This window comes from Caballeronia udeis (assembly GCF_044909315.1).
In the GTDB taxonomy this organism is placed as follows: Bacteria; Pseudomonadota; Gammaproteobacteria; order Burkholderiales; family Burkholderiaceae; genus Caballeronia; species Caballeronia udeis_A.
This window is the reverse complement of the sequence record NZ_JBIYEB010000045.1, coordinates 1-45,013: the sequence shown is the minus strand read 5'-3', so window position 1 is coordinate 45,013 and position 45,013 is coordinate 1. Positions and strand designations below refer to the sequence as shown.

34 protein-coding genes and 3 pseudogenes are annotated in these 45,013 nt (G+C 60.2%); 22 read left to right on the top strand and 15 right to left on the bottom strand.

The features are described 5' to 3' along the window. Window positions 1–26: 26 nt before the first annotated feature. Window positions 27–1,438 (bottom strand): annotated as a pseudogene (locus ABH944_RS41050) (ISNCY family transposase). A 991-nt stretch (window positions 1,439–2,429) separates the two neighbouring features. On the opposite strand from ABH944_RS41050, the gene ABH944_RS41045 reads away from it, so the two are divergent. Continuing rightward, a complete protein-coding gene (locus ABH944_RS41045; protein WP_404614543.1) occupies window positions 2,430–4,172 on the top strand; it encodes a C1 family peptidase in 1,743 nt (580 codons plus the stop codon). Window positions 4,173–4,271: 99 nt separating this feature from the next. On the opposite strand, the gene ABH944_RS41040 is transcribed toward ABH944_RS41045, so the two are convergent. Continuing rightward, complete coding sequence (locus tag ABH944_RS41040; RefSeq protein WP_404614541.1) at window positions 4,272–5,438, bottom strand: IS630 family transposase; 1,167 nt, start codon at window positions 5,436–5,438, stop codon at window positions 4,272–4,274. 761 nt (window positions 5,439–6,199) lie between these two features. Here ABH944_RS41040 and ABH944_RS41035 point away from each other — a divergent pair. Beyond that, the gene (locus ABH944_RS41035; RefSeq protein ID WP_404614539.1) at window positions 6,200–6,526 is read left to right on the top strand and encodes a hypothetical protein; all 327 of its coding nucleotides are present in this window, start codon (window positions 6,200–6,202) and stop codon (window positions 6,524–6,526) included. A 23-nt stretch (window positions 6,527–6,549) separates the two neighbouring features. On the opposite strand, the pseudogene tcuA reads toward ABH944_RS41035, so the two are convergent. Then, window positions 6,550–7,785, bottom strand: a pseudogene (gene tcuA, locus ABH944_RS41030) (FAD-dependent tricarballylate dehydrogenase TcuA); the annotation flags it as partial. 103 nt (window positions 7,786–7,888) lie between these two features. Continuing rightward, entirely contained in the window at window positions 7,889–8,758 is an 870-nt protein-coding gene (locus tag ABH944_RS41025; RefSeq protein ID WP_404614551.1) for a LysR substrate-binding domain-containing protein, read from the bottom strand. 899 nt (window positions 8,759–9,657) lie between these two features. Here ABH944_RS41025 and ABH944_RS41020 point away from each other — a divergent pair. The 5 genes from ABH944_RS41020 to ABH944_RS41000 all read left to right on the top strand — a co-directional run bounded on the left by ABH944_RS41020 (window position 9,658) and on the right by ABH944_RS41000 (window position 13,244). Further along, a complete protein-coding gene (locus tag ABH944_RS41020; protein WP_404614538.1) occupies window positions 9,658–10,056 on the top strand; it encodes a hypothetical protein in 399 nt (132 codons plus the stop codon). A gap of 193 nt (window positions 10,057–10,249) precedes the next feature. After that, window positions 10,250–11,227 carry a homoserine kinase gene (locus ABH944_RS41015; protein ID WP_404614536.1) on the top strand — a complete coding sequence of 326 codons (978 nt, stop codon included), beginning with the start codon at window positions 10,250–10,252 and terminating at the stop codon, window positions 11,225–11,227. Between the two features lie 3 nt (window positions 11,228–11,230). Beyond that, complete coding sequence (locus ABH944_RS41010; protein WP_404614534.1) at window positions 11,231–12,049, top strand: BPSS1780 family membrane protein; 819 nt, start codon at window positions 11,231–11,233, stop codon at window positions 12,047–12,049. Between the two features lie 163 nt (window positions 12,050–12,212). After that, complete coding sequence (locus tag ABH944_RS41005) at window positions 12,213–12,665, top strand: MarR family winged helix-turn-helix transcriptional regulator (protein WP_404614533.1); 453 nt, start codon at window positions 12,213–12,215, stop codon at window positions 12,663–12,665. Between the two features lie 159 nt (window positions 12,666–12,824). Continuing rightward, window positions 12,825–13,244: an organic hydroperoxide resistance protein gene (locus tag ABH944_RS41000; RefSeq protein ID WP_404614531.1), complete on the top strand. Its 420-nt coding sequence runs from the start codon at window positions 12,825–12,827 to the stop codon at window positions 13,242–13,244. 170 nt (window positions 13,245–13,414) lie between these two features. Here ABH944_RS41000 and ABH944_RS40995 read toward each other — a convergent pair whose 3' ends face one another. Then, window positions 13,415–13,588, bottom strand: a complete 174-nt coding sequence (locus ABH944_RS40995) for a DUF3563 family protein (RefSeq protein ID WP_404614529.1) — start codon at window positions 13,586–13,588, stop codon at window positions 13,415–13,417. A gap of 130 nt (window positions 13,589–13,718) precedes the next feature. Beyond that, window positions 13,719–14,855, bottom strand: coding sequence for an extracellular catalytic domain type 1 short-chain-length polyhydroxyalkanoate depolymerase (locus ABH944_RS40990; RefSeq protein ID WP_404614527.1), 1,137 nt, complete (start codon window positions 14,853–14,855; stop codon window positions 13,719–13,721). 270 nt (window positions 14,856–15,125) lie between these two features. Here ABH944_RS40990 and ABH944_RS40985 point away from each other — a divergent pair, with 270 nt between their 5' ends. From ABH944_RS40985 to ABH944_RS40970, 4 genes and pseudogenes are all read left to right on the top strand, one after another. Continuing rightward, window positions 15,126–15,821: a phosphatase PAP2 family protein gene (locus ABH944_RS40985; protein ID WP_404614525.1), complete on the top strand. Its 696-nt coding sequence runs from the start codon at window positions 15,126–15,128 to the stop codon at window positions 15,819–15,821. Between the two features lie 155 nt (window positions 15,822–15,976). Beyond that, window positions 15,977–16,678, top strand: a pseudogene (gene modA / locus ABH944_RS40980) (molybdate ABC transporter substrate-binding protein); the annotation flags it as partial. Between the two features lie 30 nt (window positions 16,679–16,708). Next, the gene (modB, locus tag ABH944_RS40975) at window positions 16,709–17,383 is read left to right on the top strand and encodes a molybdate ABC transporter permease subunit (RefSeq protein ID WP_404614523.1); all 675 of its coding nucleotides are present in this window, start codon (window positions 16,709–16,711) and stop codon (window positions 17,381–17,383) included. A gap of 68 nt (window positions 17,384–17,451) precedes the next feature. Further along, window positions 17,452–18,117, top strand: coding sequence for an ABC transporter ATP-binding protein (locus ABH944_RS40970; RefSeq protein ID WP_404614549.1), 666 nt, complete (start codon window positions 17,452–17,454; stop codon window positions 18,115–18,117). Here ABH944_RS40970 and ABH944_RS40965 read toward each other — a convergent pair. Together ABH944_RS40965 and ABH944_RS40960 are read right to left on the bottom strand one after the other, a co-directional pair. Next, a complete protein-coding gene (locus ABH944_RS40965; RefSeq protein ID WP_404614521.1) occupies window positions 18,080–18,922 on the bottom strand; it encodes a TOBE domain-containing protein in 843 nt (280 codons plus the stop codon). The genes ABH944_RS40970 and ABH944_RS40965 overlap by 38 nt on opposite strands. Window positions 18,923–18,979: 57 nt before the next feature. Beyond that, a complete protein-coding gene (locus ABH944_RS40960) occupies window positions 18,980–20,413 on the bottom strand; it encodes a CHAD domain-containing protein (protein WP_404614520.1) in 1,434 nt (477 codons plus the stop codon). 238 nt (window positions 20,414–20,651) lie between these two features. Between ABH944_RS40960 and ABH944_RS40955 the strand changes: the two genes are divergently transcribed. The 3 genes from ABH944_RS40955 (at window position 20,652) to ABH944_RS40945 (ending at window position 23,646) form a co-directional block, all read left to right on the top strand. Further along, entirely contained in the window at window positions 20,652–22,247 is a 1,596-nt protein-coding gene (locus ABH944_RS40955) for an inorganic phosphate transporter (RefSeq protein WP_404614518.1), read from the top strand. A 335-nt stretch (window positions 22,248–22,582) separates the two neighbouring features. Beyond that, a complete protein-coding gene (locus tag ABH944_RS40950) occupies window positions 22,583–22,738 on the top strand; it encodes a DUF3309 family protein (RefSeq protein WP_404614516.1) in 156 nt (51 codons plus the stop codon). A 119-nt stretch (window positions 22,739–22,857) separates the two neighbouring features. After that, window positions 22,858–23,646, top strand: coding sequence for an SDR family NAD(P)-dependent oxidoreductase (locus ABH944_RS40945; protein WP_404614514.1), 789 nt, complete (start codon window positions 22,858–22,860; stop codon window positions 23,644–23,646). Between the two features lie 57 nt (window positions 23,647–23,703). On the opposite strand, the gene ABH944_RS40940 is transcribed toward ABH944_RS40945, so the two are convergent. Further along, on the bottom strand, window positions 23,704–24,066 hold the full coding sequence (locus ABH944_RS40940; RefSeq protein ID WP_404614512.1) for a hypothetical protein: 363 nt from the start codon (window positions 24,064–24,066) through the stop codon (window positions 23,704–23,706). A 19-nt stretch (window positions 24,067–24,085) separates the two neighbouring features. Further along, window positions 24,086–24,307: a hypothetical protein gene (locus ABH944_RS40935; protein WP_404614510.1), complete on the bottom strand. Its 222-nt coding sequence runs from the start codon at window positions 24,305–24,307 to the stop codon at window positions 24,086–24,088. 210 nt (window positions 24,308–24,517) lie between these two features. Between ABH944_RS40935 and ABH944_RS40930 the strand changes: the two genes are divergently transcribed. From ABH944_RS40930 to ABH944_RS40920, 3 genes are all read left to right on the top strand, one after another. Then, window positions 24,518–24,790 (top strand): DUF2866 domain-containing protein, encoded by a 273-nt coding sequence (locus ABH944_RS40930; RefSeq protein ID WP_062086264.1) that lies wholly within the window; start codon window positions 24,518–24,520, stop codon window positions 24,788–24,790. 155 nt (window positions 24,791–24,945) lie between these two features. After that, on the top strand, window positions 24,946–25,368 hold the full coding sequence (locus ABH944_RS40925) for an MbcA/ParS/Xre antitoxin family protein (protein WP_404614509.1): 423 nt from the start codon (window positions 24,946–24,948) through the stop codon (window positions 25,366–25,368). Next, entirely contained in the window at window positions 25,365–26,102 is a 738-nt protein-coding gene (locus ABH944_RS40920) for an RES family NAD+ phosphorylase (RefSeq protein WP_404614507.1), read from the top strand. Before ABH944_RS40925 ends, ABH944_RS40920 begins: the two co-directional genes overlap by 4 nt. 5 nt (window positions 26,103–26,107) lie before the next feature. Here the strand turns inward: ABH944_RS40920 and ABH944_RS40915 are convergent, their stop codons facing one another. From ABH944_RS40915 to ABH944_RS40895, 5 genes are all read right to left on the bottom strand, one after another. Continuing rightward, the gene (locus tag ABH944_RS40915; RefSeq protein WP_404614505.1) at window positions 26,108–27,424 is read right to left on the bottom strand and encodes a DNA topoisomerase IB; all 1,317 of its coding nucleotides are present in this window, start codon (window positions 27,422–27,424) and stop codon (window positions 26,108–26,110) included. A gap of 56 nt (window positions 27,425–27,480) precedes the next feature. After that, window positions 27,481–28,218 carry a metallophosphoesterase gene (locus tag ABH944_RS40910; RefSeq protein WP_062086268.1) on the bottom strand — a complete coding sequence of 246 codons (738 nt, stop codon included), beginning with the start codon at window positions 28,216–28,218 and terminating at the stop codon, window positions 27,481–27,483. Between the two features lie 155 nt (window positions 28,219–28,373). After that, window positions 28,374–29,594 carry a c-type cytochrome gene (locus ABH944_RS40905; protein WP_404614547.1) on the bottom strand — a complete coding sequence of 407 codons (1,221 nt, stop codon included), beginning with the start codon at window positions 29,592–29,594 and terminating at the stop codon, window positions 28,374–28,376. A gap of 176 nt (window positions 29,595–29,770) precedes the next feature. Next, window positions 29,771–31,372, bottom strand: a complete 1,602-nt coding sequence (locus ABH944_RS40900) for a GMC family oxidoreductase (RefSeq protein ID WP_404614503.1) — start codon at window positions 31,370–31,372, stop codon at window positions 29,771–29,773. A gap of 112 nt (window positions 31,373–31,484) precedes the next feature. Then, on the bottom strand, window positions 31,485–32,039 hold the full coding sequence (locus ABH944_RS40895; RefSeq protein ID WP_404614501.1) for a sugar dehydrogenase complex small subunit: 555 nt from the start codon (window positions 32,037–32,039) through the stop codon (window positions 31,485–31,487). Between the two features lie 292 nt (window positions 32,040–32,331). On the opposite strand from ABH944_RS40895, the gene ABH944_RS40890 reads away from it, so the two are divergent. From ABH944_RS40890 to glgB, 5 genes are all read left to right on the top strand, one after another. Continuing rightward, a complete protein-coding gene (locus ABH944_RS40890; RefSeq protein WP_404614499.1) occupies window positions 32,332–32,988 on the top strand; it encodes a DUF1345 domain-containing protein in 657 nt (218 codons plus the stop codon). 422 nt (window positions 32,989–33,410) lie between these two features. Next, window positions 33,411–35,060: a glycogen synthase GlgA gene (gene glgA / locus ABH944_RS40885; protein WP_404614497.1), complete on the top strand. Its 1,650-nt coding sequence runs from the start codon at window positions 33,411–33,413 to the stop codon at window positions 35,058–35,060. 418 nt (window positions 35,061–35,478) lie between these two features. After that, complete coding sequence (locus ABH944_RS40880; RefSeq protein ID WP_404614495.1) at window positions 35,479–38,874, top strand: maltotransferase domain-containing protein; 3,396 nt, start codon at window positions 35,479–35,481, stop codon at window positions 38,872–38,874. A gap of 87 nt (window positions 38,875–38,961) precedes the next feature. After that, window positions 38,962–42,372, top strand: coding sequence for a maltose alpha-D-glucosyltransferase (gene treS / locus ABH944_RS40875; RefSeq protein WP_404614545.1), 3,411 nt, complete (start codon window positions 38,962–38,964; stop codon window positions 42,370–42,372). Further along, window positions 42,365–44,581, top strand: a complete 2,217-nt coding sequence (gene glgB, locus ABH944_RS40870; RefSeq protein WP_404614493.1) for a 1,4-alpha-glucan branching protein GlgB — start codon at window positions 42,365–42,367, stop codon at window positions 44,579–44,581. The genes treS and glgB overlap by 8 nt, the downstream gene beginning before the upstream one ends. Window positions 44,582–45,013 lie beyond the last annotated feature (432 nt).

The window sequence follows — 45,013 nt, the reverse complement described above, 5'->3', positions numbered from 1 at the left end:
TCTTTAGACAAAGTAGTCCCCATCACTTATTTGGTGGGGACTACTTTGGACACTATCCAGCTGCCTGTACATGCGGCCTTCAGATGACGCTTACGGTCTTCTCGGGTGAATGCGCGTTGCTTCTTCGTGCCGGGCGAGGGGTTGGGTTGCGTACCGCCGCACCACGATTCGTACGTGATGGCGAGCCCGAGATCGGACGGTTGTCGCGCTGCGCCTGCAGGACTTGCGCGACCTGCAGCGCATGGCCGAGCCGCTTGTGCTCGATCACGGCACCCTGATCAATCTCCGCGAGCTTGTCGTACGGCACATAGCGCAGCGCTACGCCAGCGGCCCGGATCTCGATGCGACCGTCGGGATACTCCCACACGTCGATGTAACGACCGATCAGCTTACGGTTGGCTACGGTATCTTCCAGCAGGTAGATCACGCGGTCGTTGAGCACGGTCAGCGAGCGCGACACCTTGCGCATCACCCGCCAGGTCAGGATCGCGTCGAGATCCTCGTCATCGCGCAGCGGCCGATGCGCATCGAAGGTACTGCGCGGCGGCTTCGCGAAATGCGCGTTGTAGGTCGCCATGAATGCAGGCGCGTACGCATTCGCTGCGGCGAGCGTGCTGATGCCGCGCAGCCGCAGTTCCTTGACGAGCCGGTCCTGCAGCGTCAGGTGTGCACGCTCGACGCGGCCCTTCGCCGGACTGCTGTTCGCGCACCACGTATCAACGTTGAGCTCGTACATCGCGCGGCCAAACTGCGTGACGCCGTTGCCGGTGGTTGCCGCACGCGTGCCGCGGAACACACTCGCACGGTCGCTGTAGAGAGCGACTGGCTTGCCGAAGTGCTCCAGGTACATGCGCGTCGCCTCGAAGTAGCTGAAGGTCGATTCGCTCGCGGTGAAGTGCAGAGTCATCAGCCGGCTCGTCGCGTCATCCACATACACCAACAGCGTACAGGCCGGCGCTCGGTCCTCAAACCAGCGATGGTCGCTGCCGTCGATCTGCACGAGTTCGCCGAAACAGGCCCGTCGTGCTCGCGGCTGATAGACCTTCGGCGGGCGCTGTTTGCGCGGCACCCACAGACCCGCGTCCATCATCAGGTGACGCGCGGTTTCCTTTGACAGCACCAGCCCATGGCATTCATGCAGCTTCTCGCACGCGAGCGTTGGACCGAAGTCCGCGTAGCGCTCGTGGATCAGTCCGAGTGCCCGATCAAGTACCGTCTGCGGCAACTGATGATTGCTGCGCGTACCACGCCGCCGCGAAACGAGGCCAGCGGCGCCTTCGTCGCGGTAGCGCATCACGAGCCGCTCGACCTGGCGTCGGCTTAAACCCAGCCGTTCAGCCGCGCGCCAAGTCATCAGCCGAGCCTCGGCTACCGCTTCAATGACCTTCAGCCGGTCAAGCTCCTGCATGCTCATCGTGATCGTCCCGGTGCGCGTCATGGCGGTCTCCACAGCGGGGAAACCGCACCGGCATGCGCTACAGATCGCTTGGGTGCGACATCTGTACTTTGCCCAAGTACGACACTACTACTTTGCCCCTACAGCAAACCAAAAAAATTTTAAAGATTATGTCAAATAAAACAATGAGTTCGATCCGGCTCACTCTGCTGTTCGAGGTCTTGTGCTTGATCCAACGTCCTCTATTCCCAACTGGCTGAAGCAACCGATCGCTTCGTAATAGATCGACTTCAATCCACTTCCGCCCAGCGTCATCGTTGTCGCGGGGTCAGATGGACTGCTTGCTGCAGCGGCGCGAATGGCACTCATCGGGCCTTTATCGACGACGTTCGACCAGCCTCGTGTCTAGGTCAGCAATCTGGCGGGTTCAGGCGTAACCTGGTTGAGTCGCGGGACGGTCGAATCCTATATCAGCCAACTCTCGCTTCTATTTCTAAGCGACCGCTTCCCTTCCCTTAACCGTCAGTATTCGTGCGGCGTGAGGTGCCCCCTTTAAAAGAGCGATCCGACATGGAGCGGTTCACTCGAAGTTAGCTCCGAACGATTTCATCTTTTCGTATCGCCACATATGTAGCAGACCTTTTTAGGTTGGGACACGCGCTGGGGTCCGAATTTTCTCAATAAAGCGACGATAAGCGGCTTTTCTCCGACCGATTACCGCCGGCGGCCATGGACGGAAGTCTTTCCCGATTACTAGCGCGATCCAACTGAAAAAGGGCACGTTGTTTTTATCCGAGCGACTGCCTACGTCTGTAGCTTGCGATCGTTACCAATTTAAATAAAAATCGAGTCAAAGAGTTGGCTCAAGAGCTTCGATCTATACCCCGCGTCGTAGATACTCTTTCATACGGCGCCATGGACCATGCGCCAGCCTTAACTAGAACTCCGAAGCCTCTTCGAGCAATTTGCATGCACGAATGCTTTCGATTCATCTCAGCATGGGACGCAAAATTTCCAAGCAAGGTGGGAAATCATGATAGACATCGAACTTCTCAATAAGCGCCTGGAACAAGAAGGTGCTAAATGGCGCGCCGGCGAAACGCCTTATTCGAAGCTCAGCATCGACGAATTGCGCAGGCTTGCCACCGGTCGCCCTCGGAGAATAAAAACTCCGCCTGACCGATCACCGCTGCCCGAACCCGGATCCCCGCAGAAATTTGATCAAGTTGTCGACTGGCGCAATCGCGACGGGAAAAGCTACGTCACACCCGTCAAAGCCCAAGGCGGGTGCGGTACTTGTACCTCTTTCGCTGTTATAGGCCTGGTTGAGTCCATGGCGCTGATAGAACACGGCGTCACTCTTGATTTATCCGAAGCCGACCTTGCTTTCTGCGGCACGCATACTGACGACTGCTCAGGCTGGGACTGTGATTTGGCGCTCAAAGACATCGAATCCCGGGGCGTAGTGACCGAAATACGGTTACCTTATTTCCAAGACTTCCTTCCGCACCACACCTCGTGGAATGGTGATGTCCCGCAGCGGATCACGATTCCCGATCACGACGCTCACGCTGTCAAGGTAAAAAGTAACAGCGACATTTTCGACGTCGCGCAGCGCAAGTCTTATCTCAGCGAAATCGGTCCCCTGACAGCTGGCATCACGTGTTACGACGAATTTTCTTTCTACAAGGGTGACGGCATCTTCTCACCGACGAGCGCAGCGATAAACGTCGGCGGCCACGACATCCTCATCATCGGTTACTCCGAGATAGAGCAATATTGGCTGATTAAAAACTCCTGGGACGTATCTTGGGGAAATAACGGCTTTGGCAAAATTGCCTATGGGACCTGTGACATCGACATCGAAACCGCTACCGAGAAGACCTACTTTAACAGTTGCAGCGGCGTATTGATTCCGCAGCGCGTCCTCGACGAAATCGTCCAAAGCGTGTCCGCCGTTAATCTTGTCACCATTTCCAACGCCACTCGCTGCGACGCCTTCTACTCACCCGACGACAAAGACCGTCACATCATCGTCGCAGCATCAGACGGCGATATTTCGGAGGTATACTTTCAACATGCTCCGGTATCCGAAACACATCTGATCCAAGTCGATGGCCTAATCGATCTCGCTGCTTTCTACACCGATGACGATAACAATCGACACGTACTGACCATCGATACCAGCGGAGGCGTCAAAGAAGTTTACTACGGCACACACGGCATCTCCCAGGTGCAAATCGCCACTATAAAAAATGCAGCAAGGGTCTCAGGCTTTTACGACGTAGACGACAATTCCCGTCATGCCCTGATTGCCACCACGGACGGCAAAGTTATCGAGATCACCTACGGACAAGGCAGTCGGAAACAGACGCAGGTTGCCGCATTAGACGACATCATCGATATGTGCGCGTTCTACACCACGGACGACCGTTACTCGCACGTAATTGTCGCGACCGCCAACGGCAACATTACCGAGGTCTACTACAGTCCTACAAAAACCGGTGGCACTACAGTCATCAGCAACGTCACGGACCCGAGGGCCATCGCCGGTTTCTACTCAGGCAACGAATACTTCAGCCGGCGCGTCCAAATCCAAACTGGTAACAACCATATACTCGAAATCCGCTTCGACGCATCCGACACTCCCGTGATTCACCCGCTATACAATGGCGCCCCCGTCGCCGACATCGGTGGATTTGTTTCCACCGACGACGAAATTAGCCACTGTATGGTTCTGCAAACTACCGGTCAAATAGTAGAAATGTACTATTAGCGCTGCGCGGGGTGAAAGGGTGTGACAAGCGGCTAGCCGTATCGAAAGTAGCTTATGCGCGAGGCGCGGCAGAACATTACATGATCTAAACACAGCTTCTTAAATAATGCAGCATAGTATCCGTAGGACTTCGTTTGGTCCGATCCAGTGCCGGAAACAGGCTTCGACGGCCGAGAGAACTTCGGCGAGCGTGGCGAAGTACCGGTTATGCAGCGCCAGACGCCTTGTCAGCTTCCAGACCCGTTCAATAGGCGCCAGTTGCGGGCTGTATGGCGGGAGGAACAGCAACGTCAGGTCCCGCCTGTATTTGTGCAGCATTGGCTTGAGCATGTTGGCATGGTGGTACTTGGCGTTGTCCAGCACGACGACGATGCGCTTGCCACGACGTCGATGACGCAGTAGCCGGCGCAGAAAGGACATGAACGTTTCTGCGTTGAAGATAGGGCACACCTGCCAGACGAAGCGCCCGGTGCTCAGGCTCACGGCGCCAAAGCACGCCACCGACTTGCGCGTGGGCGCGTGCATCAACACCTGATCGCGAACCTCCGGGGCCAACCACATGCGACAGCGAGATCCATGCTGCTGAAAATGGCATTCGTCCAGGCTCCATAACTCAACGTCGTCGCGCTTTGCCAGGCGCCGCAGTTTTTTTACTGTCGCAACCCGTACGGGATCAGACTGAGCGACTTGCGGGCGCGGTTTGCGCAGCCGAAAACCCATCTGGCGAAACAGCCGCTGGCACTGTCGCACGCCCAGCTCGATGCCGTAGCACTGACGCAAGTGCTCCGACAGAACGGGCCCATCCCACAGGCCCGCTTCAAATCCGAAGTCACGTGGTGTCTTGCGCAGGTCAGCCTCAATACGAGCCCATTGCGATTCATCCAACGTACGTGGACGTCCGGGCCGCTCACCTTCCCGCAATCCCTCGAAGCCGCCGCGCTCGAAACGTTGGACCCATCGCTGAACGGTCGTGGCCGCTTGACCGAACAACTGGCCCACTTCAGTGCACGAGTAACCGCTGCTTACCAGCAGCACCCCATGGAGACGATGGTCATACCGCGATTCCTCGCTCCGTTCGATCTCCTGTTGAATCGCAACCTGCATGATCTGCGGGTCTGCAATTTCGAGCTTGCGCATGGTCGCCTCTCCATCGTTGAAGCGCAACTCGAACACGCCTGTTTCGCCGGACGCGCATGGCGCCGTTGCGGGGAACGACAGGCGCATACCGAGCCGTTTCGCGCGGGCGCTCATCTGCGTCCGACTCATGCGCGGCCGGCAATCCGACATGAAGCGCGTCACTGTCCCGGGCAGAGACTCATGCGCGACGCCGGGTGGAAGCGTCAGTCCAGTGAGCAGTTAGATATCAGCTATGTGGCTGGTTTTCCTGGTGGCCAGTACCTTTGCGTCTATACAGCTTTTTGCGACGCGTTGCTCCTTTGGCCGTCGGTACGGTACGGGATGAACGGGTCGGCCGTGGTGTTTTCCGCCCACCCGCCGGGGTAGCCGGCGGCCGGCCACCCCGCGAGTAGGCGGCTGGACCATCGCGGACGGCCCCGGCTCGGGGCAATGTGAGCCGGATGAGCGCGAACTGGCGGGACGGCATATACCGGTGCGCTTCGACAGCGATAAGGCCGCTATCGCGACGATCTGCGTGGGACCGCACGACAGTTCGACCTTGCGCATGACCCCACCTGGACACTCCATTGTGTCGCGAGCGGGGGTATTGCCCTGTAACGGTGGGTGTCGTACTGGCTCCGCCCCGCGGATCATCGCTATCAGTTCGCGGCCAAGCCGCGCGTGTTGTACCCACCTTCCATACGCATGGAGCACGGAAATGATCGTCTTCGTCACCGAAAAACCCATGGCCGCTCGCGCAGCCCGCCGCTCAGAAATATCCCGACCAGCGCATCTTTACGCTTGAGGCGCACCCGTTCAGCACATTCGCTTTCAACTACGGGCGCGGCTATCTCTGGAACCAGTATCCCCGCACTGACTTTACGCGGTACACCGTACGGCGCGACGCCCCTTTGTCGATCCACGAGATCACGGGTGGGAAGGTGGTCGCCCTCCTCGAAAAGGACCGCGAGCGCGCTGCGCGTGAGTTACTGGTCAAATCGGACCAGATCGTGTTTGCTGGCGACCCTGATCCCTCCGGTGCCATTGCTTTTCGCGAGCTTCTGCTTCACCTGACCAACCTGGAACAGGCGGACCGTGCCCACCCCGCACTGATGTTGGCGACCATGACCGAGGACGACGTCGCGCTTGCATTCGAGCAGGGTGAAACGACGAACGACGCGGCGTTTTCGCGCCGTTGTATATACGGCGAAATCAAGCGCTACTTTGACTACAACTAAAACCTGAACTCGCTTGCGATCCTCGGCTTGCCATCGAAATGAACAGCAGCCGTTTCGTCCGTCCTGAGCCCGAGATAGGTAAATGTGATTCCCGGACGCAGCGCGTAGGCGTAGAAAGGAGCACGATCGATTGGCTGTGCCCAGTGCGTCTTGGGAGGACTTATGCCCTCCGTATGACAATCGTCCAGCACAGCATGGTTGAACTTGCCGACGCGGCACGAGGTGTTGTAGTCCAGGATCGTTCGCACAAACCTGGCTTCGTCCTGGCCAATGGCCCGCGACAGTTCCGACAGAGTGTTCGCTTTGATTCCCGGAAACACGGGAGGCATGAAGCGCCCGGTCGCCTTCGAATCGATGATCGAATATGCGATCTGGCCGGGTTGTTGCGCGACGAGCCGCCCCAGATTGCGTAGCGCTTCGGCCAAAAATCCTCGCCTTCATCGTAAAACCGCTCGGCGTTCCGATTGAGCACAACCCCCAGTGAAACGCAGTCGACGCGGGTGCAGATGCCGCCATCGTAGAGCGGCGCCCGCGTCGATCGCGACGCAATGCGATTGCGATGGATCGCCGATAACGTCGGCACCGGCATCGATCATGTACTTGAGCAATACACCCATGTTGAAACGTGTGCCGCGAATGAGAAAATTGTCTGCCACCCATTCGCCATTCACCTGGCCCCACGCCTCCCGCAGCCATTCCCGATTCGACTCGAATCCTCCAGCCGCGAGCACACATGTCCTGGCCTCAATGCGTTCATTCCCGAGGCGTGCTGCTACAAAGCGATCCCCGTCGAGTTCGATCGAATCGACCGTCGCGTCATAGCGAATCTGTACTCCTGATGATTCCGCACTACGGTAGTATGCGTTGACAAGCGCTTTGCCCCCGCCCATGAAGAACGCGTTGGTCCTGGCAACATGCAGCGCGCCGGACAGCGGCGGCTGAAACCGGACACCATGCTTTCTCATCCAGCTTCGACAGGTCGACGATGCACGGATCGCCGTGCGTGCCAGCTTCTCGTCTGTCAATCCACCCGTTACCTTCAACAGGTCCTGCCAATATTCTTCTTCGGGATAGGCATCGATAAGTACATCTTGCGGCGCGTCATGCATGCATCGAAGATTGCGCGTGTGCTGGGAATTTCCGCCGCGCCATTCTCGAGGCGCAGACTCGAGGAGCAATACAGATGCGCCGGCTTCGCGAGCCATCAGCGCCGCGCAAAGGGCCGCGTTGCCTCCGCCAATGACCAGGACGTCAAACATAGACCCAACCTTAAAAAGAACTTGGATTGGAGTGTAGGCGTCCTGCTGTATGTCATCTACGGGGCCAAATGAAACACGTCTTCCTCATCGTGAAGTCCCAAGTTCAGGGGGCGATCGCCGCGCCTGTCCATCCCCCGGATTGAACCAGCTCCGTCGCCGTCTCAACAAGGACGATGCGAGCTGCGTGTCCCGCTGGCGACAACTCGTCATCTGAGAGACTTGCCAGATGGCTCGAACGATGGAAGTCCTCGTCAATGACTTCTCTCGCGAGAAACCTCGGATCGGTATGCCTCGCGAGCGCGGCGCCCGGTTGCACCGTGAAGCCAAAGCCATCTCCAACGGCCTCCATCAACATCGCCAGTCCGTCAATTTCGGCCACTACGTTCGGCTTGCGTCCAATCCGCGCGAAGGCCTCGTCGATCAATGAACGAAGGCGGTGCGAATTGCTGGGGAGGACGAGGGGTAGGGAACCCAAATTCACCAGAGAGAGGGGTTCATCACGTGGAGGTAGCTCCGAATGACTGGCGCCGATTACATAGAGCCGTTCCGTGAGCAGGCGGGTGACACTGAAGTGCTGCGTGCGAGTTACATCGTACAAAACGGCGAGGTCAATCTGGCGAGAGGCCAGCATTGAATTCAACGAACCTGACAGGCTCTCGACAACCCGTAGCCGAATATCGGGGTACCGGCTCCGCATCGCCCGCATGAAGGGCAGGCCTAACACGCCCGCCACGCTAGGGGTTAGTCCCATGCTGCCGTGCCCCGACAGTCGTGCGCGCTGCGCGGCCCTGGCCGCTTCGTCCGCATGCCGGAGAGCCAGCTGCGCCTGTTGAAAAAAAGCGAGTCCCGCGCTTGTCGGCCGTACTCCCGCCTTTGTTCGCTGAAGCAATCGGGTAGAAAGTTCGTTCTCCAGCTTTCGGGTCTTGCCCCTGACCCTATTCGCATGCGGGGCTACGATAGCGTTACCTCGCACATGAAGCAGCTCTATCAAATTCTCTTCGGAGCGAGGTATCTAGATGATCTGATCGCCGTCGGTGCGGAAAGCATCAGCGTGCGTCTTTGCTCGCGTGCAAGATGCACGAAATCGTTTCTTACACGGCGACCCCGAAGCTCTTTCGGTTGCGCTCGTTGAGGCGGTGATACGCAATTTGAAAATCGAGCACGACGCCTGGATTGCTGTTTTCAACCGACGCGTGTCAATGATGATGCCACCGCGCTGAGTCGTAACTCAAGACGGGTTACCCCGCCGATTGCAACCATTTCGCGCCGTGCAACAAGAGCTTGTTGCTCCAAGTGCTCGCGCAAAATCCGCCGTAAATGCTCGGCCCACCTGTGCCCGTGAGCAGCGGTTATATGGTAGTTCGAGGATTCGAGGGGCCATGCTAAAACCCGCGAATGGATGCGGATACATTGAATCTAATTCAAATCAAAGTCTCGCCCAGATCTTCGCAGCATTCTTCTCTATTCTCGCGTCTGGATAGAATTCACTCCCTGTTCGACAAGTGTGTTCGCAACGTTCACGTTCGACAGTGCGCACTGCGATTTCCTTATTCCAGAACCGACGAAGGAGGCCGTCTGAGGGCACGGGGATGGGAAAGTACACGCGTTAGTACACGAACCAAAAACTTCTGCGCCAGCGGCTTGACAGACAACCGTGACAAAGACGCGTTTACCTCTTCGGATGATCGACATTAACACGGAAGAACAACGCGCCCGTGAACACCCCTCCCGGCGATGCGTTTCTTCAACACATGCCACCAAGCAAACGCGCTTTCAATGAAACCAGCGCAAAATAAGCCTTTTGAGAGGGACCCAACGTCCCTTTAGCGAGTGCGTTTTGCTAAAATTCGGGCACTCATCTGGAGAAACATCATGAAGCCGCTTCAATCTGTCGCCATCGCGGCCATTCTCGCCGCAGCCAGCATGGGCGCATACGCGCAACCGGCCCCCGCGACGGATGAGCCTCCGGCGCACGTCATGTCGCCTGAAGAGAATGCCGGGCTGCCGGACCTGAAGGCCATCAACCGGCCCGCCGCGCAAGTCACCTCGAAGGTCGAGATTTCGCCGCCGCGCCTGCCGAGCTACCATGAACAAAGCACGAACGGCACCGAAATCACGGAATACCGCGACAAAGGCAAGCCGGTTGAAATCGACGTGCGCTCGAATTTCGGCACGCGCTACCAGATGAGCGCACCGGCCGACACGTCACCCACTGTGCGCGACAACGGCAAGCCCAGCACGCGCCTGCCTTCCTGGAACCTGACGTACTGAGCCTTTATGAAGGCTCGCTGAGCGCTTATCGGGCGATTATCGAGTACTTGATAAGCGTTCACCGAAGCCTTGACCGCTGCCCGTTTTCATCCGCTGAGCTTAAGCGCTGCGCCGCCGTGTCACGGTGGCACTACGCCTGACTGACATACCCGTCGGTCATCCTGCATGTTCAACCTCACCGACGCTCTCCCGCATGGCCGTATTCACCGCTGTCACCGATTCCCAGCTCACCGACTGGCTGCAACATTACGAACTCGGCGAAGCCGTCGATTTCCGTGGCATTGCATCCGGTATCGAGAACAGCAACTTCTTCCTGACGACCACACGCGGCGAGTATGTGCTGACGATCTTCGAGAATCTCACGGCCACGCAACTGCCGTTTTATCTCGATTTGATGCGCCATCTGGCGTCCCACGCCGTGCCGGTGCCGGACCCCATGCCGCGTCGCGACGGCGCGCTTTTCGGTACGCTGAACGGCAAGCCGGCGGCAATCGTCACCAAGCTGGACGGCGCGCCGGAACTGGCGCCGGGCGCTTTGCACTGCATCGAAGTGGGTCAGATGCTGGCGCGGCTTCATTTGGCCGGCCGCGATTTCCCAATGTATCAGCCGAACTTGCGCAGCCTCGCGTGGTGGCAGGAGAACGTGCCCGCCGTGCTGTCGCATTTGAGCGACGCACAGCGCGAGCTGATCACCAGCGAACTCGCTCATCAGGCGGCGTTTTTTGCATCGGACGAGTACCGGTTATTGCCGGAAGGCCCGTGCCATTGCGACCTGTTCCGCGACAACGTACTGTTCGCGCATCCGACGGCGGATGAAACGCGGCTCGGTGGCTTTTTCGACTTCTATTTCGCCGGCAACGACAAATGGCTCTTCGACGTCGCCGTCTGTGTGAACGACTGGTGCGTCGATCTGGCAACCGGCGCGCTGGATAATGCGCGGGTCGACGCGTTGTTGCGCGCCTATCAGACAGTGCGGCCGTTCACGCCGCCCGAGGCGCATCACTGGAACGACATGCTGCGCGCGGGTGCGTTGCGCTTCTGGGTGTCACGTCTTTACGATTTTTACCGGCCACGCGAAGCCGAGATGTTAAAACCGCACGATCCCGGCCATTTCGAACGCATTTTGCGCGAGCGCATCAAAGTTGCGCTTCCTCCCGTTCACGGTAATTAATCAATGCAATTGATCGAAGTCCCGGCCAAAACCGGCTATGTGTGGTTCCGTCAGGGTATCTGGCTGTTTCGCCGGAATCCGCTCGCGTTTCTCACGGTGTTCTTCGCCTATCTGTTCGCCATGACGCTGATCTCGCGGCTGCCGCTGATCGGCCCGGTGCTGCCGCTGCTGCTGATTCCCGGCGTGGCCGTGGGGTTCATGGCGGCTTGCCGCAACACCATCGCGAAGAAGCCGGTCTGGCCGACGGTGCTCATCGAAGGATTTCGTGCTTATGGGCAGATCGTCGCGCGCCGCCTGCTCGTGCTGGGCGTGATCTATGTGGCCGCGATGGGCCTGATCTTCGCCGCGTCGGCGCTGGCGGACGGCGGGCTGCTGCTGGACATGATGCTCGGCAATGGCCCCGCCGTCGACCCGGAAACCGTGGCGGCAAGCTTCAATCCGCTCGCGGTGCTCGTCGCCATGATCTGTTACCTGCCGGTCGCCATGCTGTTCTGGTTCGCGCCCATCCTGGTCGCGTGGCACGACGTCCCGCCGGTGAAAGCGCTGTTTTTCAGCTTCGTCAGTTGCTGGCGTAATCGCGGCGCGTTCGTTATCTACGGCGTATTGTGGATTGGCATTGCGATCGCGGTGTCGTTCGGGCTCAGCGCGCTGATGCAGGTGCTCGGCGCCGCGCAGGAAATGGCGCTCGCGGTGTTGATGCCGGCGTCCATCCTCGTCACGACCGCGTTGTATTGCTCGTTTTACGCGACGTATCGCGGCTGTTTCGGCGTGCAATCGGAAGATTCACCTGACATTCCGGATCCGTCCGAACCGCCGGTATAAGCCTTTGCCAGTAAGCAGGTCCAATCAACGCCGATGACTGCTTAGTCATCGGCGTTTTGGTTTGTCGCGTGTCGCGGCGTGGATACATCACTTCCTTAGTGCGATAAATATTTGCGTACACTATCGTCATATCTCGTTTTAACGTGCCCAAGGCGCGACAGCCATGACCTCTTCCCCGCAATTCCCGCTCGAACTTGACGCCCAGCTTTGCTTCGCGCTGTACTCGACCTCGCTCGCGATGACCAAGACGTACAAACCGATGCTGGACAAGGTCGGGCTGACCTATCCGCAATATCTGACCATGCTGGTGCTGTGGGAAAGCGACGGCCTGACGGTCAAGCAGATGGCCGAACGGCTGAGCCTTGATTCGGCCACCATGACCCCACTGCTCAAGCGTCTCGAAACGCAGGGGTACGTCAAGCGCGTGCGGGGTGTTGAAGACGAGCGGCAGGTGTATATCCATCTGACCGACGCCGGCCGCGAACTGAAGAAGGCCATCCGCGATATTCCCGGCGTGATCTACTGCGCAGCCGGTTCGGACGCCGACCGGCTCATCAAGTTGCGCGACGATCTGGTGCGACTGCGCGCGTCGCTGATTGAATACAACGAAACCTGAAACCCTTCGATAGTCACAATCAATCATTCGCCCGTCAATTTAGTTTGCACACAAACTATTAGTGCGATATATTTAATTCCGTTGGCACCGCATGACGTAACTTGGAACTGCAGTCCCTCTTTCTGCCGCCAAGCGGCAACTATCGAACAGGAGAACATCATGAGCATTCTTTACACAGCAACGGCAACGAGCACGGGCGGCCGCGACGGCCGGGCAGTATCGTCGGATGAAAACCTGGATGTGAAATTGAGCGCGCCGAAGGCATTGGGCGGTTCGGGCGCAGCCGGCACGAACCCGGAACAGCTGTTTGCCGCTGGCTATTCGGCGTGCTTCCTGAGCGCGATGAAGTTTGTGGCCGGTCAGCAAAAGAAAGCGATTCCCACCGACACGACCGTCACCGCTGACGTAGGCGTGGGTCCTAACGATAAAGGCGGCTTCGCGCTTGACGTTGAATTGCGCGTTTCATTGCCGGGACTGGACGCGGCGGAAGCGCAAAAGCTGGTAGAGACGGCCCATCAGGTGTGCCCCTACTCGAACGCGACGCGCAATAACGTAGACGTGCGCGTCAAGCTGGTCTGAGCCAGGGTGCCTGGCGCTGGGCGGCGCAAAGAGCCCGCCCCTGTCGCTCGAGCAATCCGCAGACGCAAAAATGCCGGCCTTCGTGGCCGGCATTTTTTTGCTTCGACAACACCGATTTCGGCGTGACGAATCCTGCTTGTCCTTCTATCGACCGTCGAACTACCGCAGAATTACTGTGCGAGCCACGCGGGATGACGCGACGAAGCGCGACGATCCAGCTTCTGCATGCGGTATTCGAGGTCGTAAATGTCAGTGGCTTCGGCCAGATAAGCGTCGTTACGCTCCTTGTCACGCTGGTCGGCGGATTTCGTCAGGAACAGGAAGAGGCGGCTGAGCAGATACATGATGAACCTCGCTTGGATGATTAGGGTAAGTACCTAGTGCTTTGAACGAAGTATAGGGTAACCCCTAATCAAATGCTAGCGCTCAAAAAGAATCTCGTTGATACGAAAAACTTTTTTACAACACTCGAGGCTAAACCAGGGTCTCATCGCGCACGGCCGTTTGCACACGGCGCTGGTATTTGAAGAATTCCCACAGCATGGCCGATGCGTCCGGGCCTTTGGCCGAATGGAACTGCACGGTGTCGTCACCGCCGCTCCAGGCATGACCCAGCCCGCGCACGATGCAGGTCTTGACTACGCGCCGGCCGCCCTTGACGTAGTCCGTCACCGTGCTGTCGGCGTACTTTTCCTCACGGCGTTCGCCGCTGCGCCAGGCGCCGTTTGCATCGATAAACCGGTTCAGGCGCAGGAATTCCGTTGTCAATTGCTCGGCATTGGTCTTCGATACAACCGAATCCAACTCGCCGTGTACGATCATGGCCGGCATGCCGGGGTAATCGGCAACGTCGACCGCGCCGTCGATCAAGCCGACCGGGTCGCTGCGGCTACCGCGCCGCATGGCGTCCATTGCATCGATTGCGGAGTGCGCGTCGCCGAAGACCACGCCTGAGTGCAATCCGACAGCCGCGAACAGCGACGGATATTTGACGGCGAGCATGGCTGCGAGCCCCGCACCGGCGGACATGCCGGCCAGATAGATGCGCTCGGAGTCGAAATGGTGGCGCTCGACCACCTCGCGCACGAGAGAAACAACCGCCGCCGCCTCGCCGCCGCCTGAACTGGCGGAATCTTCATACCAGTGCCAGCAGCGGTGAACGTGGGCAGTTTTCGATTGCTCGGGGTAGAGCACGGCAAATCCAAAGCGGTCGGCCAGCAAATTGATGCGTGTGCCTTGCGCAAACTCGTCAGCCGATTGCTGACAGCCGTGCATCATGACGACCAGCGGCATGTCCGCGAGGGATGCGCCGGTAGGCAGATACAACGCGTAAGCCAGGTGATTGACGAAGCGGCCGGCTGTTGGCGGAGCTGAGTGAAACGACCGGGTCCACTTGCCCGCCGCCCACGCCGAAGCGCGCGGCCGTACCCGCGACTCGCGGACAACACGCGGCTTGGCTGAGATTTTCGGTTTCGCCGCAGGCGATTTGGCCGTCTTGGCGCGCACAGGCTGCGCCGAAGCGCGCGTTTTCGGCGCTCGGGGCGGAGCGATCTGCGTCGCTACAAGGCGTTTCAAGCCTCGTAGCCAGAGTTTTGTCAGGCTTTTTGGCATCGAATAATAGTCCGCACAGGGGGAATGGATCCGCCAAACCCCGGTGGGGATGACGAATGTTGTGCAGTGCACAATAGCATTTATTCCGGGAACGTGTGTGCGCTACAGAATTTCACATTGCGTCACTTTGCCGTCATATACGCGTCTGTTACCGTACGTTGCGGTAAATTGTTTCGAATTCGTGGTTTATTTTTAGATTTCCTCTAAAAATTTCGGAACCCGTCTGACAGGTATACTGTGGTTTTTCCCCGCTCTGCAGAATCAACCTTCATGCCCGACTTGCCGCTTTCGCTTTGGCTCTCCATTACCGCGCTCGGCAGCGTTGGCGTCATGATTCCGCTCGCGCTCGCCGTTGCAGCATGGCTGGCGCTTGGTTATCCATGGCGTTACGCCGCCTGCTGGCTTGCCGTGCTCGGCGCTGCCAGTGGGCTGGTGTTGCTGACGAAAATCGCGTTCATGGGTTGGGGAGTGGGCGTGCGCGACCTGGATTTCACCGGCATCAGCGGTCATGCAATGGTGTCGTCGGCGGTATTGCCAGTGGCGTTGTTCGTCGCGTGTTTGCCGGGCCCTCGGTGGGTGCGCGCGTTCGGGGTGTCGGCGGGCGTGCTGATCGGGATCGTGGTCGGCGTGTCGCGGATCTTGCTGAATGCCCATTCGGTGTCGGAAGTGGTGACAGGATGCGGAGTCGGCGCACTCGCCGCGCTGGTGTTCGTGGCGTTCGCCTGGCGCGCGGAACCGGGCAAGTTGGCGGCGGCGCCGGTTGCCGTGAGTCTGGCAATGATCGCCATCACGCTGCATGGCATTTCGGTGCCAACACAACGCTGGATCACGGATATCGCCCTGCATTTGTCAGGCCGGGAGCAGCCCTATATTCGCGCCCGATGGAAAGCGGGACGCTATGACAAGCCCGTTGCACCGCCGGCTCAACATATTGACGTGAGATTTTCGGGGACGTCGGAATCGTAAAGGGGCGTTCGCATTCTTTTCGGGAACGAACAGCCTACCGTTATAGCCACAACTATATTACGATACGCTTTCCATTCCCTGCGACTTGTCCACCGTGCTCACTCTCAAACACTCGCTGATTTGCAGCTGTCTTCACGTTCACGCTGCAATCCTCCGCCCACGCCGATGAAATCGTCGTCTCCGCCGCAGCAAGCCTGACCAATGCGTTCAAAGCTATCGGCGATGCTTATGAGAAACAGCATCCCGGCACGAAAGTCCTGATGAACTTCGGCGCCTCCGACGTGTTGATGCAGCAAATCGTGAAAGGCGCTCCCGCCGATGTATTCGCCTCCGCCGATCAAAAAGCCATGGACAAGGCTATCGGCGAGAAGGTTATCGCGACTGATTCGCGCCGGGACTTTGCTGCAAACTCGCTCGTGCTGATCGTGCCGAAAGACAGCAGCTTCGCACCCGCCAGTGTCAAGGACCTTACCGCCGCTAGCGTGAAACGCGTGGCGTACGGCGACCCGGCATCGGTGCCGGTCGGCCGCTATACAGAAGGCGCGCTCAAGGAAGCCGGCGTATGGGCCGCGGTCAGCGCCAAAGGCGTGCTCGCGGCCAACGTGCGCCAAAGCCTGGACTACGTGGCGCGCGGCGAAGTGGATGCCGGCTTCGTATTCAGCACCGACGCCGCCGTGATGCCCGATCGCGTGAAAGTGGCGCTGAGCGTGCCGACGCAAACATCGATTACCTACCCCATCGCCCAGGTGGCGCAAAGCAAACACGCCGCCGATGCCCAGCAGTTCATCGCGTACGTGTTGTCGCCGGACGGTCAGAAGACGCTCGCGCAATTCGGCTTCAAACCGCCGGCGAAATAACGATAACGCGGCTCTATAAGACGTAGAAACATGGACCAGGCGTGGATCTCACTGCTGTTGTCGCTGAAAGTGGCTGGATGGGCGACAGCAATCGATGTCGTGCTCGGCGTTGCGGTGGCATTCGGTTTGTCGCGCTGGCGTTCGGCGGCGCGTGAGCTCGTCGACTCGTTGCTGACGCTGCCGCTGGTCATGCCGCCCACCGTGCTCGGTTATTACCTGCTCGTGCTGCTGGGCCGGCGCGGCGTGATCGGGGCATGGCTCGACAAGTTCGACATCCAGTTGGTGTTCACGTGGCAAGGCGCGGTGATTGCGTCCGCCGTAGTCGCATTTCCGCTCGTGCTGAAGTCGGCGCGTACCGCATTTGAAACCGTCGATCCGCAATTCGAACGCGCTGCACGCACGCTCGGCATCAGTGAAGCTGCCGTGTTCTTTCGCGTGACGCTGCCGCTCGCCGCGCGCGGCATCCTGGCCGGTGCGCTGCTCGCGTTTGCGCGGGCGCTGGGAGAGTTTGGCGCCACGCTGATGATCGCGGGGAACCTGCCGGGCAGGACGCAGACACTTTCGGTCGCGGTGTACGCGGCAGTCCAGGCCGGTGAGGACAGCACCGCAAACATTCTCGTGATCGTGACCTCGGTCACGTGCGTGGTCATCCTGCTCGCCGCCGGAAGGCTGCTGCCGCAGCGCTCCACGGCATCGGTGCGTTAAACGTGTCCCCCACGACCGCCCTGACCGTCCGCCTGCGCAAGCATTTCGTCACGCCCGAGCGCGATTTCATGCTCGATATTGCGTTTCGTTCGACCAGCCAGCGCATCGTGCTGTTCGGCTCGTCGGGAGCAGGCAAAAGTCTGACGCTGCAAACCATCGCAGGTCTGCTTACGCCGGACGAGGGCGAGATCGTACTGAATGAAACCACGCTGCTGGATACAGCCAACGCTATTGACCTGAGTCCGCAAGCGCGGCGGATTGCGTACCTGTTCCAGGACTACGCACTGTTCCCGCACCTGAACGTGCGCCAGAACATTGCCTTCGGCCTGAAGCGCGGCTGGTGGAATCCGTCGAAGCACGTGGCTCACGCCGATGTGGACTACTGGCTGAGGGCATTCGATCTGACCCAGGTCGCGCGGCAATTCCCGGCGCAATTGTCGGGTGGGCAAAAGCAACGCGTTGCGTTGGCGCGCGCGCTGGTTCCGCATCCGCAATTGCTGTTGCTCGACGAGCCTTTTTCAGCGCTCGACATGGCCCTGCGCCAGCGCATGCGCCAGGAACTGGCCGACCTTCAAAGCCGCCTGGACATTCCGATGGTGCTCATCACGCACGATCCCGACGACGTCGCCATGTTCGGCGATCAGGTCGTGAATTTGCGAGAAGGCCTCGTGCAGCCGGACGATGCGCTCAATGCCCTTAGTCCGTCACGCCAAGAATCACGCTCGACGCCTTGAACGCCGCGATAGCGGCCTGGCCTTCCACGAGACCGAGCGTTGCGACGCTCTCGTTGGTAATGATGGCCGTGACCGTGGTGGCGTCGTCCAGCGCCAGCGATACCTCCGCGTTCACCGCGCCCGGCGTCACGCTGGACACCTTGCCGCGCAACTGGTTTCGCGCCGAGATCCGCACGGGTGCGGCGGACTCCTTGCCTTCGTCGACCATCAGCATCACCCACGACGCCTTCACGAGCGCGAACGCCTCGACGCCCTCCTTGAGACCGAGCGACCCGGTGCTTTCATGCGTGACCACGGCGACTATCGACTGACCGCCGGGCAACGCGAGTTCGACTTCGTCGTTGACGGAACCGCGTGTGATTTTGCTGACCGTGCCGAACAGCTGGTTGCGTGCGCTTGTCTTCATTCCGATTCGTCCAATAAGCCGCCAGTCCTGCGCGAAACCTTCAATAGCCGCGCCCGCCCGTTCGAGAAAGGCCTGGTGCTCCCGTTCGATAACCCGATAGGTATCGATCAGTCTCAGCGCCTTCGCCGTCAACGTGGTCCCGCCGCCGCCCTTGCCGCCCGTGGCACGCACGACGAGAGAGGTGCCGGCGAGGTTGTTCATCGTGTCGATGGCGTCCCACGCCGCCTTGTAACTCATGCCGACGGCCTTCGCCGCGCCGGTGATCGAACCGGTTTGCTGGATGGCCGCGAGCAACGCGATGCGCGCCGCGCCGCCGAGCGTAGCCTCCCCGCTGCGAAGCCAGACTGAACCAGCCACTTCGATAGCATCGTGCGGTGTACTACGGGATTCGTCGGTCATGGGGCGAGCGCGGAGCGGTGCGATAAGAGAGTGCGACGATTATATCGATGCATTCACTCACTTGATCCGTGGCGGTTTTATCTTGCGGAGGATCCGCTCGCCTTCCACCGCGCTCATCCGTTGCGCGTTGACGGCAAACCCCTTCGCCAAACCCTTCTGGAACTCGCCGGCTTCGTCCAGATCGGCCAGGCGCTGAGCGGCCACGGCAGCGTCGTTGCCTTCGCCCAGCACGCTTTGCAAATTCCCCAAGGCCTCTTCCACTTCCTTATAGGTCTTCCTGGTGAGCAACGAGGCGAAGAATTCGAGCGCGTAACGCAAGCGCTTGGCGTGAATCCGCACTTTGTGCCGCGTGGACGGATCAAGCGTGGTGAGATCGGGTGCACGCTCGATCTTCCGATAATGCTTCGTGATGCACTTCTGCACATACGCGGCGAGCGTCTGGTCCGCCTGATCCGGAGGCGCTTCGAGCGTGCTGAACCACTCGACGAACGACAGCGCCAGCCGGGCGTAGCGCGAGGAATTCATCGCGTCCCGCAGGCGCTGCCGGGCGGCGGCGCGGTTGGTATCGGCGGCGCTTTGCGTCGGTGTCCACGCGTCCTTGTGCTGCGGGTCATCGGATGCCGCGTACGCGGTGAGCGTGGTGTCGGTGAAGACGTCCCAGTCGCGGGCATCGCCCAGCAAGTCGCCGAACCATTTCAGGTCCGGCGCGATCTGAGTAGTCCAGGTGTCGCCGACCCATTCAGGGAAAAGCTTGAGCGCCGTCTTCAGGCGGCGCTGCGCCACCCGCAACTGATGCACGTGTTCCACCTCGAGCCCGCCGCGCGATGCGGCGTCGTTGCCGAACCATTGCGCCGCAACCGACTTGCCGATCTCGACGAAGGCATCAGTCGGACTGGCGTTTTTCGGCAACTTCAGCTTGCGGGCCTTGACCGGCTCGCGCAGGGTGTTGTCGATAGCGATCGGCACGATCAGGAACGGCAGCGTCTCCACAATCTCATGCGCGGTCGCGAATAGCGCCTCGCGCGCGTCGGGAACGGCCATCAGCGTCAGCATTGCCGGGCGACCCGCATCGAGCCGCAGCGTGGCGCGCACATGCACACCGGTATCCATCTCGCCGGGCGTATCCCACTCGACGATCGCCGTCTCGGTGGCCTCGCTCAAGGTAAAGCTGGCATCGTCGAGCAGGGTCTTCAGATCGCTCAGCGCTGCTTCCGACTTGATCCACGCATGCAGCGTGTCAAACGGCCCTGCCTCGGTTTCAATCCGCCGGACCAGCGGCCAGCCACGGTGCGATGCAACGAAAACCCGGTGGTCATCGTGCGCCTCGATCGTGACTTCCCACTCCGCCAGATTTGTCCCGGCTTTGCGCGATCGCAGCATGAAATCCGTCCGGCGCGCCATCGCGAACCGGCTTAGTCGCGCGAGCGCTTCGTCCGGCGGGCCATTCGGTGCATCAAGGGAAACCATCCTCAACTCGACGAGTTGCAACATAACCTCTCCATCATGAGCGGCGCCCCTGGCCGGGCGGCAAGCCGCAAACCGCTACTTCAGTTCAGACGAATTTCAATCCTTTCAAATGTCATCAAAACGCCATAAAGCCTGTGCAAACATGGCTCACGCCGTAGCCAGAAGCAACGCCTTGCCTGCGTCTCGTCTGTGTCTCGTCTGTATCTCTTTACGCCTGAATCCCCTTCCGTACACGCGCAGCCTCTAGCTCAAAGGACGTTCCATGCCTGACTTGACTCTACCCGACAGTAACGACAGCAACGGACCCCGATCGCTCGGACGCCGGCTGAGCATGCCTATATTCCTGGTCGTGATTGGCATTGGCATTATCTATTGCGTGACGCATCTGGTGCAGGACCTGGAGTCGGTCCGGCAGTCTTCAATACTGCCGTACGTCCTGCTCGGCGTCGCATTGATGATCGCGCTTGGGTTCGAATTCGTAAATGGCTTCCACGATACGGCAAATGCCGTCGCCACCGTCATCTACACGCATTCGCTCGCGCCGAACCTCGCCGTCGTCTGGTCGGGCATATGGAATTTCGCCGGCGTGCTGGTATCGAGCGGCGCCGTGGCGTTCGGCATCCTGCAGCTGCTGCCGGTCGAACTGATCCTTGGCGTGGGCACGTCGCAGGGTTTCGCGATGGTCTTCGCGCTGCTGATCGCCGCGATCATCTGGAATCTCGGCACCTGGGCGCTCGGTATTCCGTCGTCGAGCTCCCATACGCTGATCGGCTCGGTGATCGGCGTCGGGTTGATGAACCAGATGATGCACGGCCCGTCGGGAACCTCGGGCGTTGACTGGGGCCAGGCGCTTGCGGTGGGCAAATCGCTGCTGTTCTCGCCGGTGGTCGGTTTCATCCTGGCGGGTTTGCTGCTGTACGTGATGAAGCTCGTGGTGCGCGTACCCGCGCTGTATAAAGAGCCGAAGAAAAACACGCCGCCGCCGTTCTGGATCCGCTGCCTGCTGATCCTGACCTGCACCGGCGTGTCGTTCGCGCACGGTTCCAACGACGGCCAGAAAGGCATGGGCCTCATCATGCTGATCCTGATCGGCACCGTACCGACCGCCTATGCGCTGAACAAGGCCGTCACGCCCGCCGAGACGCAGACCTTCGTGTCGGTGGGCCATCACGCGTCCGAAGTGCTCGGCAAGTACACCAACGGCGCCGCGCCTGCTGCCGATCCGCGCGCAACCGTGCAGCGCTACGTGCAGACCAAGACGGTCGAGCCGGACACGGTGGTCGCACTCAAGCAGCTCACCGATATCATCGACACGCAGGTCGGACCTTCCTCGTCGATGGCGAGCGTGCCGCAGAACATCGTGAACAACGTGCGCAACAACATGTATGTGGCCTCTGAAGCGCTGCGTCTGATGGGCAAGCAAAAAGCGCCCGCTTTCGCCGCCGACGACGCCGCCGTGCTCAAGAACTTCGAAGGCCAGCTCGACCATGCGACCAAGTTCATTCCGACGTGGGTGAAAGTGGCCGTGGCGGTGGCGCTTGGTCTTGGCACGATGGTGGGCTGGAAGCGGATCGTGGTGACGGTCGGCGAACGGATCGGCAAGACCCATTTGACGTATGGACAAGGGGCGTCGGCGGAACTGGTTGCGATGTTGACCATTGGCGCCGCGGATGTCTACGGCCTGCCGGTCAGTACGACCCACGTGCTGTCCTCGGGCGTGGCCGGGACCATGGCGGCGAACGGTTCAGGGCTGCAATGGCGTACCGTGCGCAGCCTCGCGCTTGCATGGATCCTGACCTTGCCGGTCTCGATCGCACTCGCTGCGGGCTTGTTCTGGGTGTTCCGCGGACTCTTCTAGGCGAGTCCTGAACGGCGCTGTTGGCGGGCTTTGCCAAACGCGGTCTCAAGCCCGTTGCACGTTAGAGCGCGAGCGGTTTTTTCAAACCGCTCGCGCACCCGCAGAATTTGCCGACTAGTGAACTGACCCAGTCGGCTTTTTGTCTCTCCCTCGGCTATCCTCCCCGCCCCACATGCTTTCCCGCGATAGGCACAGCGCTTGCTGAATGAAAGCGGCAATCGCGAGGGTATTGGCACTGCGCATACGAAAGTAAGCAAGCGCCGATACTCACGCCGCACTGAGCGCGGCATCGCCATTCACTCTTCAGCAGACTTTAATAATTAAGGGGAAGTGAAATGATCGGAACAATCTTGCTTGTCGTGTTGATCCTGCTGCTACTCGGCGCTTTTCCCTCATGGCCGCACAGCCGTAGCTGGGGATATGGTCCAAGCGGGATCCTGGGCGTGGTGGTAATCATTGTGATCGTGCTGCTGCTCATGGGACGACTGTAGAGTCATAAGCCGACCGGAGTATCAGCCCGCCTGCCAGAAGGTGAACATCCCTTGTGGCGGGCGGTTTTCATTGGCTGCTGACAGATCACAAATACCCGCTAATCAAGGAGTACACATTCATGGATCTCCACCTGGAAGGCAAACTCGCGCTCGTCTCGGGATCGACGAAAGGCATTGGTCTTGCCATTGCCACCGGACTGGCGCGTGAAGGTGCGCGCGTGATCGTGAACGGGCGCAAGCAGGCATCCGTCGATGAAGCCCTCGCGAAGGTTCGGGCCGACGTGCCCGGCGCGAACGTGGAAGGCTTCGCCGGCGATCTCTCTGACGCCGGCCAGATCGACGCACTGGTTGCGCGCTATCCGGCCGTCGATGTACTGGTGAATAACCTCGGAATCTTCGATCTAAAGCCGTTCGAAGACATTCCGGACGACGAATGGCTGCGTTTCTTCAATACCAACGTGATGTCCGGCGTGCGGCTGACACGCGCTTATCTGCCGAAGATGAAAGCGAAGAACTGGGGCCGCGTGGTGTTCATCAGCAGCGAGAGCGGCATCCAGATTCCCGTCGAGATGATTCACTACGGCGTGACGAAGACGGCTCAACTCGGGTTGTCGCGCGGACTTGCTGAACACTGCGCGGGCACGGGCGTGACGGTGAACGCGGTATTGCCCGGGCCGACGCATTCCGACGGTCTCGACGAAATGGCCGCGAAGGGCATGGGCGGCAAATCGTTCGCGGAGTTCGAGAAAGGCTTCTTCGAAACCGCGCGCCCGAGTTCGCTGCTCAAGCGTTTTGCCACGACGGAAGAAGTGGCAAATATGGTGGTGTATGTGTGCTCGGAAGCGGCTTCGGCTACGAATGGCGCCGCGCTTCGAGTGGACGGTGGAGTTGTGCGATCCGCTTTTTAAAAACGATGGCCGCCGCGTAGGGGTCAACGCATTAAACACGCGGAATCAAACGCAGACTCACACGCGCAAGACACGTCCGTCCGGTCCAATCAGCGGCGGCAGGCGCGGCGTTGAGTCCGTCCCTCCGGGCGCCGTTTTCGCGTGCCCCGAATTCGCCGGAGCAGGCGTGAGCGTCGGTGGCGCGATGTTGGTTTTATCGGCGACCTGCTTGACGGCTGGGCCGCTCTTGCGCTTTTTCTTTACCTGCGCAGACTGCACGCCGCGCGGTTTCGCCTTCGATTTATGCATCTGCGCTTCGGGCGGATTCCAGACTTCGACGTATCGCTCAGCCGCAGCAGCCGCAAACGAGCCCAAACCCATGAATCCGGCCAGGACCGCAAGCACGATGTTCGAAGAGAGTGTGGATAAAACAGGTCTCACAGCAAGTGCTCCAGATTGTTCAGTGCCCACCAGCGCGCGAAAGTATAGCGTCCAGTGAACGCTGCGAAGTGTCGAGTTCAAGCAGCGCGCTATCCAGCCGTTGCAGCGCCAACGCGACTGTGCGGCCGTTCGCGTCCAGTTCCGGTTCGTGGCGCGTGGCGTCAAATGCGGCCGAAACCGCACGGGTGGCCTGCACGTAACGCGCGAGCGCGGCCGCTTCAGCAGAAGAATGACTGTTCATGTTTCGTGTCCATGCAAAAGCACTCACCTGTATGAATATACAGTAATGCCACGCGACGGAAAAGCATTCGTGCGGCGATGTTCAGTGTGCACGTAAACCCGCCTGGTTTTAAGTTGCACTTAATTGTCAGAGGGCACATTACAAACGCGAGCTTTTATCGCCGCCGCCAACGGCGGCTTTTAGTCAGGGCTTTCACCGCGAGGACACGTCATGGCCGCCAGCGCATCGTTTCAGAACATCAAGTCCACGATGAAAACCGAACACGCCCTGCCACTGCATGAATGCCGGCTATCCGAGGCAGTGGAGAGACCATGGGGCAAACCGTACCGAATGGTTGAATGGGCGCGCAAAAGCGATCCATGCAGCCAATTGAGCGTCGTGCCGGCAGAATTCACTACATCCGAGATTGCGGAAGTATTGCGCGCTCACGTGTCGGGGCGCCGCTACGGCCCAACGGACTCCGACGCAACCGTCCAGGAATGACACTTCCCGGAGCGAATTAAATATCGTCAGTGGCAGCTTTTTGCTCCGCCGCCACGCAGGCGCAAACACGGACGCAGTGTGTAGTTTCGATTAAAACTTGATATAGTCCACAAATGGACTAATATGTGAATCAAGTTCTTAACGAGACTTTTCGTATGTCACGTGTTCAACGCGTACCGCGTTCCATTCCTTCGCCGCAGCCTTCCATCGCGGACATGTCCGCGGCGGGCTTGCGGGCGTTTTTCAATATCGCGCGCGACTGGGCGCTGTCAGCCGATGAGCAGATCGTCCTGCTCGGCTCTCCCGGGCGGTCCACGTTCTTCAAGTGGAAAGCCACGCCGCAAACGGCGCGTCTCGGGCGAGACACGCTCGAGCGGCTTTCGCTGATTCTCGGCATTTACAAGGCGTTGCAGATCCTGTTGCCGCAAGCTGAAGCCGCGGATGGCTGGATCAAGCGCGCGAATGCCGCACCGCCATTTGGCGGACGGCGCGCGCTAGACCGCATGCTCGCGGGCAACGTGAGCGATCTCGTGGCCGTTCGCCAATATCTTGATGCGATGCGAGGCGGTTGGGCGTGAGCGATCCATCCAATCTGCCGCAAGCTGAAAACGACTGGCACGCTGACTGGCCACACGCCGCCCTCAATTGGTCGCCGGCCTACCGGGTGATTCCCACGCGGTTTCCCGCCGTCAATCTGTTCGACCGGGTTGCGTCACCCCAGGATTTCGATGCTCTTTACGCGCTCGAGGCCATGACCAATGACCGCTTGCGCACGGAAGTGGGCGACCTGGATCTGGTGCCGGTCTCCGAGCGTCAGTTCGGCGCCGGTTACGGCCCGATCATGGCGGCCTTCACCCATCTGAACCCGAACGGCAGCCGTTTCTCCGATGGCAGCTACGGCGTGTTTTATTGCGCGCGCGACCGGCGCACCGCGATTGAGGAAACGCGGTATCACTCGGCGCTGTTTCTGGCGGACACCCAACAAGCGCCGCTGCGTCAGCAAATGCGGCTCTACACCGTGGTGGCGCAAGGCGATGTCATCGATCTATGCAAGGGTCGGCTGGAACAAGCCGCGCTCGATCCGGCGATTCTTTCGCCATCGAGTTACGTCGCGGGGCAGGTGTTGGGGAGGGCTGCGCGGGAAGCGGGCGCACCGGGGATCGCGTATCCGTCGGTGCGGGATGACGGGGGCGAATGCCTCGCCGCTTTCCGCACCACCCTGTTGCGCGATTGCCATCACGCCGCGTATCTGGAATACGAGTGGAATGGCGAGGCGGTGACCAACGTCTTCGAGATGAGCAAGGTCGGCTAGCCACACTAGCCGATAGCCACCGCCGTCGCTGACCGCACGCGCGCGATCCTCTTGGTCGCGGGGCGTGCGGCTGTCGATGCTGCTGTCGATGCGTTTTTCGCTGCAGCGCCCTTCGATACCGCCGCCAGCGCCTCCATCCCGACGTCCTTCGACGAGTTCTTGAGCGCCGCCGCTTTCGCCTTTTGACTGGACCTGGCGAGCAACCGGGCGAGCCGAGGATCAGCCCCGTTCGCTTGTCCCTTACGACTGCGCGCTGCTTCCCGAGCGCGGCGCTTCGCGTCTTTCTGCAGAAAAATGGCAAGCATCGCTTCGTCGGACTTCAGGCCGGAGCGGCGCGAGGGAGGCATTGAACCGGCGAGTTCGCCCGCTTCGAACGCTTCGATCACCGCTGGATGGACATAGCATTTGCGGCACACGGCAGGCGTGTTGCGCAATATCTTCGATACTTCCTTGATCGTGCCGACCACATGCTTGCGCGCTTCCGTCACGGTTTCCCACGCCAGCTTGCGCAGCGCAGCCAGCGCGAACACGCTGCCGGCCCAGGTCCGGTAGTCCTTCGCGGTGAAGTCGGCGCCGGTGATGTCGTGGAGGTAGTCGTTGATATCCGAGGAACTGACGCTGTGGCGTTCGCCGTTTGCATCGAGGTACTGGAACAGGTCGTGACCGGGCAGATCCATACAGCGCTTCACGATCCTGGCAATGCGCGGGTCGCTCACCGAGACATCGTGTTCAATCCCGCTTTTGCCGCGGAACTGAAAACGCAGCGTGCCGGACTTGACGCTCAGGTGTTTCTTGCGCAGGGTGGTCAGTCCGTACGATTTATTGTCGCGCGCGTATTCTTCGCTGCCAACGCGAATCAGCGTGGTGTCCAGAAGCCTGACCACGGTGGCCAGGACCTTGTCGCGGGGCATGCCTTCAAGTTCGAGGTCGCGGGCAACGCGTGCGCGTAATTTCGGCAATACAGCGCTGAACGCCAGCATCCGTTCGTATTTGGTCGCATCGCGGGTTTCGCGCCAGTGCGGATGATATCGATATTGCTTGCGGCCACGGGCATCGCGGCCGGTGGCTTGCAGGTGGCCACGTGAGTCAGGGCAGATCCAGACGTTGGTGTAAGCGGGCGGAATGGCGAGCGCGTTGATGCGCTTGATGTCGGCATCGTCGCAGAGGGGGTTGCCCTGGGTGTTGAAATAGACGAAGGCGCCGTTTTTCCACTCGCGCGTGTAGCCGGGGCGGGAGTCATCGACGTAGCGAAGACCTGGTGGCAGGTCTTCGGGGCAGCCCTTGACATCGCTCTGCGGTTGTTGGTCCTGGGATGCTGTCACTGCGCGCCTCGCTTGAGATCTCGCTCGATTCGAGGGGATCCCAGCAAAGCCCATTCCTACGGTAATGCCAACTCCCGCGCCCCCTCGGCACTTGCCCAACCCTGCTTGACCGACCAGCGCCGCTCCGTGCCGGCCTCGACAATGGTGAGCCGCCCGTCGTCGGTATAAGCGCCCGTGTCGATAAAAATCTGCGACCCGATCTGCTTGATCGCCTTCATGGGCGTGTGGCCGCAATAAGTGGGCGACAACCCCCTCTGCCACGCAGCCTTCCCCGTCCCGAGCGCAAGCGACCTGCCCCACAGCATCTGCTGGCGGACGTCGTCGGGGAAATACGCCACTTCCAGATCCGCGTCGCTGCCGAAAAACTCCGCGTGCAGCACGTTGAACCGCGTCGGACCATCACCGACAATTCGCACCAATGGAACACTCGCCAGCTTCGCGGCAATTGCCTTTAGTTGTTCATCGGGCAGGTTTGCCGCCCACGCGCCGCCGATCGAATACCACATGTGACGCTGCATCTTGCCCGCTGCAACCGCGCACAACGCGTCTTCGTGATTGCCAAGCACGGGGTAAAACCAGGGTTTATCGAGCAGGTCGATTGCTGCCAGCGAATCGCTGCCGCGATCGACCAGATCGCCCACGGAAAACAGGCGATCACGCGAACCATCGAAAGCAATTTCGCTGAGCAGATAACGCAGCGCGTCGACACAGCCGTGCAAATCGCCAACCACGAGGTCACGGCCAACTTTGTTCGCCGGATGCCAGCAAACGACGGGGGAAGTAGAAGCAGTCATGGCAGCAATCTTAATCTTACAAAACGCGCAGTTATGCGCGCCAACTCGCTTTCCAACAAATTATCCATCCACATTCTGGAACGGCCGCTGCCGATGCGCAACACGATCAGCCTTGCACGGCAATAATTGCCATGCAAGGCTCGATCACACTGTATTTATTGCGGTGTTGAGCGGAGTTTGGCGACCTGATCGGCGGAAGTCGTCGACTGCGGATTGCCAAACGTCTTCGTCACATAATTGCTGATGGCGGCAATCTGCTCATCACTGAGTTCATTCGCGAACGCGGGCATGAACACATTGGCGTCCTTCGTCTGACGGCTCACACCGTGCAGCATGACCATGGTCAGGTTATTAGCTGCCGATGCCCCGACCACGCTGTTATGAATCAGCGACGGATACGCGCCCGGCGCATTGCCGCCTCGCCCCTCGCCCGTCCAGTTATGACAGGTTGCACAATTGGCGATAAACAATTGCGCTCCGTTCACACCGCTGATCGCCGTGCCACGCATCGCGGTGATGTCGGCGTTGGTCGGCTTGCCAAAGGAATCGCGCGGACGGATGTCGCCGCCGCTCTGCGCCGGCACGGAGCGCAGGTACACCACCATTGAACGCAAATCCTCGGGCGTCATGTACTGCGTACTGTTCTGCACCACATCCGCCATCGGGCCAGCCGCATTCGCCCGCCCATGCGCCGCCCCGGTCGCGAGATATTGCGTCAGCTGGTCGTCAGTCCATCCGCCAATACCCGCGTTCTTGTCCGGCGTGATGTTGAACGCGTGCCAGCCGGATAGTTCGGCGCCGCTGAAGCGCTCGCTGGTCTTCAGGCCCTGTGTCAGGTTGCGCGGCGTATGGCATTCCTCGCAATGCGCCAGCCCCCCAACCAGATAAGCACCGCGATTCCATTCCGCGCTCTGCTGCGGGTCGGGCACAAAACGGCCTTCCTTGAAATTGAACATGTTCCAGAACACCATCAGCCAGCGCTGGTTGAACGGAAACGACAGCTCATTGCGCGGCGGTGTGTAGCGGATCGGCGTAAGCGTATTCAGATAAGCGCGGATCGCGAGCACGTCAGAGTCCGTGACCTTCGTGTATTCGGCGTAAGGGAAAGCCGGATACAAACGCTCACCGCCCTTGCCAATCCCCTCATGCATCGCGCGCAGGAAGTCGGCGTCGGTCCAGCGGCCAATGCCGGTATCCGGATCGCTGGTGATGTTCGGCGTATAGATGGTCCCGAACGGCGTGCTGATCGGCAGACCGCCTGCGAACGGACGGCCTTTGTCGGCGGTATGGCATGCCACGCAGTCGCCCGCGCGCGCAAGGTATTCGCCCCGCTTGATCAGGTCCGCGCCGGCCAGCGTATCGCGCTGCACGACCATGGGCTCAGTCGCGGCAGTCTGCGCGTGCGCCGACTGAACCAGCGTGTCGAAACTCACGCCCGTGATGGCAAGCGCAAGAGCGGCGAGCGCGCCGCCCAGGCGCTTGTCAAGTTTCTTGGAGGTCTTCGCGTCGTGAGGTTTGGGGTTCTTCATCATGGATCTCCGTCGGCGCGCAATCAAAGTTCTTTCTTCAGCTTGTCGGCAAGACGCAGCGACAACGCGGAGAGCGTCAGCGTGCAATTCACCGATGCCGCCGTCGGCATCACCGCACTACCGGCAATGAAGAGGTTCGCGTGGTCGTGCGTGCGGCATTCGGAATCGACGACGGAATCCTTCGGGTCCGCGCCCATGATGGTCGTCCCCATGATGTGGTTGTTCGGCGCGAATTTGTCGTCGAAGCTGATCTCCGTGCCACCGAACAATTCCGCAATCCGCGCGTACTGCGCATGCGTGTCCACTGCGCTTTTCTTCACGTAGTCGTTGATCGAGTAATAGATCTCGGGCTGCGGGATGCCGAGCGAATCCTTGTGATCCGACGATGGAATCACGCGGTTCTGCGGCTCGGCCAGATGCTCGTGGAAGCTGTTGATGTTCATCGTGCGCGCCGCGCGGTCGCGAATCTGCCGGTCAAGTTCCGCCCCGGTCACCCCCTCGGCGATCAGGTCCGCCGTGACCGACATGGTGGACACGCCATTCGACAAATGCAGCTTCTTCGCCGCGTATTCGGAGCGGAACGCACCGTCGCGGAAGTTCACCACCGAGGTCATCTCCATTGGCCCACGTCCGGGCCAGATGGGCTCATTGGCAAGGAAGGTCACGCCGGTGCCGGGGTGATCCATCAGGTTGCGGCCGACCTGGTCCGAACTGTTGCCTATGCCGCTCTTGAACTTGTCGGAGACCGACTGGAGCATCAGCTTGGGTGTTTCGATACCGTTGGCCGCAAGCACGAAAAGCTTGCCCGTGACACGCGTACTGTTGCCGTTCGGGTCCTTGTAATGGACGGCGGTGATCAGGCCTTTGTCATCGCTTTCGATCTTGTAGACGACCGCTTGCGCGATCAGCTTCGCACCTGCACGCTCGGCTTTCTCGGCATGCGTGATGCCGTTGTACATGGCCGCGATGGGACAGATCGGCATGCAGTTGTTGTTGCCGCAGCAAGTCGGGCGGGCATCGTATGGACGGCTGTTGCGCGCGACCGGTTCCGGCACGACGTGGAAGGACTGGGCGTTGAGGACATCGGAGAAACGCTGGTCCATGTAGGACAGCGGCAGCATGTCCATGGGGTACGGCTTGGAGCGCGGCGAACCGAGATCGACATTGCTTCCCGGCCCTGACACGCCAAGCTGAACCTCTGCAGCGAAGTACCAGGGCTCGAGAGTTTCATAGGGGATCGGCCAGTCGCGGCCTACGCCGTAAAGCGTCTTCAGCTTGAAATCGGCAGGCAGCAAGCGCCATGCGGCAGCGGCCCAGTGCCAGGTGGTCCCGCCTACAAGCCGCAGGTATTGCGATGCGTACGGGTACTCGCCCTTCTGGACCAGATAATGATTCTCTGGCGAATACTCGGGATGCGGGGCGTAAGGCGTCGACGGATACGGCGTAGCGAAATCCGATTTCGCCGGCGAGTTGCGAAAATTTTCGACGATCTGCCAGCGCGGAATACGCGGCCCGGCTTCGAGCAGGATCACGGATGCACCCGCGGTCGCGAGCTGATGGGCGACGAGTCCGCCCGCAACCCCCGATCCGACAACCACCACATCGGCCGAATTCGAATTTGCCATTTGTTGTCCTGTGAGGGTAGGTTTTATTTGCTTCGGTCGCGCTGTCGATCCTGTTTCAATCGAGCTGTCAGGCAGCGCGCCGGCTTGATGCTTGCAATCTCGATGCGTTGGTTCAAGCCGCGCCAGGCGGCTTCTGCGTCCAGTAGAAGGGCACGTCGCGGCAATACGACGGAATGGTCAGCACGTCATTGACGGGATCGAACATCAGCGCGCGCTCGTAAGCAACCACGCTCACGCTTGGGGCATCGCCAACGAGACCGAGGTACCACGCCCGCATGATCGCGGTGACCGTGACGGCGAGCTTGGGCGTATCCGCCTTGAGCGCCTGCGTCACCGTATCCGAGGGCACGCCGCCATGCGCCGCGAGCCATGCGTTAAGGGCGCTCACATTGCCCGCAAACTCGCTGTCCGACTTCGACAGCGCGTCATACACACGCTGCGCCAGCGCAGGATCGAAGGTCGTCCGGCCGGTCAGTTTTCGTGAGAGCAACAGGAAACCGTCGAGACCCGCAGGCGGGGTATCGGCGAAAGCCTGGGTGAATAATGTTGGAAAACCGAAACCTGCGGAAGCAAACGCGAGCGCGACTGCTGATGCGCACGCGCCAAGAACAAAGCGCCGGCGGGTAGCCGACTGTGCGCGCGCCATGGGGTGGTCGAGTGGTGTCATGTGGTGAGATCCCAATTCGCATTGTTCAGAGAGGCGATGATCGATTGCACCTGTCGATATCCCTGGAATAGGTTAAACCGCACCTTGCGTGCGGCCGAAGCATGCACGATGAAACCGTCAATGACCAGTCCTTGGTCCGCTGGCAATTGAACTGCACACGGGCAATAATCGCGGCACCTGAAGCACCTGAAGCACCTGAAGCATCTGAAGCATCTGAGACTCCAGCATCTTGCGATGGCTTGCACGATACCGTGCCGCGCCAGCTTAACGCCATAACCAGAGCGCTATAAAAATGAATCTCGTTCCTCAAGTACTTCGCTATCGTCCGCGGGCAGTCATTGCCCTCGTGGTTGGTGTAATCGTGACACTTTTGGTTCCACATGACTACACGCCGGTCGTGCGCGGCCTCATAGGATGGGACAGTACCGTATGGCTGTATCTTGTGCTTATCTGGATTCAGATGGCGCGTGCGCATCAGGACAAGGTGCAGAAGCTCGCCGAACGCGAGGACGAGAACGCGGGCATGGTGTTGCTCATCATCAGCCTGGCCGCCATAGCAAGTCTCATCGCCATTGTGTTCGAGCTGGCCGCGGCTAAGAACCTCGGCTTGCGCGGTCAGTTGCTCCACTATCTGCTGACCGGGTTCACCATGCTGGGCGCATGGTTCCTCATCCCGACCATCTTCACGCTGCACTACGCACGACACTACTATCAGTCAGAGGGTGACGAGACATCGCTGAAATTTCCCGATGCCCACCTCAAGCCGGACTATTGGGACTTCCTCTATTTCTCGTTCACGATCGCAGTCGCATCGCAGACGTCGGATGTCGTGCTCTGCTCCAATGAAGTCCGGCGAGCAGCGCTCGCGCAATCCGTCCTGTCATTCTTCTTTAATGCCGCGGTGATCGGTTTATGTGTCAACACGGCGGCTAGTTTGCTTGGACCTTGAGCAGACTTGCGAAGCAAATATTGCCACCATGCTCAATTGGCTTCGGGCGTAATTGCCGCATCGAATGAAGTTATAAATAAATTAGTCTGGATGGCTGATAATTTCTTTGCGTTGATGCGTCAGCGCATTGGCAGTCCCGTCTTTCGTATAACGATTCCTGGATAACCCGTGTAAAAACGCCGCCGGCAACGCGTGCTTTTTTACACGGCTCCCCATAGCCGCCCGACGTCGATCCCAGCGCTTGTCAGGGCTCATCGCCTTCCTTCGATTTCTGCAGATTCCTAAGAACTTGGCACACGCCTTGCTCTAGCTATCCGGCATCCCTTCTTCCTTCCGATAAAAGCACCGGGCGTCTGCGCGCTGATCCTTGCGGTCCGAGCGCATCCCATCGCTTTTCATCCATCAAACGCCAGGAGTCACCCTTGTCCTTGAACGTCTTGCTTGTCGCTTCCGAGGCGGTACCGCTAGCAAAAACCGGCGGACTGGGTGACATGGTCAGCGCATACGCCGCTGCGTTGCGTGAAGCCGGAGTCGATGCCACGATCCTCATTCCGGCTTATCCGAAAGCGCTGCAGATGGTCGATGGATTGCAGAAGGTTGCTTCAGTGACGGGGCTTCCCGGCGGAGACGGCGCGCTGTATCGCGGCCGCATGCCGGACACCGGCGTGCCTGTGATCCTGCTGCGCATGGATCATTTGTACGCACGCGAAGGCCTCTACCAGGACGCGAAAGGACGTGACTACGAAGACAATGCGATTCGTTTCGCGTCGTTATCGGCGGCGGCGGTGAAGATCGCCGAAGGCGTTCGAGGGTTCAAGAAGCCGGACATCGTGCACGCGCACGACTGGCATTCAGGACTCACGCCGCTCTTGATGAAGCAGGCCGGCGTGCACGCAAAAAGCGTTTTCACGATCCATAATCTGGCGTTCCAGGGCAACTATTCGCTCTCGCTTGGTGCAGCGCTCGGCGTACCTGCCAAGTGGCTCGTGCCCGCGTTGACCGAACCGGCGAGCATCGAGTTTTATGGTGCATTGAGTCTGATGAAAGCCGGCATTGTCCACGCCGACCACCTCGCGACCGTCAGCGAAACGTATGCTCGCGAAATCCTCACCCCGCGCTTCGGCCACCTGATGGAAGGCGTGCTGCAAAGTTGCGCCGGCAAGCTGTCGGGGATCATCAATGGTATCGACGTGGATACGTGGGACCCGAAGACGGATCCCATGATCGCCCGCCGTTTTTGTTTCGACGATATGCGCGGCAAACACGCCTGCAAGCGCGAGCTGCAGCAGATGTTCGGCCTGCCGGCCGCCCCTTTCGCGCCGGTGATTGCGCTCGGCAGCCGGATGACATCGCAGAAAATGGCCGATGTCGCCGTGGAAGCCATCCCCGCGCTGCTGAAACGCTATCCGCGTTTGCAGATTGCGGTGCTCGGCAAGGGCGAAGCGCATATAGAAGCCGCGTTCCAGCGGCTGGCGCAGACCTGGCCGGATCGGGTGGGCGTCCATATAGGTTACGACGAGCGCCGCGCGCACATGCTGCATGCAGGCGCCGACATCCTGCTGCACGGCAGCCGCTTCGAACCGTGCGGCCTCACGCAAATCTACGCCATGCGTTATGGCACGTTGCCCGTGGCGTCGCGCGTGGGCGGGCTGGCGGATACGATCGTGGACGCGGCCGAAGCGGTTGACGCTGTGGGACGTCACAAGGCTTTCCAGGCATCGCCCCTCGGCGGCTTCGAGGGCGCAACGTCCTCGCGCCCGGCGACCGGCTTCCTCTTCGACGGCGACCGTGTCCACGACGTGACCGCCGCCGCTGCACGCGCCATCGACGCCTTCATGCGTCCGCAACAATGGCGCACGCTTCAACGCAACGCAATGGCGCGCGATTACGGATGGAACCATGCGGTAGCGAGATATGTCCAGCTATACGCGGGTCTCACCGATGCGCGTCCTGCCAAAGCTCCGTTGCGCACGCGCCGCTTGCCGGTCAGGGTTCGGTCGGTGCCGGTCATGGCGGCCGGGGCCGAGCGCCGCGAAGCGGAACAGGCGCAATTCGTCGCACGCAGCGCCTGACGCTCCACACTGCCCCGTTCGATGGTACGGTTACACGGTTGGCCGCTAACGGTGTAGTGGATTGCAGTGCACCGTTAGCGGATGTCGTCTGCCCTGAACCCGCATGCGGGTCGCGAACCATTGGCTACGCTCAGGCTTCGACATGCGCCGGGAACCGTGAAGAGGTGCGGCACGCTACGTGCTGTGTCCCTTGAGCGACCCTGGCGCCGCAGCGAACGGCGTATCGTCTGATGACTCGAGCTCTGATGTCGTCTGATGCCGATACCCACCGCACTCGTCACCCCGGAACTGGTGCTTTGAAGACTGTCTGAGGCTCGTCTGCCGTAGCCGTTCTTGCGGTTTGGTTTATTGCCTGGTTGAGCGCGATCGCGTTTTCCCGCATCCACGCCATAGCAGGACGAACTGGAAAAGACGACCGATGGAACACCATCAGATGCTTCAAGCGTATGCCCCAAGAATCTATTTCATCGACCCGCCTCTCGTCGGACCGTTGCCTGAATGGCCCGCACAATTCGAACATGCGGCCGCGCTGGGCTTCGATCACGTCCTGATCGGCGCACCGTTCCAGCCAGGCAGCAACGGTCACCGACAGGCCGTAGCCGACCATCACAAACTTAACGCGGTATTTGAATCGGACGTCTCCGCGAGTGAGGGGTTGCGCCTGCTGGCCAGCCAGGCGAGCCGGCACGGCCTGAGTATGCTGGTGGACATCACGCTCGGCCACGTCAGCGCCGAAGGTGGCCTGTTCCGTGACAACCGCCACTGGTTTCATCCGTTCGAAGCGGCTGAGGCCCGGCTCGACCCGCGTCACGCGCCGCATGAAGAAAGCGTGGCGTATGCGAATTTCAGCGATGGCGAAGCGGCCCAGGCGCTCACCGAATGGTGGGCGCGCGAATTGATGCTGCTCGCCGATGCCGGCATTGGCGGCTTTCGCTTCGAGGCGCCGCACAAGGTGCCGGCGCACGTATGGCGCAGGCTGGGCGCGGCCGTTCGCGAACGTCATCCGCAGACAAAATGGCTCGCATGGAGCGTCGGCATCAGCCGCCAGGACCTGGCCGCTCTCGCCGATGCCGGTTTCGACTCGGTGTTTTCATCGTCGCGATGGTGGGACTTCCAGAGCAACTGGCTCTTCGATGAACACGCCGCGCTGTTTCGCATCGCGCCGCCCATTGCATTCCCCGAGGAGCCCTACGGTTCGCGCCTGCTGCACGATCTGCCGGACACCAGCGACTCGTCGCTGGTCGAACGCGCCTACCGGCGCGCGTTGTACACGGCCGCGGGCATAGGCACCGGCCTGCTCGTGCCCATGGGCTTCGAATACGGCGTCACGCAGCCGCTCACCTACAACCACGGCAGCGCGGAAGAATTCCGGCGAGCGAGGGAAGGAGCGCGCTTCAACGTGTCGACGGAAGTGGCGCATGCCAACGCGCTGCAACGCAACTCGGCGGCGCTGGCGAGCACCGGCGAACTGCGCGCGCTGACCGGCGCGGGCACGCCTTACGCGGCCATCCTGCGCGGCAGCGGGCCGGATCTGCGGATCGCGGCCGAAGCGGCGCTGATCGTGCTCAACCCGGATCTCACCACGCCGGTTTATGTCGATACGCGTCATCTGCTGGACGGCGCACCGGGCAACTTCACGCGGTTCCGGCCGATTGGCGAGGACACGGCGGAAACGCCGCTGCCGCTCGCGCCGTTCCTGCTGCAAGCGGGCGAAGTGCGCCTGTTGCGGGGCGCTGCCGAGCCGCCCATCCTGCTCGCGCAACCGCAGGTCAAGCGCGGCTCGAAAGCGGCCGACAAGAAGTCGGTGAACGACGCGCTGCTCGCGCCGCGGGTGGCGATCGAAAGCGTGACGCCATCGGTCGATCACGGGCGTTTTCCGGCGAAGCGGATCGTGGGCGAAGCGGCTGAAATCACCGCCGCGATTTTTGGGGAAGGCCACGACAAGATCGCGGCCGCCGTGCAATGGCGCGCCGCCGATGAAACCGACTGGCACGAAGTGCCCATGGTCCCTGTCATTCCGCTGGGCAACGACCTGTGGACCACGCACATTCCGCTCGATCGTCTTGGCCGTCATGAATTTACGGTGATCGCGTGGCGCGACGACTTCGCTTCGCTGATCGATCACATGCAGAAGAAGCTGAAGGCCGGACAAACGGTTGAACTCGAACTCGAGGAAGCGCGGCATTTGTTCGCGCTGATCCTGGCCGAGGTGAAAACCACGGAAGGCGCGCAGACGGAACCGCTGGAAGGGATCGTCAAGCAGTTCGCCAAAGCCGATGCAGACGCGCGCCTCGCGCTGGCGCTCGCGCCGGAAACGGCGCAGGCGATCGAGGTGGCACGGCATCGGCCGTTCCTGTCACGCGACCCGGTGACGTATCGCATCGACGCCGAACGCGCCGCCGCGCGTTTTGCAAGCTGGTACGAAATCTTCCCGCGCTCGATGAGCGACGACGAAAACCGCCACGGCACCTTCGTCGATGTGATCGGCAAGATGCCGCGGATTCGCCAGATGGGTTTTGACGTGCTGTACTTCCCGCCGATCAACCCCATTGGCGTGGCGAACCGCAAGGGCAAGAACAATACCCTGACGGCTCTACCCGGCGACGTGGGCAGCCCGTACGCCATTGGCGGCAAGGAAGGTGGCCACGACGCCCTGCACCCGGAACTCGGCAACCTGGACGACTTCAAGCAGATGCTGGAAGCCGCGCGTGCGCACGGCCTGGAAATCGCACTCGATTTCGCGGTGCAATGTTCACCGGATCATCCCTGGCTGAAGGAGCATCCCACGTGGTTCGCGTGGCGCCCAGACGGCACGCTGCGTTATGCGGAAAATCCGCCGAAGAAGTATCAGGACATCGTGAATCCCGACTTCTACGCGCAGGACGCGAAGCCGGAACTCTGGCTCGCGTTGCGCGACGTATTCCTGTTCTGGATCGCGGCGGGCGTGAAGATTTTCCGCGTCGACAATCCGCACACGAAACCCATGCCGTTCTGGGAATGGGTGATTGGCGACGTGCGCGCGCGTCATCCCGACGCCATGTTCCTGGCTGAAGCGTTCACACGTCCGCGCGTGATGAACCGCCTCGCCAAGCTCGGATTCTCGCAGTCGTACACATACTTCACCTGGCGGGAGTCGAAGCGCGATTTCCTGGAATACATGCACGACCTGACGCAGACGGACGCGAGGGATTATTTCCGGCCGAACTTCTTCGTCAATACGCCGGATATCAACCCCCGTTTCCTGCAACGCTCGGGCCGCGCCGGTTTTGTGATCCGCGCGGCGCTCGCGGCCACATTGTCAGGACTATGGGGGGTGTATAGCGGCTTCGAACTCTGCGAAGCAGCCGCGCTGCCGAACAGCGAGGAATATCTCGATTCGGAGAAGTATCAGATCCGGGCCTGGGACTGGAACCGGCCGGGCAATATCGTCGGGGAAATTACCGCGCTGAACCGGATCAGGAAGGCAAACCCGGCGCTGCATTCGCATCTCGGCGTCAACTTCCTTCCTGCTCATAACGACAACATCCTGTTCTTCGAGAAAGCAAATGCGGCGCGCGACAACGTCGTGCTGGTCGCGATCAATCTCGATCCGTTCAACGAACAAGGCGCGGACGTGGAACTGCCGTGGCAGACGTTGAATAATTGGGGCGTGCAGGAATGGGACGCGCTGGCCGTGGAGGACCAGATAACGGGCGAACGTTTCGAATGGCGCGGCAGACGGCAGCATATTCGGCTCGACCCGAACACGCGGCCGTTCGCGATCTGGCGAATCGCGCCGACGTGGGGACTGCCGCGAGCGCAGACGACCCTCTGAGCATCACATGGGCGTCACCTGACAGTCATCATCACGACGGCACTCGCCGACGTGGTACAGAACAACTCATACAGCCGGGACAAGACACTGTCGCGGCTCAAGGAGCGACACGTGAAGCGTAACAAGAACTCGGCTCTCAGCAACGATCCGCTCTGGTACAAAGACGCGATCATCTACCAGATCCACATCAAGTCCTTCTTCGATGCGAACAACGACGGCATCGGCGATTTCCCCGGCCTGCTTGCGAAGCTCGATTACATTTCCGAACTCGGCGTGGACACGATCTGGCTGCTGCCGTTCTATCCATCGCCACGGCGTGACGACGGTTACGACATTGCCGATTACCGCAACGTGCACCCCGATTACGGCACCCTCGCCGACGTGAAGCGTTTTATCCAGGAAGCGCACGCGCGCGGGATTCGCGTGATCACCGAACTGGTGATTAACCACACGTCCGACCAGCACCCGTGGTTTCAGCGTGCTCGCCTCGCGAAGCCCGGCTCGAACCATCGCAACTACTACGTCTGGTCGGATACCGACAAGAAGTATGAAGACACACGGATTATTTTCATCGACTCGGAGCCGTCCAACTGGACGCATGATCCGGTCGCGGGACAGTACTACTGGCACCGGTTCTTCAACCACCAGCCTGACCTGAACTTCGATAACCCCGCCGTGCTGAAGGAAGTGCTGCAGGTGATGCGCTTCTGGCTGGACATGGGCATTGACGGGTTGCGGCTGGATGCCGTGCCGTACCTGGTCGAACGCGAAGGCACGAACAACGAGAACCTGCCTGAGACGCACGCGATCCTGAAGAAGATTCGCGCGACGATTGACGCGGAATATCCGAACCGCATGTTGCTGGCCGAAGCAAACCAATGGCCGGAAGACGTGAAGGAGTATTTCGGCGATGAAGACGAATGCCACATGGCTTTCCACTTCCCGCTGATGCCGCGCATCTACATGTCGATTGCGAGCGAGGACCGCTTCCCGATCACGGACATCATGAGGCAGACGCCGGATCTCGCGCCGACCAACCAGTGGGCCATTTTCCTGCGCAATCACGACGAACTCACGCTGGAAATGGTCACGGATTCCGAGCGCGATTATTTGTGGAACACGTACGCGAGCGATCGTCGCGCACGGCTGAATCTCGGCATTCGCCGGCGTCTCGCGCCGCTGATGGAGCGGGACCGCCGCCGGATCGAACTGATCAATTCGCTGCTGCTTTCCATGCCCGGCACGCCCGTGATTTATTACGGCGATGAACTCGGCATGGGCGACAACATCCACTTGGGCGACCGTGACGGCGTGCGTACGCCGATGCAGTGGTCATCGGATAGAAACGGCGGGTTTTCGCGCGCCGATCCGGAGCAGCTCGTGCTGCCGCCGGTCATGGGTTCGCTCTACGGGTATGACGCCGTGAACGTGGAATCGCAAAGCCGCGATCCGCATTCGTTGCTCAACTGGACCCGCAAGATGCTCACGGTGCGCCGCGGGAAGCAGGCGTTCGGTCGGGGCACGATACGTTTTCTGCGCCCGAACAACCGCAAGATCCTTGCGTATCTGCGTGAAACCGAAGGTGAACCGCCAATCTTGTGCGTCGCCAATTTGTCACGAGCGCCGCAGGCGGTGGAACTCGACCTGTCCGAGTATGCCGGCTCGGTGCCGCTGGAAATGACCGCTGATTCCGCGTTCCCGCCGATCGGCCAGCTCACTTATTTGCTGACCTTCCCGCCGTACGGTTTCCTGTGGTTCCAGCTGTGTCCGGGCAATCAGCGTCCGGCATGGAGCCAGGCGCCGTCCGAGCAATTGCCCGAATTCGTGACCATGGTGATCCGCGCCGGCCAGACCGGCCCGACGCCGGAAAACGTGCGCTTGCTGGAGTCGGAAGTGCTGCCGTCTTATTTGAGCAAGCGACGCTGGTTTGCATCGAAGGACAAGAAGCTGATCGGCGTGCGTCTCGCGGCATTGACGACCATTCCGGAAGCGGGCTTTGCGTTCACGGAGATCGAAGCCGATGTCGGCGATCACGTCGAACGCTACGTACTCCCGCTCACGATTGCATGGGGCACCGAAACAACTTCGCCGCTCTATATGCAGCTCGCACTCGCACGCGTGCGCCAGGTTCGTAATATCGGCCATATCACTGACGCCTTCGCCGTCCCGAACTTTACCTACGGCGTGCTGAAGAAGCTCCTGCAGCGGGCAGTCGTTCCTACGGTGCAGAAGAGCGAGATCCGCTTTATTCCGACCGAACGGCTTGACGCGCTTGCTGCCAATTTCAGGCCTGGTGAACCGCCTCCGGAAATTCGCTGGCTTGCTGCCGAGCAGAGCAACAGCTCGCTCGTGATCGGCGATCAGATCGTGCTGAAACTGGTGCGTCGCCTGGTTGGCGGGATTCATCCGGAAGCCGAAATGAGCCGGCACCTGACGAAGCTCGGTTACCAGAATACGGCGCCGCTGTTCGGCGAAGTGGTGCGCGTGGACCCGGAAGATGTGCCGCATACGCTGTGCATCTTGCAAGGCTTTATCGACAACCAGGGCGATGCGTGGAACTACGCGCTCGATTACCTGCGCCGTACTGTGGATGAACTCGCGCTGGCCGTGGACACCGACGACCATTCGATGGACCGCGAGAAGGAAATCCAAGGCATAGAAGGCTACCGGACGGTCATAGGGATCATCGGGAAGCGCCTGGGTGAACTGCACGTGGCGCTCGCCCAACCCTCCGACGACCCGGCGTTCACTCCCGAAAAGGCGTCGAAGAAGGACGTGCGCGGCTGGAACGACGGCACGCATTCGCTGCTCGTGACAGCGCTCGACATCCTCGCCTCCAAACTGCTGGAGTTCAGCGAGCATGACCGGGCGATGGCGCAGAGCCTGCTCGATCGCCGCGACCTGTTGCTTGCGGCCGTGCAAAAGCTCGTGCCGGAAAGCGCCGATGCGTTGTGCACCCGTATTCATGGCGACTTCCACCTGGGTCAGGTGCTGATGGCGCAAGGCGACGCGTTCCTGATCGACTTCGAAGGCGAACCGGCGCGGCCGTTGGACGAACGGCGCAAGAAATCGAGTCCGTTGCGGGATGTGGCCGGCTTATTGCGTTCCCTGTCTTATGCCAGCGCGGCTGCGCAGCCGACGACCGGAAATGCGCCGCAGGCAACCGCCGATCGCAAGCGCGCGCTGTTCGAGCGCCTGCGCGGTCATGGCGAGGAAGCGTTCCTGCTCGAATACCGCGCTGCGGTGGCGGCTTCTCCGCAACCGGTTGCCGGCGATGAAGCCACGCTCGCCGCCCTTCTCGATCTGTTCCTGATCGAGAAGGCTGCTTACGAAATCCGCTATGAAGCGGCCAACCGTCCGACCTGGATTGGTTTGCCGTTGCGTGGCCTCGCGTCGCTGGCGAGCCGCCTGCTTGGCGATACGGGCGCACCGCCCGCTCCCGGCTCGCGCCCCGTGGACGCATTCAAGGACACCTCTGATGGAAACGAAAATGAATAAGCGCATAGACGACAGGCTGCTGACCGAAGGTCTGCATCCGCTCGATATCGACGCGCTCGTCGAAGCCCGCCATCCGGATCCGTTTTCGAAGCTCGGGCTGCATCAGACCGACGCCGGCCCTGTGATTCGCGTGCTGTTGCCGGGTGCGAGCGGCGTGCAGGTGCTTGCGCGCGACAGCAGCAAGCCGCTTGGCACGCTGACGCAGGTTCATCCGGCGGGGTTGTTTATCGGGTTTATCGACGAGATGCAGGCGTACCGGCTGAATATCGATTGGCATGGCACGCCGCAGGAAGTTGCCGATACCTATTCGTTCGGCCCCGTATTAACCGATGAAGCGTTGAACCGCGTGTCCGGCGGCGATCCTTATGCGGTGATGGAGTGTCTCGGCTCACGGCCGATCGTACATGGCGGCGTGGCCGGGGTACGGTTTGCGGTATGGGCGCCGAATGCGCGACGTGTTTCCGTGGTGGGCGATTTCAACTCCTGGGACGGCCGCCGTCATCCCATGCGGCTGCGCCATAACGCCGGGGTCTGGGAACTGTTTGTGCCGGGCGTTGGCGCGGGCACGCGCTACAAATACGAGATTGTGACGCGGCAGGGCCACACGTTGCCGTTGAAGGCTGATCCGTGCGCGATGCAGAGCGAGCGGCCGCCGTCGACGGCTTCGGTGGTGGCGGATGCTGATGCTATTGACGGATACGCCTGGACCGACAGCGAATGGATGAATACGCGCGGACCGAGGCAGACCGTGGACGCGCCGATCTCCGTGTATGAGGTTCATGCGGAGTCGTGGCTGCGGGTGCCGGAGGAAGGCAACCGCGGCATGAACTGGCATGAGCTTGCCGAGCGCCTGATTCCGTATGCGAAGAGCATGGGATTCACGCATCTGGAGTTCATGCCGATTGCGGAGCATCCGTTTGGTGGGTCGTGGGGTTATCAGCCGTTGGGGCAATTTGCGCCATCGGCGCGGTTTGGGACGCCTGAGCAGTTTGCCGAGTTTGTGAACCGCGCGCATGAAGCGGAGTTGGGGATCATTCTCGACTGGGTTCCGGCGCATTTTCCTAACGATACCCATGGTCTTGTCGAGTTTGACGGCACGCCGCTTTACGAGCATGCGGACCCGCGCGAGGGGTATCACCAGGACTGGAACACGATGATCTACAACCTCGGGCGTAACGAGGTCAGTGCGTTCCTCGTGGCGTCGGGGCTGGCCTGGTTAAAGCGTTATCACGTTGATGGATTGCGTGTGGACGCGGTGGCTTCCATGTTGTATCGCGACTATTCGCGCAAGGAGGGCGAGTGGGTGCCGAACATGTATGGGGGCCGTGAGAATCTGGAATCGATAGCATTCCTCAAGCGGCTGAATCATGAGGTGCGTCAGATTCCTGGTGCGATTACGATTGCTGAGGAGTCGACTGCGTGGCCGGGTGTGACGGCTTCGCTTGAGCATGGCGGGCTTGGTTTTGATTTCAAGTGGAACATGGGCTGGATGCATGACACGTTGCACTACATGGAAGAGGATCCTGTGTATAGGCAATACCACCACAACATGTTTACGTTCGGGATGGTGTATGCGTATTCCGAGCGATTTATTTTGCCGCTTTCACATGATGAGGTGGTTCATGGGAAGGGTTCGTTGATTGGGAAGATGCCGGGGGATCATTGGCAGAAGTTTGCTAATTTGCGGGCGTATCTGGGTTTCATGTGGACGCATCCGGGCAAGAAATTGTTGTTCATGGGTGGTGAGTTTGGTCAGTTTGGCGAGTTTGATCACGATGCATCGCCGCATTGGCATTTGCTTGACGATGTGTTTCATGGTGGTTTGCAGAAGCTGGTTCGTGATTTGAACCGGGTGTATGGGGAGGAGCCGGCGCTGTACAAGTTGGATAGTGATCCTCGGGGGTTTGACTGGCTGATTGGCGATGACTCGGCCAATAGTGTTTTTGCGTTCCGTCGCACGGATGGTGAGGGGCGTGAGTGTGTGGTGATTTCGAATATGACGCCGGTACCGCGGCTGGGATATCGGGTGGGGTTACCGCGCGGGGGGCGCTGGAGTGAGATCGTAAATTCGGATGCGTCGGTGTATGGCGGATCGAATATGGGGAATGGGGGCGTGATTCACGCCGAGAATATTTCGAGTCATGGGCGGGAGTGGTCGGCGGTGCTGACTTTACCGCCGTTGGCGACGATTGTGCTGAGGGCCGATTAGCAAGGGGTTTCCGTTCGCACTCGGTTATTTTTCGTTCGCACTCGGGGGTGGGGTTTGGTCGGTCGGGGGGTGGTCGTTCGGGTCGGGGTGAGGGGGGCGGGTGGTGGTCAGGGGTTAGTGCCGGGGTGCCAGGTTCTTGCGTTAGCGGTCGGGGTCAATGCCGGGTTGCTGCTTTCAGTGTTAGCGGTCTGCTTGAGTGAGCTATTTTCTTTATCACTGTTAGCCACTGCGCGTGGCGGCGCGTCATTTCTTTGTCCAAAGCGACAAAGAAACGACGCAAAGAAAACGCTTTAACCGCTCTACCCTAAGTGTCCACAGCGTGCAGTTTTAATTCATGGGTGCCCCAAAAGCACGGTGCTCGCCAGAGCGACGGACAGTTGAACCCCTCTTTCTCGCGAATCCTGACATGAACACGCTTCGCCACCAGTGCTC

What these genes read in the sequence shown, in the direction of transcription:
- ABH944_RS40955 (WP_404614518.1), top strand. Translation starts at nt 20,652, where the DNA reads ATGCCTGACTTGACTCTACCCGACAGTAACGACAGCAACGGACCCCGA.
- ABH944_RS41010 (WP_404614534.1), top strand. Translation starts at nt 11,231, where the DNA reads ATGCAATTGATCGAAGTCCCGGCCAAAACCGGCTATGTGTGGTTCCGT.
- ABH944_RS40880 (WP_404614495.1), top strand. Translation starts at nt 35,479, where the DNA reads ATGGAACACCATCAGATGCTTCAAGCGTATGCCCCAAGAATCTATTTC.
- ABH944_RS40985 (WP_404614525.1), top strand. Translation starts at nt 15,126, where the DNA reads ATGCCCGACTTGCCGCTTTCGCTTTGGCTCTCCATTACCGCGCTCGGC.
- ABH944_RS40900 (WP_404614503.1), bottom strand. Translation starts at nt 31,372, where the DNA reads ATGGCAAATTCGAATTCGGCCGATGTGGTGGTTGTCGGATCGGGGGTT.
- ABH944_RS41005 (WP_404614533.1), top strand. Translation starts at nt 12,213, where the DNA reads ATGACCTCTTCCCCGCAATTCCCGCTCGAACTTGACGCCCAGCTTTGC.
- ABH944_RS40895 (WP_404614501.1), bottom strand. Translation starts at nt 32,039, where the DNA reads ATGACACCACTCGACCACCCCATGGCGCGCGCACAGTCGGCTACCCGC.
- ABH944_RS41040 (WP_404614541.1), bottom strand. Translation starts at nt 5,438, where the DNA reads ATGAGTCGGACGCAGATGAGCGCCCGCGCGAAACGGCTCGGTATGCGC.
- ABH944_RS40905 (WP_404614547.1), bottom strand. Translation starts at nt 29,594, where the DNA reads ATGGTCGTGCAGCGCGATACGCTGGCCGGCGCGGACCTGATCAAGCGG.
- modB (WP_404614523.1), top strand. Translation starts at nt 16,709, where the DNA reads ATGGACCAGGCGTGGATCTCACTGCTGTTGTCGCTGAAAGTGGCTGGA.
- ABH944_RS40935 (WP_404614510.1), bottom strand. Translation starts at nt 24,307, where the DNA reads ATGAACAGTCATTCTTCTGCTGAAGCGGCCGCGCTCGCGCGTTACGTG.
- ABH944_RS40950 (WP_404614516.1), top strand. Translation starts at nt 22,583, where the DNA reads ATGATCGGAACAATCTTGCTTGTCGTGTTGATCCTGCTGCTACTCGGC.
- ABH944_RS40945 (WP_404614514.1), top strand. Translation starts at nt 22,858, where the DNA reads ATGGATCTCCACCTGGAAGGCAAACTCGCGCTCGTCTCGGGATCGACG.
- glgB (WP_404614493.1), top strand. Translation starts at nt 42,365, where the DNA reads ATGAATAAGCGCATAGACGACAGGCTGCTGACCGAAGGTCTGCATCCG.
- ABH944_RS40995 (WP_404614529.1), bottom strand. Translation starts at nt 13,588, where the DNA reads ATGTATCTGCTCAGCCGCCTCTTCCTGTTCCTGACGAAATCCGCCGAC.
- ABH944_RS40970 (WP_404614549.1), top strand. Translation starts at nt 17,452, where the DNA reads ATGCTCGATATTGCGTTTCGTTCGACCAGCCAGCGCATCGTGCTGTTC.
- ABH944_RS40990 (WP_404614527.1), bottom strand. Translation starts at nt 14,855, where the DNA reads ATGCCAAAAAGCCTGACAAAACTCTGGCTACGAGGCTTGAAACGCCTT.
- ABH944_RS41020 (WP_404614538.1), top strand. Translation starts at nt 9,658, where the DNA reads ATGAAGCCGCTTCAATCTGTCGCCATCGCGGCCATTCTCGCCGCAGCC.
- ABH944_RS41000 (WP_404614531.1), top strand. Translation starts at nt 12,825, where the DNA reads ATGAGCATTCTTTACACAGCAACGGCAACGAGCACGGGCGGCCGCGAC.
- ABH944_RS40960 (WP_404614520.1), bottom strand. Translation starts at nt 20,413, where the DNA reads ATGTTGCAACTCGTCGAGTTGAGGATGGTTTCCCTTGATGCACCGAAT.
- ABH944_RS41015 (WP_404614536.1), top strand. Translation starts at nt 10,250, where the DNA reads ATGGCCGTATTCACCGCTGTCACCGATTCCCAGCTCACCGACTGGCTG.
- ABH944_RS40965 (WP_404614521.1), bottom strand. Translation starts at nt 18,922, where the DNA reads ATGACCGACGAATCCCGTAGTACACCGCACGATGCTATCGAAGTGGCT.
- ABH944_RS40910 (WP_062086268.1), bottom strand. Translation starts at nt 28,218, where the DNA reads ATGACTGCTTCTACTTCCCCCGTCGTTTGCTGGCATCCGGCGAACAAA.
- ABH944_RS40925 (WP_404614509.1), top strand. Translation starts at nt 24,946, where the DNA reads ATGTCACGTGTTCAACGCGTACCGCGTTCCATTCCTTCGCCGCAGCCT.
- ABH944_RS41045 (WP_404614543.1), top strand. Translation starts at nt 2,430, where the DNA reads ATGATAGACATCGAACTTCTCAATAAGCGCCTGGAACAAGAAGGTGCT.
- ABH944_RS40930 (WP_062086264.1), top strand. Translation starts at nt 24,518, where the DNA reads ATGGCCGCCAGCGCATCGTTTCAGAACATCAAGTCCACGATGAAAACC.
- ABH944_RS40890 (WP_404614499.1), top strand. Translation starts at nt 32,332, where the DNA reads ATGAATCTCGTTCCTCAAGTACTTCGCTATCGTCCGCGGGCAGTCATT.